The sequence below is a fragment of the Acidipropionibacterium thoenii DSM 20276 genome (assembly GCF_000423445.1).
Taxonomy (GTDB): domain Bacteria; phylum Actinomycetota; class Actinomycetes; order Propionibacteriales; family Propionibacteriaceae; genus Acidipropionibacterium; species Acidipropionibacterium thoenii.
This window is the reverse complement of record NZ_AUHZ01000008.1, coordinates 56,715-114,385: the sequence shown is the minus strand read 5'-3', so window position 1 is coordinate 114,385 and position 57,671 is coordinate 56,715. Positions and strand designations below refer to the sequence as shown.

General features: G+C 68.8%; 48 protein-coding genes, 1 tRNA gene and 1 pseudogene (2 of these 50 cut by a window edge). 11 read left to right on the top strand and 39 right to left on the bottom strand.

What is annotated here, in order from left to right; all coding sequences use genetic code 11:
* The 14 genes from G554_RS0103610 to dacB all read right to left on the bottom strand — a co-directional run.
* Positions 1-492 carry the beginning of a hypothetical protein gene (locus G554_RS0103610; RefSeq protein ID WP_027586838.1) on the bottom strand. 1,329 nt of this gene lie to the left of the window's left edge, so the window shows 492 of its 1,821 coding nt (coding positions 1-492); it begins with the start codon at positions 490-492; the stop codon falls past the left edge of the window.
* A 159-nt stretch (positions 493-651) separates the two neighbouring features.
* Positions 652-1,500 carry a protein NO VEIN domain-containing protein gene (locus tag G554_RS0103605; RefSeq protein ID WP_027586837.1) on the bottom strand — a complete coding sequence of 283 codons (849 nt, stop codon included), beginning with the start codon at positions 1,498-1,500 and terminating at the stop codon, positions 652-654.
* 113 nt (positions 1,501-1,613) lie between these two features.
* Positions 1,614-4,160 (bottom strand): ATP-dependent Clp protease ATP-binding subunit, encoded by a 2,547-nt coding sequence (locus G554_RS14470; RefSeq protein ID WP_036924395.1) that lies wholly within the window; start codon positions 4,158-4,160, stop codon positions 1,614-1,616.
* A gap of 202 nt (positions 4,161-4,362) precedes the next feature.
* Positions 4,363-4,683 carry a histone-like nucleoid-structuring protein Lsr2 gene (locus G554_RS0103590; RefSeq protein WP_027586836.1) on the bottom strand — a complete coding sequence of 107 codons (321 nt, stop codon included), beginning with the start codon at positions 4,681-4,683 and terminating at the stop codon, positions 4,363-4,365.
* 352 nt (positions 4,684-5,035) lie between these two features.
* Positions 5,036-5,635 (bottom strand): coiled-coil domain-containing protein, encoded by a 600-nt coding sequence (locus tag G554_RS0103585; RefSeq protein ID WP_245569932.1) that lies wholly within the window; start codon positions 5,633-5,635, stop codon positions 5,036-5,038.
* Between the two features lie 160 nt (positions 5,636-5,795).
* Positions 5,796-6,380: a DUF3180 domain-containing protein gene (locus tag G554_RS0103580; RefSeq protein WP_027586834.1), complete on the bottom strand. Its 585-nt coding sequence runs from the start codon at positions 6,378-6,380 to the stop codon at positions 5,796-5,798.
* Positions 6,377-6,883, bottom strand: coding sequence for a 2-amino-4-hydroxy-6-hydroxymethyldihydropteridine diphosphokinase (gene folK / locus G554_RS0103575; protein WP_036924391.1), 507 nt, complete (start codon positions 6,881-6,883; stop codon positions 6,377-6,379). Before folK ends, G554_RS0103580 begins: the two co-directional genes overlap by 4 nt.
* 44 nt (positions 6,884-6,927) lie before the next feature.
* Complete coding sequence (gene folB / locus G554_RS0103570; RefSeq protein ID WP_027586832.1) at positions 6,928-7,326, bottom strand: dihydroneopterin aldolase; 399 nt, start codon at positions 7,324-7,326, stop codon at positions 6,928-6,930.
* Between the two features lie 33 nt (positions 7,327-7,359).
* Positions 7,360-8,199, bottom strand: a complete 840-nt coding sequence (gene folP, locus G554_RS0103565; RefSeq protein WP_211220403.1) for a dihydropteroate synthase — start codon at positions 8,197-8,199, stop codon at positions 7,360-7,362.
* Positions 8,200-8,656: 457 nt separating this feature from the next.
* Positions 8,657-9,259, bottom strand: coding sequence for a GTP cyclohydrolase I FolE (folE, locus tag G554_RS0103555; RefSeq protein WP_051232373.1), 603 nt, complete (start codon positions 9,257-9,259; stop codon positions 8,657-8,659).
* A gap of 52 nt (positions 9,260-9,311) precedes the next feature.
* The gene (gene ftsH, locus G554_RS14465; protein WP_084648282.1) at positions 9,312-11,492 is read right to left on the bottom strand and encodes an ATP-dependent zinc metalloprotease FtsH; all 2,181 of its coding nucleotides are present in this window, start codon (positions 11,490-11,492) and stop codon (positions 9,312-9,314) included.
* Between the two features lie 119 nt (positions 11,493-11,611).
* Positions 11,612-12,163, bottom strand: coding sequence for a hypoxanthine phosphoribosyltransferase (gene hpt / locus G554_RS0103545; RefSeq protein WP_027586828.1), 552 nt, complete (start codon positions 12,161-12,163; stop codon positions 11,612-11,614).
* Positions 12,164-12,172: 9 nt separating this feature from the next.
* A complete protein-coding gene (gene tilS / locus G554_RS0103540) occupies positions 12,173-13,159 on the bottom strand; it encodes a tRNA lysidine(34) synthetase TilS (protein ID WP_027586827.1) in 987 nt (328 codons plus the stop codon).
* A 61-nt stretch (positions 13,160-13,220) separates the two neighbouring features.
* Entirely contained in the window at positions 13,221-14,558 is a 1,338-nt protein-coding gene (gene dacB / locus G554_RS0103535; protein ID WP_245569930.1) for a D-alanyl-D-alanine carboxypeptidase/D-alanyl-D-alanine endopeptidase, read from the bottom strand.
* 193 nt (positions 14,559-14,751) lie between these two features.
* Here dacB and G554_RS0103530 point away from each other — a divergent pair, with 193 nt between their 5' ends.
* Both G554_RS0103530 and G554_RS0103525 read left to right on the top strand, forming a co-directional pair.
* Positions 14,752-15,312 (top strand): inorganic diphosphatase, encoded by a 561-nt coding sequence (locus G554_RS0103530; RefSeq protein WP_027586825.1) that lies wholly within the window; start codon positions 14,752-14,754, stop codon positions 15,310-15,312.
* Complete coding sequence (locus tag G554_RS0103525; protein WP_027586824.1) at positions 15,309-16,331, top strand: TRM11 family SAM-dependent methyltransferase; 1,023 nt, start codon at positions 15,309-15,311, stop codon at positions 16,329-16,331. Before G554_RS0103530 ends, G554_RS0103525 begins: the two co-directional genes overlap by 4 nt.
* 5 nt (positions 16,332-16,336) lie before the next feature.
* On the opposite strand, the gene G554_RS0103520 is transcribed toward G554_RS0103525, so the two are convergent.
* Complete coding sequence (locus G554_RS0103520) at positions 16,337-17,380, bottom strand: acetylxylan esterase (RefSeq protein ID WP_027586823.1); 1,044 nt, start codon at positions 17,378-17,380, stop codon at positions 16,337-16,339.
* An 80-nt stretch (positions 17,381-17,460) separates the two neighbouring features.
* Between G554_RS0103520 and G554_RS0103515 the strand changes: the two genes are divergently transcribed.
* Positions 17,461-17,949: a SixA phosphatase family protein gene (locus G554_RS0103515; RefSeq protein ID WP_027586822.1), complete on the top strand. Its 489-nt coding sequence runs from the start codon at positions 17,461-17,463 to the stop codon at positions 17,947-17,949.
* Between the two features lie 7 nt (positions 17,950-17,956).
* Here the strand turns inward: G554_RS0103515 and G554_RS0103510 are convergent, their stop codons facing one another.
* Positions 17,957-18,646 (bottom strand): hypothetical protein, encoded by a 690-nt coding sequence (locus tag G554_RS0103510; RefSeq protein ID WP_027586821.1) that lies wholly within the window; start codon positions 18,644-18,646, stop codon positions 17,957-17,959.
* A gap of 408 nt (positions 18,647-19,054) precedes the next feature.
* Between G554_RS0103510 and G554_RS0103505 the strand changes: the two genes are divergently transcribed.
* Positions 19,055-20,428: an ammonium transporter gene (locus G554_RS0103505; RefSeq protein ID WP_036924382.1), complete on the top strand. Its 1,374-nt coding sequence runs from the start codon at positions 19,055-19,057 to the stop codon at positions 20,426-20,428.
* 18 nt (positions 20,429-20,446) lie between these two features.
* Positions 20,447-20,785 carry a P-II family nitrogen regulator gene (locus G554_RS0103500; RefSeq protein WP_027586819.1) on the top strand — a complete coding sequence of 113 codons (339 nt, stop codon included), beginning with the start codon at positions 20,447-20,449 and terminating at the stop codon, positions 20,783-20,785.
* A gap of 184 nt (positions 20,786-20,969) precedes the next feature.
* On the opposite strand, the gene G554_RS14460 is transcribed toward G554_RS0103500, so the two are convergent.
* The 9 genes from G554_RS14460 to G554_RS0103455 form a co-directional block, all read right to left on the bottom strand.
* On the bottom strand, positions 20,970-21,812 hold the full coding sequence (locus tag G554_RS14460) for a serine hydrolase (protein ID WP_245569929.1): 843 nt from the start codon (positions 21,810-21,812) through the stop codon (positions 20,970-20,972).
* Positions 21,805-22,920 carry a C45 family autoproteolytic acyltransferase/hydrolase gene (locus G554_RS0103490; RefSeq protein WP_027586818.1) on the bottom strand — a complete coding sequence of 372 codons (1,116 nt, stop codon included), beginning with the start codon at positions 22,918-22,920 and terminating at the stop codon, positions 21,805-21,807. Before G554_RS0103490 ends, G554_RS14460 begins: the two co-directional genes overlap by 8 nt.
* A complete protein-coding gene (locus tag G554_RS0103485) occupies positions 22,917-23,819 on the bottom strand; it encodes a serine hydrolase (protein ID WP_051232352.1) in 903 nt (300 codons plus the stop codon). The genes G554_RS0103490 and G554_RS0103485 overlap by 4 nt, the downstream gene beginning before the upstream one ends.
* Positions 23,819-24,286, bottom strand: coding sequence for an Lrp/AsnC family transcriptional regulator (locus tag G554_RS0103480; RefSeq protein WP_027586816.1), 468 nt, complete (start codon positions 24,284-24,286; stop codon positions 23,819-23,821). Before G554_RS0103480 ends, G554_RS0103485 begins: the two co-directional genes overlap by 1 nt.
* Before the next feature lie 4 nt (positions 24,287-24,290).
* Positions 24,291-25,268 (bottom strand): S66 peptidase family protein, encoded by a 978-nt coding sequence (locus G554_RS0103475; protein ID WP_245569928.1) that lies wholly within the window; start codon positions 25,266-25,268, stop codon positions 24,291-24,293.
* Positions 25,265-26,923: an ATP-binding cassette domain-containing protein gene (locus G554_RS0103470; RefSeq protein ID WP_027586814.1), complete on the bottom strand. Its 1,659-nt coding sequence runs from the start codon at positions 26,921-26,923 to the stop codon at positions 25,265-25,267. The genes G554_RS0103475 and G554_RS0103470 overlap by 4 nt, the downstream gene beginning before the upstream one ends.
* 3 nt (positions 26,924-26,926) lie before the next feature.
* Complete coding sequence (locus G554_RS0103465) at positions 26,927-27,853, bottom strand: ABC transporter permease (RefSeq protein WP_027586813.1); 927 nt, start codon at positions 27,851-27,853, stop codon at positions 26,927-26,929.
* The gene (locus G554_RS0103460; RefSeq protein WP_027586812.1) at positions 27,850-28,881 is read right to left on the bottom strand and encodes an ABC transporter permease; all 1,032 of its coding nucleotides are present in this window, start codon (positions 28,879-28,881) and stop codon (positions 27,850-27,852) included. Before G554_RS0103460 ends, G554_RS0103465 begins: the two co-directional genes overlap by 4 nt.
* A 168-nt stretch (positions 28,882-29,049) precedes the next feature.
* The gene (locus tag G554_RS0103455) at positions 29,050-30,900 is read right to left on the bottom strand and encodes an ABC transporter substrate-binding protein (protein ID WP_027586811.1); all 1,851 of its coding nucleotides are present in this window, start codon (positions 30,898-30,900) and stop codon (positions 29,050-29,052) included.
* A gap of 320 nt (positions 30,901-31,220) precedes the next feature.
* On the opposite strand from G554_RS0103455, the gene G554_RS0103450 reads away from it, so the two are divergent.
* The 4 genes from G554_RS0103450 (at position 31,221) to G554_RS0103435 (ending at position 35,662) form a co-directional block, all read left to right on the top strand.
* Entirely contained in the window at positions 31,221-32,093 is an 873-nt protein-coding gene (locus G554_RS0103450) for an aminotransferase class IV (protein ID WP_027586810.1), read from the top strand.
* A 2-nt stretch (positions 32,094-32,095) separates the two neighbouring features.
* Positions 32,096-33,196, top strand: coding sequence for a dipeptidase (locus G554_RS0103445; protein ID WP_245569927.1), 1,101 nt, complete (start codon positions 32,096-32,098; stop codon positions 33,194-33,196).
* An 82-nt stretch (positions 33,197-33,278) separates the two neighbouring features.
* Positions 33,279-34,010, top strand: a complete 732-nt coding sequence (locus G554_RS0103440) for a type 1 glutamine amidotransferase (protein WP_036924379.1) — start codon at positions 33,279-33,281, stop codon at positions 34,008-34,010.
* Positions 34,011-34,042: 32 nt separating this feature from the next.
* Positions 34,043-35,662: a serine hydrolase domain-containing protein gene (locus tag G554_RS0103435; RefSeq protein WP_084648288.1), complete on the top strand. Its 1,620-nt coding sequence runs from the start codon at positions 34,043-34,045 to the stop codon at positions 35,660-35,662.
* A gap of 195 nt (positions 35,663-35,857) precedes the next feature.
* Here the strand turns inward: G554_RS0103435 and G554_RS0103430 are convergent, their stop codons facing one another.
* The 4 genes from G554_RS0103430 to G554_RS0103415 all read right to left on the bottom strand — a co-directional run bounded on the left by G554_RS0103430 (position 35,858) and on the right by G554_RS0103415 (position 39,450).
* A complete protein-coding gene (locus tag G554_RS0103430; protein WP_027586806.1) occupies positions 35,858-37,207 on the bottom strand; it encodes a flavin monoamine oxidase family protein in 1,350 nt (449 codons plus the stop codon).
* A gap of 212 nt (positions 37,208-37,419) precedes the next feature.
* The gene (locus G554_RS0103425; RefSeq protein WP_051232347.1) at positions 37,420-38,043 is read right to left on the bottom strand and encodes a GNAT family N-acetyltransferase; all 624 of its coding nucleotides are present in this window, start codon (positions 38,041-38,043) and stop codon (positions 37,420-37,422) included.
* A 78-nt stretch (positions 38,044-38,121) separates the two neighbouring features.
* Positions 38,122-39,165, bottom strand: a complete 1,044-nt coding sequence (locus tag G554_RS0103420) for an alcohol dehydrogenase catalytic domain-containing protein (RefSeq protein ID WP_027586804.1) — start codon at positions 39,163-39,165, stop codon at positions 38,122-38,124.
* Positions 39,166-39,377: 212 nt separating this feature from the next.
* Positions 39,378-39,450: transfer RNA gene (locus G554_RS0103415), tRNA-Thr, on the bottom strand.
* A 164-nt stretch (positions 39,451-39,614) separates the two neighbouring features.
* On the opposite strand from G554_RS0103415, the gene G554_RS0103410 reads away from it, so the two are divergent.
* Positions 39,615-41,321, top strand: a complete 1,707-nt coding sequence (locus tag G554_RS0103410; protein ID WP_084648281.1) for a DUF885 domain-containing protein — start codon at positions 39,615-39,617, stop codon at positions 41,319-41,321.
* 338 nt (positions 41,322-41,659) lie between these two features.
* On the opposite strand, the gene G554_RS0103405 is transcribed toward G554_RS0103410, so the two are convergent.
* From G554_RS0103405 to G554_RS14450, 9 genes and pseudogenes are all read right to left on the bottom strand, one after another.
* A complete protein-coding gene (locus tag G554_RS0103405; protein WP_036924376.1) occupies positions 41,660-41,983 on the bottom strand; it encodes a hypothetical protein in 324 nt (107 codons plus the stop codon).
* Between the two features lie 150 nt (positions 41,984-42,133).
* Positions 42,134-43,873: an alpha/beta hydrolase gene (locus G554_RS0103400; protein ID WP_027586801.1), complete on the bottom strand. Its 1,740-nt coding sequence runs from the start codon at positions 43,871-43,873 to the stop codon at positions 42,134-42,136.
* Positions 43,870-44,700, bottom strand: a complete 831-nt coding sequence (locus tag G554_RS0103395; protein ID WP_027586800.1) for a PSP1 domain-containing protein — start codon at positions 44,698-44,700, stop codon at positions 43,870-43,872. Before G554_RS0103395 ends, G554_RS0103400 begins: the two co-directional genes overlap by 4 nt.
* A 36-nt stretch (positions 44,701-44,736) precedes the next feature.
* Entirely contained in the window at positions 44,737-45,534 is a 798-nt protein-coding gene (locus G554_RS0103390; RefSeq protein WP_027586799.1) for a DoxX family protein, read from the bottom strand.
* 175 nt (positions 45,535-45,709) lie between these two features.
* A complete protein-coding gene (locus G554_RS0103385; RefSeq protein ID WP_051232345.1) occupies positions 45,710-46,921 on the bottom strand; it encodes a DNA polymerase III subunit delta' in 1,212 nt (403 codons plus the stop codon).
* Positions 46,918-47,628, bottom strand: coding sequence for a dTMP kinase (gene tmk / locus G554_RS14455; protein WP_036924373.1), 711 nt, complete (start codon positions 47,626-47,628; stop codon positions 46,918-46,920). The genes G554_RS0103385 and tmk overlap by 4 nt, the downstream gene beginning before the upstream one ends.
* Positions 47,625-49,136, bottom strand: a complete 1,512-nt coding sequence (locus tag G554_RS0103375) for a hypothetical protein (RefSeq protein WP_027586797.1) — start codon at positions 49,134-49,136, stop codon at positions 47,625-47,627. The genes tmk and G554_RS0103375 overlap by 4 nt, the downstream gene beginning before the upstream one ends.
* Positions 49,137-49,200: 64 nt before the next feature.
* A complete protein-coding gene (gene topA, locus G554_RS0103370) occupies positions 49,201-52,056 on the bottom strand; it encodes a type I DNA topoisomerase (RefSeq protein ID WP_027586796.1) in 2,856 nt (951 codons plus the stop codon).
* Positions 52,057-52,304: 248 nt separating this feature from the next.
* Positions 52,305-53,882, bottom strand: a pseudogene (locus G554_RS14450) (DUF7059 domain-containing protein).
* Between the two features lie 423 nt (positions 53,883-54,305).
* Between G554_RS14450 and G554_RS0103360 the strand changes: the two are divergent.
* Positions 54,306-56,555 (top strand): DEAD/DEAH box helicase, encoded by a 2,250-nt coding sequence (locus G554_RS0103360; RefSeq protein WP_036924452.1) that lies wholly within the window; start codon positions 54,306-54,308, stop codon positions 56,553-56,555.
* An 85-nt stretch (positions 56,556-56,640) separates the two neighbouring features.
* Here G554_RS0103360 and G554_RS0103355 read toward each other — a convergent pair whose 3' ends face one another.
* Positions 56,641-57,671, bottom strand: the 3' portion of a protein-coding gene (locus G554_RS0103355) for an AAA family ATPase (protein WP_027586794.1). It continues 145 nt past the right edge of the window; only the last 1,031 of its 1,176 coding nucleotides appear in the window; the start codon falls outside the window, past its right edge; its stop codon occupies positions 56,641-56,643.

Below are 57,671 nucleotides of genomic sequence, written 5' to 3'. Positions count from 1 at the left end.
AGTCCAGATCACCAGAGTTCCGCAGGAGGAGGCACGGAAGGCCGCCGACTTGCCAAATCCGTAGGTGCCGCCGCCCAGGGAGCGACCTCGCGGGGCGCCGACGGTGAGGACGAAGTCGCGGTAATTGGTGGAGGCATCCTCGCCGACGTGGGCATCATTGTTGGTCGGACCGCCCAGGCCAGAGGTGCCGCGATCGTGGATCTCGATGGCCTCGATGGTCTCCCCGGCCAGTGCCGAGGCCAGCTCGGAGGCGGGGTTGGCGGTGGCGAAGACGCTGTCGCGCAGCACCTCCAGAGCGTCCTGGGACAGTGTGCGGAAACGAATCTGGTACTCGGGGATGACGCCGTCTGCGCGGGCGTCCCAGGAGTTCTGGGCGGTCTCGCGCAGCAGCAGGCTGGGCGTGGCGACGCTGGTCCCCAGCAGCTTCTTGGTGCCGTCACCGGCGATATCGCCGGCTCCGAAGGGCTTGGCGACCCAGTCCAATGTCATCATCGGCAGGTCACCTGTCCCCGGGCACGGCCATCGTTCCAGACTCCGCCGACGCAGCTCATCAGGGGCGCAAGACTCATGCCTGCAAACCTACCGCCCCTCGCCGACAAGACCGAAGCACCTGGAACCCATCGGCCGCGGTACCTCTGGTCGGGCCACTGCTCAGGCGACGCTTGCTTTGGGAAGGGCCAGGTAGCTCAGCGGGTCGAGGACGCAGGTCTGCGAGATCGCTCCGTGGAGTTCGTAGAGTCCAACCTTCTTCGATGCGAAGCCGAAGACTCGTGAGAGTACATACTCTCCGGACTCCCGCTCACTCACAGCGATCTCATTACGGCTCACGACCATCGGCCAGTAGATCGACCGGCGGGTGGTCTTCACTTCGATGAGTCGTCGGCTCCCCGCCGCGTCGTAGGAAAGGATGTCGTAGCCGAGCCCGTCTCCCTCGTCTTTGCTGACGTGGCGCACCTCCTCGGCCAGGTCGCTTCTGCCGGCGCTGCGCAGTCGGCTGCGCTCCAAGTCGAGGACCGCGATCTCGCCCGCCTGACCCAGCTTCCTGTTGGCGGCCTCGCGAGCAACGTAATCGGTGTGAAATCCCCCCTCCGGGGATCCATGTCGGCCGACCTGGATATCAACGCCAAAGGGCGGATCAGACAGGTTCCACGAGATATCGAAGCGCGCGGCTGCTGGTGCATCTACTACCGCATCCATCTCTGAGAACAGCTGCGGTCTGCCTGCCAGCTGCTTTTCCACTTCCTCGGCCAGTGCTCGCTGGTAGTTGCTCAGTGGTTTGTAGCCATCGACGTAGATACATCTCTGGTCGCGCAGCACAGCCGAGATGTTCTGGAACTTTCTCTCCACTGATCCGTGGGCTCTGCCAATCTCGGCCACCAGACGACGGTTGATCTCCTTCTTGACGAAGGGCTGACCGGTGAGCTCTTGCTCCAGCATGTCGAGGTATGCCCGCACCGTCACGGCATTCTCAGAGGCACTCCAGGAATCATTTCTGGCCACGACAGCACTCTATCGACCACACCCATGGGCGTGAGCGCAGACCACACACGAGCCGGGCCCCCACCATCTGGTGGGGGCCCGGCTCGGGTATTCGGTGGTGTGGACCGCTCGGATCAGTCGTTGCCAGGCTGATCATTCTTCGAGGGAGAGGTCCCCGAGTCCCCGACCAACTCGGCGGGCACCTCGTCGGGAAGCTCCTCGCGAGCCGTACCGGTGAAGGTGAACGGCTCCTCGGAACCCTCCGGTGCCACGTCGACGAGCACGATCTGGCCCGGCTTGACGTCGCCGAACAGGATCTTCTCGGCCAGCTGGTCCTCGACGTCGCGCTGGATCGTCCGGCGCAGTGGCCGGGCGCCCATCAACGGGTCGAAGCCCCGCTTGGCGAGCAGCGCCCTGGCCGCCGGAGTCACCTCGATGCTCATGTCCTTGTCGCCCATGCGCTCCTCGAGCTGTCCGATCATCAGGTCGACGATCCGCAGGATGTCGTCCTCGGTGAGCTGATGGAAGACGATGATCTCGTCGAGCCGGTTGAGGAACTCGGGACGGAAGTGCCCCTTGAGCTCCTCGGTCACCTTCGCCTTCATCTTCTCGTAGCTGGACGCCTCGTCGCCGGCCTTCGAGAAGCCGAGGTTGACGCCCTTGGAGATGTCGCGGGTACCGAGGTTGGTGGTGAGCACGATGACCGTGTTCTTGAAGTCCACCACCCGGCCCTGGGCATCTGTCAGACGCCCCTCGTCGAGGATCTGCAGCAGCGAGTTGAAGATGTCGGGATGGGCCTTCTCGATCTCGTCGAAGAGGATCACCGAGAACGGCTTGCGGCGCACCTTCTCGGTGAGCTGCCCACCCTCCTCGTAACCGACGAATCCTGGCGGGGAACCGAACATCCGCGAGGCGGTGTGCTTCTCGGAGTACTCGCTCATGTCCAGGGTGATCAGCGCGTCCTCGTCGTCGAAGAGGAACTCGGTGAGGGCCTTGGTGAGCTCGGTCTTGCCGACGCCGGAGGGGCCAGCGAAAATGAACGAGCCCATCGGGCGCTTCGGATCCTTCAGGCCGGCACGGGTGCGGCGGATCGAACGGCACAGCGCCTTGACGGCCTCATCCTGGCCGACATAACGCTTGCCGATCTCGTCCTCCATGTGGAGCAGTCGGGTCGACTCCTCCTCGGTGAGCTTGAACACCGGGATGCCGGTCGAGCTGGAGAGCACCTCGGCGATCTCCTCCTCGCCGACCACGGCCGGGGCGGAGTCGTCACCGTTCTTCCACTCGGTCTCCTTGCGATCACGCTCGACGATGAGCTTCTTCTCATCGTCTCGCAGCCCGGCGGCACGCTCGAAGTCCTGGGCGTCGATCGCCGCCTCCTTCTCGATGCGCACCTGGGCGATCTTGTCGTCGACCTCGCGCAGGTCCGGCGGGGCGGTCATCCGGCGGATTCTCATCCGGGCGCCGGCCTCATCGATCAGGTCGATGGCCTTGTCGGGCAGGAAGCGGTCCTGGACGTAACGGGCCGCCAGATTCGCCGCCGCCGAGATGGCCTCGTCGGTGATGGTGATCTTGTGGTGGGCCTCGTACTTGTCGCGCAGCCCCTTGAGGATCTCGATGGTCAGCGGAATCGAGGGCTCGGCCACCTGGATCGGCTGGAACCGGCGCTCCAGGGCGGCGTCCTTCTCGATGTGCTTGCGGTACTCGTCAAGAGTGGTGGCGCCGACGGTCTGCAGCTCGCCGCGGGCCAGCATCGGCTTGAGGATGCTGGCGGCGTCGATCGCTCCCTCGGCGGCACCGGCACCCACCAGGGTGTGGATCTCGTCGATGAACAAGATGATGTCGCCGCGGGTCTTGATCTCCTTGAGGACCTTCTTCATCCTCTCCTCGAAATCGCCGCGGTAACGGGACCCCGCCACCATCGAACCCAGATCGAGGCTGTAGATCTGCTTGTCACGCAATGTCTCGGGGACGTCGCCACGCACGATCGCCTGAGCCAGCCCCTCGACACAGGCCGACTTGCCGACGCCCGGCTCACCGATCAGCACCGGATTGTTCTTGGTGCGCCGGCTCAGCACCGTCATCACCCGCTCGATCTCTTTCTCCCGGCCGATCACCGGGTCCAGCTCGCCATTGGCGGCGGCCTGGGTGAGATTTCGACCGAACTGGTCGAGCACGGTGGCTGCGGAGGCCGCCGGGCCCACGTCGGGGGCGCCTGCGGTGGCCGCCTCCTTGTCATTGCCCTGGTAGCCCTGCAGCAGCTGCAGGACGGTGTTGCGCACCGTGTTGAGGTCGGCACCCAGCCGGATCAGCACCTGGGCGGCGACCCCCTCCCCCTCGCGGATCAGGCCGAGCAGGATGTGCTCGGTGCCGATGTAGGAGTGGTTCATCTGGAGAGCCTCGCGAAGGCTCAGCTCCAGGACCTTCTTGGCCCTGGGAGTGAAAGGAATATGGCCGGTCGGCGTCGAATTGCCGTGACCGATGATCTCCTCCACCTGGGCCCGAACCGCCTCCAGCGAGATGTCGAGGGACTCCAGGGCCCTGGCGGCCACTCCCTCACCCTCACTGATAAGGCCCAGCAGGAGGTGCTCTGTGCCGATGTAATTGTGGTTCAGGGCCTTCGCCTCGTCCTGTGCCAGGACGACGACGCGACGGGCCCGGTCTGTGAACCGTTCGAACATGAGTTCTCCTTGTGACGGGACCCGGGTGAACCCGAAGGGACACCCGCTGTCTTGAACAGTCTAGTAACGCCCACCGACACGACCGGAATCCCGCAGTTCGCCGGCCGCGCAACGGCCTGCCCTGGTGCCGTTCCGCCGACACATGCGGGACGCCGGCATCTGCAGATGCCGGCGTCCCGAGTTGTTGTGGGGAGATCCCGACTCAGGCGTGTGCCTTCTCGTAGGCGGTACGGATCTCATTGGAGACCCGGCCCCGCTGCGAGACCTCCAGACCCTCCTCCTGAGCCCAGACGCGAATCTCATTGGCGGTCGGGCCGCCGGCAGGACGATGCCCGCGGCTGCGACGGCCACCGGTACGGCGGGCGGCTGCAATCCACACCGCAAGGCTGTCGCGCAGCTTCTGCGCGTTCTCAGCCGAAAGATCAATAACGTAGCTCACACCGTCAACGGAGAAAGCCACTGATTCGTCGGCCGGGGCGCCGTCCACATCGTCGACCAGGTCAACACGAACCCGCTGTGCCATGATGTTCCCTCTTCCAAGTTTGATGACCACGATCGAGTTCAGTTCGACACCCGACCGATCTCCCTCAATATTATTGATTGAGCAGCGTAGATTTCAAGCCGATTCCACGGATATCTCGACGAATCCGGGAGTCAGCCCCAAACGATCAGAATCACCGAGCGATCAAGTCAGTGATCTTCTCACTCCACAGGGTCAGTTGACAATTCTGATAGTCTGCTGTGACACCCCGGCATCGGCAAATCGCACCGCTATCGCAACATGGCCCAACTCGTTCCAAGGGCAGTCACAGCCGAGCACAAAACAAGGACTCCCCGGCCATCCGGCCGGGGAGTCCTGTTGCAGAGTGTGAGGTTCAGGCGTGCTTGCGCTGATCCAGTGCATCGACGTCGGGGAAAGTGACGCGGGAAAGATCAACCACGGTGGGGGCATTCCCGAAGTCCCAGATGTCCTCGGCATTCGGAACCCCGGCGTCGGCGACCGTCCGTCCCGGAATGTCGGCCAGGCGACCGGCCTCGGCGTCGGCCAGCACACCGGCCAGCTCGGTCTCCAGCTCGGCCACCCGCGACTCCAGGGCATTGACCTTCTTGTTGCCGGCCGCAACCTTGTACTGCAGCGCCGCCTTGTCGCCACGCAGGGTGGACAGCTCATTCTCGGCACGATCGAGCTTGCCGCGGGTATCGGAAATGGTCTTCGCCAGCACCCCGACCCGATTGGCGAATGTGTCGATCATCTCCATCGACTCCTTGTGGTGGCGCTGCTCCTCAGCCATCGAGGCCTGCCGTATCGCCTTCATCTCGGCAAGATGGGAGATCCGCAGATTCTCCACCTCGCGCCAGGCCATCAGCACCGACACCCACGCCATCACCAGGGCGACCAGAACGCCGGCCCTGGCGACCCAGATGGAGGGGATGACGGCGCACGCCACGGCAAGCACCGTGCACACGATCAACATCGCGAGAACCCCGCGACGGTCATTGGACGGCTTGCTGATTCGTTTCCCCTGTGCGCCACTCACGGTGTCGATCCTAACAAGTTGCGGGGAGAAAGTTCACTCCCCTCGTTCCGAAAAGTCCCGACATGCCCGCGGACAACCGGCGATTCTTCGGGTTTTCTCAGTGAGCCGAGCGCCCGAGGTCCCCCTCGGGGCTCCGATCGACGCCGTTCCTCGGATCGGGGCCGTCGTCGGGAGGAACCCGGCAGGCCCTCTCCAGGGCCCAGCCGGCCACGCCCAGCGCCAGGCACACCACGGCGGTGACCGCACCGGTGATCACCCGCTGGCGGGGATAGGGGATGCTCAGCTGCCGGATGAAGGTGAGCACGTAGACCACGCATGCCCCGGCCAGCGCGAATCCGGTCAGCACCAGAGCCTTCCCCAGCGCCAGACTCACCAGGCCCTCGGTCGGTGAGACCTCCCGGTGGTGGTCGAGCACCTTGCGCCGGAGGATCCGCGAGTCCACCCAGACACCCACCGCCACGATGCCCAGGATGATCGGCAGGGACCAGGTCAGCACCGGCACCATGGCGTCGGTGATGACGAAGATGCTCAGGATAAACCAGGCCAGCACCGCGCCGCACAGCGCGGCGACGATCACCGCCCGTAGATCGGTGGGGCGCAGATTGCCCTGTGGTTCGGGCGGGGTCTGGCTGCCTTGCTCGTCCCCGGATCGATCCTCTCTGGACGGAAGGGATCGCGTCACGACAGCGTGACCTCCTGGCCGACCCGGCGCACTCCTGAGGTGTCCAGCCCGGAGATGAGGTCGGCGATCCGGCCATGGCCCTCGAGCTCGGCATCGGGCTCGACGGCGGCCCAGGGCACCAGTACGAAGGCTCTCTCGAAGGCGCGCGGGTGCGGCAACTGGAGATCCGGCTCATGGACGACCTGATGACCGACCTGGATGAGATCGACGTCGATCACCCGCGGCCCATTGACCTCCAGCCGCTCACGCCCGTAGCTGTCCTCGATGGCCAACCCGCGTTCCAGCAGGGTGCGCGCCGTCAGGGTCGACTCGACCACCAGGACCAGGTTGTGGAAGTCGGGCTGGTCGAGCTTGCCGACCGGGGTGGTGAGATAGACCGGCGAGACCGCCACCGGCTGCACTCCCGGCGTCTCGCAGAGGAGTTCCACGGCACCCTGCAGGGTGTCGATGGTGTCGCCGAGATTGGCTCCCAGGCTGAACACCGCGGTCCTCAGTGCTCGCATGGTACCCAGCGTCTCCACATCAATTGCGGGCTGAGTATCCCTCGTCAAAGACATATCCGGTTCCTCCTGATGACTATCGCGACGTCGCTGACCGGGACGCCGACGGGGGCATGCGGCTTGTGAACGGTGACCTCGACCGACTCCGATTCTCCCGAGGCCAGGGCCACCTCGGCGGCGGCCAGGCATCGGTCGGCGATCCGACCGGCCAGCGTCTCGATGAGATCCACCGGCTCGCCCTGGATCTCCTCGACGACCTGCTGGGCGATGACAGCGTAGTTGACGGTGTCCTCCAGCCGGTCCGAGCGGGTCTCCAGCGGCAGGGCCAGGTCGACGTCGACGATGAAGGGCTGACCGTTGCGCCTCTCGGACTCCAGGACGCCGTGATATCCGATCGCGGTGATCCCGCACAGCCGGATGTGCCCCACATCGTCGCGAGTCTGCATGTCCCGAGGGTACCTGTCCTTCGAGGGCGGAGGTCAGCGCAGCGGTCCGAGGTTGAGGCGGGCGAAGACCTCGCAGGCGTCGCGGTTGCCACGCACCTCGTGGGTGCGCACTCCCCAGGCACGGTGGGAGGCGCACCAGCAGGTCAGGGCCTGGGTGGCGGCGTCACGGCCCAGAGGGGGACGCGGCCCCGTCGCGGCCGGCCCGGGCCCGGCCTGACCGGTGCCGGCCAGCAGCCCGCCGAGGAATCCCTTGCGAGACACCCCCCACAGCATCCTGAGATCCGCGAAGGCATCCTGGACGGTGTCGATGGCCTGCAACAACTGCCAGTTCTGATCCCCACTCTTGGAGAACCCGATCCCCGGATCGACGATGATCCGGCCGCGCTGCACCCCGGCCCGCTCGGCCGCTGCCACCCGATCGCCCAGCTCGCCGATCACATCGCTCACCAGGTTCTCGTAGTGCCTCAACTGGGCGGACTGCATCGCGGCCGAGTGCCCTCGCCAGTGCATCGCGACATAGTCGACGCCGGTCTCGGCGACCACCGCGAGGATGGCCGGATCCGCCAGCCCACCGGAGACGTCGTTGATGATCGTCGCCCCGGCGTCGATCGCCGCCCGTGCGACCGGCGCCCGCATGGTGTCGACCGAGATCGCCACCCCGCAACCGGCCAGTGCCTCCACCGTCGGCAGCACCCGCTGAAGCTCCTGGGCCTCGGCGGTGCGCGCCGTGCCGGGACGGGTGGACTCCCCGCCGATGTCGATGATGTCGGCACCCTCGGCGACCAGACCACGAGCATGTGCCACCGCGTCGGCGGGCTCGAGCCACATGCCGCCGTCGGAGAAGGAGTCCGGGGTCACGTTGACCACACCCATCACCAGTGTCCGTGACGGGTGCGGCTCGCTGGCCCTCGGATCGACATGAGTCACGGGGTCATCATGCCGACCCCGGGGGCCGATGGGGAAACCCCGCTCAGCACCTGCACCGGTCTGCGGACCGGATCCCGGCGCCCCGGAATCGGCGGTCTGAAGGTCACCGATATGTCCGTCGACAACAGCGATTTCCAATCAGGCGACGCCGTGAATGCAGATCTCCGCGGTCATGACGGCGAGGAGGATCCACAGCGCAGCGATACCTGGAGGAGGTCACAGCTCAGACAATGAGGTAGCGCTCAATCCATGCACAATCCTGTGACATTCTTCCCGCCAGAAATAGGCGGTCTCACCGGAGCAGGCACTGTCGCACCTGATGTCAAGCGGTGCAACCCTCGCGCCGCCGGCTCATCCTGTGTGGAATCGAGCGCGACCGACCCGGCCGAGCACCGGGGAGGGATCACCCCCGGGTGATGAGCCCCATCGCCTCGGCCCGGGTGGCCGGGTCGCGCAGCAGGCCGCGCACCGCCGAGGTGACGGTGCGTGAGCCGGGTTTGCGGACCCCGCGCATCGTCATGCACATGTGCTCGCACTCGACGACCACGATCACCCCACGGGCACCGATGTGCTCCACCAGGGCATCGGCCACCTGGGTGGTGAGTCGCTCCTGGACCTGGGGCCGCTTGGCGTAGCAGTCCACCAGTCGCCCGAGCTTGCTCAGACCGGTGACCCTGCCGTCCTTGCCGGGGATGTAGCCGACATGGGCCACGCCGACGAAGGGCAGCAGATGGTGCTCGCAGAAGGACTGCACCTCGATGTCGCGGACCAGCACCAGCTCGTCGTGGGACATGTCGAAGGTCTTGGAGAGCACCTCGCCCGGGTCGGTGTGCATCCCTGCGAACAGTTCCTCGGCAGCCTTGGCGACCCGCATCGGGGTCTCCCTCAGATCCTCACGATCAGGGTCCTCCCCGATGGCCAGCAGGAACTCCCGCACCGCAGCGGCCGCCCTGGGGCGGTCGACGAAGCTCTGCTGCTGGTCGGCCTGCGGGGCCGTGCTGAGGATGGCGTGCTCTGAATCGATGCTCACCACTCGATCCTAGGAGCAGTCGGCACGATCAGCGAGGAGCCCACGGGTTGCGGTCATCGCCGGCGCCGTCCCCACGATCCCTGGAGGGATCGGCGGAGTCGGAGGCGGAGTCTCCCTGGGAGGGGGCTGAGGCCGACGGTGCCCGGTCAGGGTCCCAACCCGGGGGTGCCCAGTCGGCCGGCGGCTGCCAGCCCTGGGCGGGCTGATCGGCGTCGCCACCGGAGTCGTCATCGGGGCCATCCTGGGAACCGGGCTGAGCGGCGGCTGCCGATGAGGAACCCGACTCGATCTCGGGAGCGACCGGCGGCGGGCTGATCGGCGGCACCGCGGAGGGCACCCGGGAATCGGATCCGGTGAAGGCACCGCGGTCCGGCCAGTGCTTGAGGTCGGCGAAGATGTCGGCGACCTGCGCCTTGTTGAGGGTCTCCTTGGCGAACAGCTGGCGGACCAGCTCGTCGAGCACCTCACGGTTGGCGATCAGGCAGTCGAAAGCCTCCTGGTGGGCGTTCTCCAGCAGCTCCCGGACCTCTTGGTCGACCACCGAGGCGGTGGACTCGGAGTAGTCGCGCTGCTGGCCGGCGGTCATCCCGAGGAAGGGCTCGGAGTCGCCGGATCCCAGCTGGACGGTGCCCACCCGGGCCGAGAGGCCGTACTGGGTCACCATCGCCCGGGCCACCCGGGTGGCCTTCTCGATGTCATTGGAGGCGCCGGTGGAGGGATCGTGGAAGATCAGCTCCTCGGCGGCCCGACCGCCCAGCATGTAAGCCATCTGATCGAGCAGCTCACCGCGGGTCTGGGAGTACTTGTCGGCGTCGGGCATCACCATCGTGTAGCCCAGCGCGCGACCGCGCGGCAGGATCGTGATCTTCTGGACCGGGTCGGTACCGGGCATCGCGGCGGCCACCAGGGCGTGGCCTCCCTCGTGGTAGGCCGTGACGAGCCGGTCGTGCTCGTCCATGATCCGCGACTTCTTCTGCGGTCCGGCGATCACCCGGTCGATGGCCTCGTCGAGCTCGGCATTGCCGATCACCGGCAGGTTGTTCCGGGCGGTGAGCAGCGCGGCCTCGTTGAGCACATTGGCCAGGTCGGCGCCGGTCATGCCCGGGGTGCGCCGGGCGATGCTCTCCAGGTCGACGTTGTCGGCCATCGGCTTGCCCTCGGAGTGCACCTGGAGGATCCTGGCGCGGCCCTCCAGGTCGGGGGCCTCCACCGCGATCTGGCGGTCGAAACGGCCCGGCCGCAGCAGGGCGGGGTCCAGCACGTCGGGCCGGTTGGTGGCGGCGATCAGGATGACCCCGCCGTGCACGTCGAAGCCGTCCATCTCGACCAGCAGCTGGTTGAGGGTCTGCTCCCGCTCGTCATGTCCGCCGCCCATCCCGGCGCCGCGGTGGCGTCCGACGGCGTCGATCTCGTCGATGAAGATGATCGCTGGGGCGGCCTCCTTGGCCTGCTCGAACAGGTCGCGGACCCTGGAGGCACCGACGCCGACGAACATCTCCACGAAGTCCGAACCGGAGATGGAGAAGAACGGGACGCCGGCCTCACCGGCCACCGCCCGGGCCAGCAAGGTCTTACCGGTGCCGGGAGGGCCGTAGAGCAGGACACCCTTGGGGATCTTGGCGCCGACCCGCTGGAACTTCGCGGGCTCGGCAAGGAACTCGCGGATCTCCTGGAGCTCGTCGATGGCCTCCTGGACCCCTGCGACATCCTTGAACGTCGTCTTCGGGGAGTCCTTGGTGCCGACATTGGCCTTGGACTTGCCGAAGTTCATCACTCCGCCGCGCCCACCCATGCCCTGGGCCGAGCTGAGGAACCAGAAGAACAGCACGCCGAGGACCAGGAAGGGCAGGAAGTTCACCAGCAGCGACTTCCAGACGCTCACCCCTGGGTTCTTGCCGTTCCAGCTCTCCAGGGTGCCGGCGGCCACCCGCTTGTTGAGCTGGCTGATGATCTGCTGACTCTGGTCGCCGATCCAGGTCGACTTGAACTGGTCCCCATTGGCCGCGGTGATCTGAATGGTCTGGTCACCGTCGGTGAGGTCGACCTCTTTCAGCTTCTGGGTGCCATTGATGATGCTGATCGCCTGGGAGGTGGGGACCTGCTTGGCGCCGGTCATCGAGCTGGTGAGGTTAAGCACCATGATGATGGCGACGATCGCCAGCGAGATCCACATCAGTGGACCGCGGAAGATGCCCTTCGCGTTTTTCATTTACTGCCTATGCCAAGTGGTGGGGGTCAGACCCAGACCCTACCAGCGGGTCCCTTGCCGACCCCGAATCCGCAGGACCGGCCAGGTGGAGGTGCAGCTCGGCCCGTGAGGGGCCCGGCTCACTTGTACACGTGCTCGGCGAGGGTGGCGACGTCGGTGAGGTTGCGGTAGCGGCCGGCGTAGTCCAGTCCGAAGCCCACCACGAACTCGTTGGGGATGTCGTAGCCGATGTACTTGACGTCGACCGGGGCGGTCAGCGCCTCCGGCTTGCGGAACATCGCCATGATCTCCAGGCTGGCTGGCTCACGGGTCCGCAGGTTGTCGACCAGGTAGGACAGCGTCAGGCCGGTGTCGATGATGTCCTCGACGATCAGGACATCACGGTCCTTGATGTCAGTGGTGAGGTCCTTGAGGATCCGCACCACGCCGCTGGACTTGGTGCCGGCGCCGTAGGAGGAGACCGCCATCCAGTCCATCTGGCAGTGCACCTTCATCGCCCGGCACAGATCGGCCATCGTCATCACCGCCCCGTTGAGGACGCCGACCAGCAACGGCTCGCGGCCCGCGTAGTCGTGGTCGATGACGGTGGCGATCTCCGCGATGCGGCTCGCCACCTCCTCCTGGGAGTAGAGGACGTGGTCGAAATCTTCTGGCAGATCAGCAGCTCGCACGGGTCGAGCCTACCGGTCGCGGGTGTGCTTCGACACCAGCACCAGAGTCCTGCCGCGGCGGATGACCCGAGCCCCGGGAAGGTCGACGCCGGAGCCCCCCTCGGCGTCCTGGAGCCCCAGGACGGCTTCCACGTGGGCGAAGGAGATCTCCAGGCCTGCGCCGTCGAGCCAGCTCTTCACCACCCGGCGGGCCAGTCCGATCGGTGCGGCGGCCAGCTCCGGCAGCGGGAGGACCCCCGGTTCCGAGGACACCGCCTCGGCTCGGGGAAGGCCGTGGCCATCGAGCCAGCTCCGCGCCAGGCCGGTCATCACCTCGTCCTCGCCGGCCAGCAGGGTGGCGGTACGGGCCAGCGCCTCGGCCACTCCCGGTCCGAGGTCGGCCTCCAGGGAGGGAAGAGTCCTGCCGCGCACCCGGGAGCGAAGGAAGGCGGGGTCCTCATTCTGGGGATCGTGCCATGGCGTCACCGCCCATTCGGTGCAGGCAGCCCGGGTGTCGCGGCGTCGCACCTCCAGCAGTGGATGCCAGAACTGTCCGGCCCGCGGCCGGATCCCCGCCAGGCTGACGGTCCCCGATCCTCGGGCCAGCCCGAGCAGCACGGTCTCGGCCTGGTCGTCGAGGGTGTGTCCGAGCAGCACGGGGGAGGTACCGGCCACCTCGGCCAGAGCTCGTCTGCGAGCCGTCCGGGCGGCCGCCTCCGGGCCCCCGTCGCCACTCGAGGCGTCCACCGTACGCAGCTGGGCGTCGATCCCCCGGGCCCTCAGAAGCTCCAGGGTCCGTGCGGCCACCTGGCCCGAACCGGCCTGCAGCTGATGGTCGACGATGACGGCGGTGACCCGGGTCCCGGTCCGCCGAGCCGCCCAGCGGGCGCCCAGGGCGAGAGCCAGCGAGTCGGGTCCGCCGGAGCAGCCGACCACTGCGTCCGGCACGCCGTCCAGCATCGCGGCCACCGCTTGACCCACCCGCAGACTGTGGGGGCCCAGCTCCCGACGCGCCATCAGATCCGCATCCCCCGAAGCGGTCCACGGTCCGAGGAGATCGGTGCCGGATCGATCAGGGTCATGCTGTGCAGCCGCACCCGGCGACCGCCGACCAGGCGGTGTCCAACCAGGTGTGGGCGGCCTCGACATCCGGGGAGTTGTTGAGAATCATCGCCTGGACGACGACCCGGCCGTCGGCGGTGCGCACCCAGCCCGACAGTGAGGACACCCCCGTCAGAGAGCCCGTCTTGGCGTGCACCACGCCGCGTCCGGTGACCTCCCCCGCACCTGAGAATCGGTTGCTCAGAGATCCCGCCACCCCGGCCACCGGGACCAGGTCGGCGAGCGCCTCGGTGCGCGAGGTGGTCAGCGCGAACCGCCAGGCGCGCTCCAGCATCGTCGCGCTCACCCGGTTGTTGCGCGACAGCCCGCAGCCGTCCTTGATGACCGCCCCGGAACGCCAGGCGCCGATTCTGGTGAGGTGCTGCTGGAGAGCAGCGGCGGCCCCGAGGAAGCTGGCCGGCTGACCGGAGGCGATCGCCATCTGGCGGCTCAGTACCTCGGTGGCGGCGTTGTCCGAGGACAGCAGCGCCCGCTTCAGCAGATCCTCCACCGGGGCCGAGGCGACGGCGGCGAGCTGGCTGGCCGAGGCCGGCGCCTTGGCTGCTGACGGCGTCCCCGAGACGGTGATCCCGGCGGCCCGCAGCTGACCCGCGAAGACCTGGGCGGCCTGCAGCGCCGGGGTGGTCGAGCGTGAGGTGGCACCCGCGGGTCGTCCCTCATCGACCCACAGCGAGCTGATGTGGGTCACCTGATCGGCATAACTGGCCGGCCAGTCCGAGTTCCAGTCGGGCCCGGTGAACAAGGTGCTGTCATAGCTGAGGGTCACGGTGGTGACCCCCTGCGCCTTCAGCGCCGCCGCGGCCGAATGCGCCAGATTCAGCGTCGAGGCGAACTGCGGGTAGCTCGCGGAGGGGACCGAGAGCAGGTAGGGGTCGCCGCCGCCGACCAGGGTGATCGCCGCTGATCCGGCAGCCGAGCCGGCGGCGGACGGGCTGGCCGAGGCCTTGTCGGTGCGGACCACCCTGGTGGAGAACCGGGTGCCGGCGTCGACGGCGTCCAGCAGGGCGATACCGGTGAGGACCTTGAGGTTGGAGGCCGGGGCCAGCATGGTGTCGGCACCGCGTGAGTACAGCGTCCGCCCGCTGGCCAGATCGACCGAGACGGCACCCAGGGTGCCCTTCGCAGCGGGGTTCACGGCATCGATCCGGGCGGCGACCTTGGCCGGGTCCGCCGGTGCGGTGGAGTTGGGCTGAGGAGTGGCCGCGCCGACCACTCCCTGGCCGCCGGGACCGCTGGCCTGCGGGGTCGGTGAGAACAGCTGCGCCGGCAGGGAGGAGGATGCAGTGGGCCTCACCAGACCACTGGCCCTCAGCGCATCGTGTCCCCAGATTGCGCCACCACCTGCTAGAACTACTAGCAGAAGTGCCAGAATGAGGAAACGCACAGACTGGGGCCACCGCCGACGATGCTCTGCCACCCGGCCTCCTCCGCATTGCTGGTTATACAGTTTCCGCCATCCGCGCGTCCGACACAAGAGAGGGTCGACAGTGACCGACGACTTCCACAACTTCTTCTCCGCCCCGGATCCGGAGGGTATGACCTTCGACGTGACGATCGAGATTCCTCGTGGCACCAAGAACAAGTACGAGATGGATCACGAGACCGGCCGCATCCGGCTGGACCGGACGCTGTTCACCTCCACCCAGTACCCCTACGACTACGGCTACATCGAGGGCACCCTGGGCGAGGACGGCGACCCGCTCGACGCGATGGTGCTGCTGCAGGAGCCGACCTTCCCCGGATGCCTCATCCAGTGCCGGGCGATCGCGATGTTCCAGATGCAGGACGAGATGGGCGGCGACGACAAGGTGCTGTGCGTGGCCAGCGCCGACCACCGTCGCGACTACCTGCAGGACATCGATGATGTCGGCAACCTCACCCTGATGGAGATCGAGCACTTCTTCACGGTCTACAAGGATCTCGAGCCCGGCAAGTCGGTCGAGGGCGCCACCTGGACCGGCCGGTTGCTGGCCGAGGCCGAGATCAACAGCTCCTTCGACCGCGCCAAGGGCACCCCCTACGAGCACCACCAGGTCAACCTGGCGTGACGCGCTGTCTCGTTCTGCTGTCCCCGTCGGCCAACCACGTCTACGTCGGGCAGTCACCGCAGCTGTCAGCTGCTGAACTGGCTCTGACCTGTCCTGCGATCGGGCCGATCGAGCCGACCAGCCTGGCCGGGGTCGAGTACCTGGCGCTCGAGACGGCGGACCTCGACGACGCCACCCTGGCGGGGATCTCGGGGGCCTCGGCGACGATGGCCTGCTTCGCCCTGGAAGGGGATCTGCTGCGCCCGGTCGAGCTGCCGCGGGTGGACCTCCTCGACGACGACCTGGTCACCATCCCCAAGTACCAGGGCAAGACCAACGAGCAGTTCACCCGGCTGCTGCTCAACGTCACCGTGGCGGCGCTGCGCGGCGGCCCCGCCGCCCGTCGTGATGCCGGCGAGCGGCTTGCGGTGCTGGACCCGATGTGTGGCCGGGGCACCACCCTGGCCACCTGCTGGTTGGCCGGGCACAACGCCTACGGGGTCGACGACGATGTCAGGGCCCTGGAGGCGATGGCCGCCCACCTGTCGACCTGGTTGCGCCGCAAGCGCCTCAAGCACAGTGCCGGCAGCTCCAAGTTCCGCCGCGATGGCCGCACCCTGGGCAAGCGGTTCGACGCCGAGGTGAGGCTCCCCGGCCTGGCCCCGCTGACCCTGGCCGCACTTCCCGGCGACACCCGCGACTCGGCGGAGCTGTGGGGCCGCAAGACCTTCGACGCGATCGTCACCGACGCCCCCTACGGCATCGTGCACGGCGCCCACACCGAGTCGGGACCGCACCGCTCCCCGGCCTCCCTGCTCGCCGAGGCGATCCCGGTATGGGCGGGCCAGCTGCGCAGGGGAGGAGCCCTGGGACTGTCCTGGAACACCCACGGACTGGCCCGGGAGGACCTGCTCGCGATGATGGCCGAGGCCGGGCTGGTGCCCCAGGACGGCCCGGAGTGGTCGCACTTCTCGCACCGGGTGGACTCCTCCATCCAGCGCGACCTGGCAGTGGCCCTGCGGCCGGTGGATGCCGGCTGACCGGCTCACCGATTCCCGGCGGTATCCGGATCGGGCGAACCGAGGACCTTCCGTAGCAGGCCGAGCTGGTTCCAGGTCTGGACGTCCTCGCCGGCCGGGTGCTGGGCGAAGGGATACACCGTGATGTCCTTGCTGACCTGAGCTGCACCGGTGCCGGGCCTGCCACCCCAGGCGTTGTATGCGGCCCAGGCGCTCGACGGCGGGCAGGTGCCGTCCATCATCGCCACCGAGAACAGCGTCCGGCAGCGGGCCCGGGGGACGAAATGCATGATGTCGAAGTAGTTCAGGGTCGCGAACCCCCTGGCCACCAGATAGGGGTGGCTGCGCAGCCAGCTCACCACCTCGAGGTAGGGCCCCGAGGAGGCCAGGTCGACGCAGCGCCGGATGCATGACAGGAAAGGCGAGTCGACGCAGGCCAGGTTCAGCGGGATCCCGGTCATCGCGGCCAGCCCGGCCACCGCAGCCGACTGGGCGCCACCCTGGGAGTGTCCCACCAGGGCCACCTGGGAGGGGTCGACCAGGTCCAGGCTCAGGCCGACCTGCAGGGCTCGGAAGGCGTCGATGTAGAGACGCCGGAAGTAGTGACTGGCGGGATCGTCCAGATGTGGGGTCATGAACCCGGGAGCCCCCGACCCGCTCCCCCACGGGCCGTCATCGCCGGCGGAGTCGACGATCGTCGGATGGGCCCAACCCTGGCCCCGTGGGTCGATGACGATGTGGGCGTAGCCGGCCGCGGCGAAGGGGGACGCGAAGGGCACCTTCCGCGAGGAGCTGTAGCCCCTGTACTGCACCACCAGCGGTAGCGGACCCGTCGCCCCGGCGGGAACCTGGAGCCATCCGGAGACCGGCGTCCCCAGATACCCGTCGAATCCGAGGTCCCAGCAGTCGGTCACCTGCTGCCGGTTGTCGAAGGGGGTCAGCCGCACATTCAGCGGGCGGTCCCGGTGCTCGCTCAGCGTCGCAGTCCAGAATGTCTCGAAGTCGTCGGGTTCGGGGATCGCCGGGCTGAACCCGCGCGACTCCTCCAGTGACAGGTCGGTCAGCGGCATGGCCTCATCGTAGAGGCGAGGGCCCGTGCCGGTTCCCGGACCATCCCCGGTTCGGGGCGCGGCCGTGCCAGGATTGACGGGTGCACACCCTTTTCCTGCTCCGCCACGCCCAGCCGGACTCCATCCCGGCAGGCGGTGGCGACGCCGAACGGCCACTGACAGCTCTGGGACGCCGACAGGCGGCGGAGGTGGGCCAGCGGCTGGCCCTGCGCGGGGTGGGGCTGACGCTGTGCTCCCCTGCCCTGCGCACCCGCCAGACCTTCGAGGCCAGCGGGCTGGACTGCCCCATCGAGTTGATCAAGGGGTTCTACGGGGGCAGCACCGACACCATGCGCGGGGCCATCGCCGAGGCCCGTGAGGAGATCGACTCGGTGCTGGTGATCGGTCACGCCCCCACCGTTCCGGCCCTGGCCAGCGAACTCGCCTATCCCAGTGACCCTGCCGGCGCCGAGGAGATCGGACGCTGGTACCCCCCGGCCACCCTCACCGAGATCGCCATCGAGGGCCCCTGGGCAGATCTGGCCGACGGATCGACGACCGGGCTGCTGCGCGGCGTGCAGCGGATCTGAAGGGACGTCACCCCAGGGCTGCGGCTGCGACGGCCACCGTGGCCGGCACGGTCGTGGCGGCCTGACCGTCGGCCTTCGAGGTGAGATTGCCGAACAGCCACCAGACCATCGCGGCCAGCACAGCCATCACCGCCACCAGCATGATCACCAGCAACGGGCCCAGCCGCCGCCCGGTGCGCCTGACCTTCTTGACCGGCTCCGGTCCAGGAGTCGGCCGGGGCACAGCCGGGGGTGTGAAGACCGGAGCCGGCGTCGGCTCAGATCTGCCGAGGGCCCCCTCGTACTCCGCCTGGGGATCGCGGAACCACTGCGCGGGAAGTGCCGACCGGTCGTGATCGGGCCGTGGCACCACCCGGGAGGAGACCCTGGTGCGTTCGACCGCCTGCTCGTCATCGCCCGACGGAGGGTTCAGCAGCCTCGGCGCCTCCTCATCGCCGGAGGGTCCCGCAGCGATGACCTCAGTGAGCTGATCGTCAGCCGAGGAACTCAGGTCCAGAACCTGGGTCCGGGTCAGGTCCTGGGTCTGCGCCGGGCCACCAGAAGCTGCCAGCACGGTCGGGAGCACCTGAGTGGCGGCATCGGCCGAGGCGGCGGGGTGGGCTGCGCTGAACGGGGAGGGGGCGACCCCGGCGGGAGGGTTGCCGGAACCCGGCCGTGAGTGACCAGGGAGCAGGGCATCCAGGGCGGGATCGGTCATCCTCACCGCACCGGACAGCCGCAGGTCCAGGGCACACCGGGGGCAGCTGAACTCGGAAGGTCCAACCCTCGCTCCGCATCGCGCGCAGTACATCTGAAGACCTCCCCACCGCATTCCCGGTGCCCAGAATACAAGAGCCGTAACCCCTGGGCTGACCACCTTCCAGCGTTCAGGACGCCGCGCCGGGCGGCGCCTGCCCGTCGGGCCGGGATGGACCGGCCAACTGGCCCGGTCCGTCCCGCATCCCCTAGAGGGCGCAGCAGCTGCATCACGGACCCCGATACCAGTCGGCCGAGCAGAATCAACCACCCCCCACGTAACACTTCTGTCACATCAGGGTCGATCCTGTGACACGGCGGTAACACTGGGCTCACTACCTCGCAACGCAACCCCTCGAAGATATGGGTCATGACACCACTACCAATTCTCGAGGTCAGTGCGGGTGACACCGCCTGGGTTCTGGCGAGCGCTTCACTCGTGCTCCTGATGACTCCCGCACTGGCGTTCTTCTACGGAGGCATGGTCCGCGCCAAGGGCGTGCTGAACATGATCATGATGACCGTCATCCCGATGGCATCCGTCGCGGTCCTCTGGGTGCTGTTCGGCTTCTCGATGGCCTTCGGTGACAACGATTCCGCGTTGGGCTTCAGCGGCAATCCCTTCCAGTACTTCGGCATGCATGGCGTGATCGGCGCGGAGGTCGGCACCGTCCCGATGTTCGCCTTCGCCGCCTTCCAGTCGGCATTCGCCATCATCGCCGTCGCCCTGGTGGCCGGTTGTGCGGCCGACCGCATGAAGTTCTCCGCCTGGATCGTCTTCAGCGCCCTGTGGGCCGTGTTCTGCTACTTCCCGGCAGCCAACTGGGTGTTCGGCAGCGGCTGGATCCTCAACAAGATGCACGCCGTCGACTTCGCCGGCGGCACTGCCATTCACATCAATGCCGGTGCCGGTGCGCTGGCCTTGGCCATCGTGCTGGGCAAGCGAATCGGCTTCGGCTCCACCCCGATGCGCCCGCACAACACCACCATGGTGATGCTGGGCGCCACCGGCCTGTGGTTCGGCTGGTTCGGGTTCAACGCCGGCTCGGCGCTGGGCGCCAATGAGGTGGCCGGTTACGCCTGGATCAACACCCTGCTCGGTGCCGGCTGTGCATTCCTCGGCTGGATCTTCGTCGAGCGGATCCGCGATGGGCACCCCACCACCCTGGGTGCAGCCTCTGGCATGGTGGCCGGCCTGGTCGGCATCACCCCCGCCTGTGCCGCCGTCTCCCCGATCGGTGCCATCATCCTCGGTCTGATCGTCGGCGCGGTCTGCGCCCTGGCGGTCGGCCTGAAGTACAAGTTCGGGTATGACGACTCCCTCGACGTCGTCGGCGTCCACATGGTCGGCGGCTTCGTCGGCACCGTGCTCATCGGTTTCCTCGGTGATCCGAACTACATGGCACTGGGGCAGGGCGCAGCCCTGGAGGCCAACAAGGGCGGGCTGTTCTACAGCGGCTCGGCCAAGCTGCTGGGTGTCCAGCTGATCTGCGCAGTGGCCGTGATGGTCTACAGCTTCGTCGTGAGCTTCATCATCGCCTTCGCCATCAAGAAGACCATGGGCATCCGGATCACCACCAAGCAGGAGCTCACCGGTGTCGACCTGGTCGAGCACGCCGAGGCGGGCTACGACCTGTCCAATGTCCGCTACACCTCGATGCGAATCCGCGACTCGCTGGTGCTGCCGACCTCTCCGACCAGCCCGGTGCCGGCCTCCAAGGCCAACGACGCCAGCAAGAACTGACAGGAAGGGAGTGCAGGCATGAAGCTCATCACAGCAATCGTCCAGCCGGCCACCCTGGAGAACGTCCAGCTGGCCCTCGCCACCAAAGGCATCGGCGGAATGACGATCTCGGAGGCCAGCGGGTACGCGCGCCAGCGCGGACACGTCGAGGTCTACCGCGGAGCCGAGTTCACCATCGACTTCGTCGAGAAGGTCCGCATCGAGATCCTCTCACCGGATGCTGAGGCCGATGAGATCACCACCACGATCTGCGACGCAGCCCGGACCGGAGAGATCGGAGACGGCAAGGTGTGGATCACACCCGTCGAGGATGTCATCCGGATCCGTACCGCCGAGCGCGGAGACGACGCGATCTGAGACCATCACCGCCGGTCCGGCCATGAGCCCCCCGTGGTTCATGGCCGGACCGGCATCTCCGCGCCCTCAGGGCGCCCCCTAATCCCCCGCCCCGTCCCAGGTCTGTGTGGCTTCCGTCTCGGATGCCCGCGTGGTGTCAGACCCTGGGGCGGGGCGGGGCTGTCGATCCGACAGACCGGCCCGCTCAGCCCACCAGCTGCCGGCGGATCGCCAGCCCGGCCTCTCTCATCGCGGCGAGCACGGCGTCGCGCACCTGGCGGCCGGAACCCCAGTTGGCCAGCACCGCGTAGCCGATCCGCCGCGTCGGTGTCATCACCACCCCGATGTCGGCGCGCACCGTGGAGATCGTGCCGGTCTTGTTCCACAGCCAGATGTCGCGGTCGAAGTAGTAGTGCGCCAGCGGGTCCAGGCCGAAGGCCGAGGCGACCATCGACAGGTCCGTGCCGGCCCCCAGCCAGCGCTGCAGCTGATCGGCAGAAGCCTCCGAGAGGTCCTGACGCCGCGCCAGGCGGGTGCAGAATCGCACCAGCTCAGCGGCGCTGCCGTGCGACAGGGTGGCGGGGTAGCCGGGCGGGATCGGCCACCGGACGCAGTCGTCGAGGCCGCTGTGCTGGTAGCCGAGTTCGCGGGTGTGCTCCCGCACGGCGTCCAGCCCGATCACCCGCACCATCGTGTTGGTGGCCGCATTGTCGCTGACCGCCCCGATCAGGGCGGCGACGTCGTAGAGGCTCAGCTCGTCCTGCTGGAGCAGGTACCACAGCCCGGAGTTGTCCATCCACTCCGCCGGACGCCGGGTGACGCGCTCCTCCAGGCTCCGGGTGCCGGCGTCGACCTCAGCCAGTAGTCGGTGCAGCAGGAAGATCTTGCCGACGCTGGCGGTGTCGCAGACCCGCTCGGCGTCCAGTTCGAAGAGCACCCCGCCGGAGTCGATGTCGACCGCCAGCGCCGACCAGTCGACTCCGGCTACCTCGCGGAGCCGGTCTGGGATCTCGGGACTGTTGATGGATATCGGGGCCCGGTCAGGCACAGCTGATCCTCTCTCCGGCGGCGAAGGCGCTCAGCACACCGGTCCAGGGAGCGCCCTTGCCCTGCAACCAGATCCGGTCGGCGGCCGGGTCGGCCACCGCGGTCGCAAAGGTCCAGATGCCGGGACGCCGGTTCAGCACGCCGTCGCTGCGCAGCGCCGCCGCGAGCCGCTCGGCGGAGCTCGCTGCGGCAGGGGTCTGCGAGGGATCGAGCCGATGATCCGCGGCGGCCCGGACCAGGCGGCGTCGCCTGGTCCTGCTCTCAGCCAGCCAGGGATCGGCGGGATCGACCGCCAGCCCCTCGCGTCGGCCGTCCAGCAGCAGCAGATGGTTGGTGTGGTGCAGTGGTTCGGCACCCGGCTGGCCGGCCGCGCCGGCACTGGCGACCCGGCCCGCGGCGTTCTCGATGAGATCGGCCCGGCCGCCGGGACCATCGGCCAGGTCGAAGGCGAAACCACCGGCGCACGGCAGCGTCTCCAGGACGGTGCGGGCCGCCCTCCCGTCGGCCTGGCGCTGGGCGTGCCGGGCGACCAGATGGCGTCCCGCACCGCCGGTGAAGGAGACCCCCACCGGCACATGGTCCATCCCGAAACTGAGCCCCGCCGAGGTCGTCACGAAGGAGTTGGCCGGCAGCATCCCGGGGTACCAGACCACCGTCACTGTCGGGTCCCCGTCGATCCGCAGGGTGACCAGGCGCACCAGATCGGCCAGCTCAGCATCCCCGTCCTCGTTGTGGCCCATCAGCACCCGGCCCGCGGCGGCGGTGCACAGATCGGAGCAACCGGTGCCGTCGCGCCCCAGGTCGCCGCGCAGGTTGACCGCCCACAGCTCGGCCGCAGGGACCCCCGCACCGGCCGCCAGCCACTCCAGCTCCTGGGACTCCACCGGCAGCAGTCTCCTGCTGGAGGCGACCACCGCATCGAAGACGTCATGTCCTGGGCCGTCGGGCTCGGTGGCCCTCTCGACCAGCCGGGCCCAGCCGGGCAGCTCTCGCCAGGCTGCGATCTGCTCGGCATGGGCGCGGCCCAGCTCGGTCATCACCGTCCGCCGGTCGCCGCGGATCACCGTCCAGGGCAGCCCCGAGACCGGTTCCAGACGTGTGAGGGTCACAGCACCCCGCCGTCATCGCGTGCCCGCCCGGTGACGTGGGCCCGGATCTGCTCCCCGATCTCCCGCATGTCATCGATCGCGGCGGCACGAAGATCCAGCCCGTCGGGCCAGTTGGCGGCCACCGCATAGGCCACCCGCCCCTGCGGGCCGCTGAGATGCCCGACCTCGATCCGGGCGGTCTCGATGGACCCGGTCTTGTGTCGCAGCACCATCTGCTGGTACTCGGGTTCGACATGGGCCAGCGGGTCCAGCAGGAAGGCGTCGGCGAGCATCGAGGTGTCGGTGTCGGCGGCCAGCCAGGTGAGCACCCGATGGCGCACCGGGTCGGAGAGCAGCTCGGCTCCGGGGTGAGCCGGACTGAATCCCTCCCCCAGACCCGCAATGAGATCGGCCAGTTCTGCTGCGCAGCCGTAGGAGGTGGTCCAGGGCACATCGGGGGTCCGCTCGTTGCGGATGTAGTCCAGCATCAGGGTGTGCTGATAGCCCAGCCGCCGGGAGATGTCGTGGACGGCGTCCAGCCCGACCAGGTGGGCCAGCGCATTGGTGGCCAGGTTGTCGCTGACCGCTCCCACCAGCAGGGCAGCGTCGGCGACGGTGAGACGCTGGTCGGCCATCCGGTAGAGCAGGCCGGAGTCCTCGACGCGCAGCTCGTCGGGGATCTCGATGCGCCGGCCAGGATCCAGCCGACCGTCCTCCAGCCGGTTGGCGACCTCCACCAGCAGGAAGAGCTTGCCGACGCTGGCGGTCTTGCAGACCACCTCGGGGGTGTGCTCGGCCAGCACCCCGGCCGAGGAGGTCGGCGAGAGATCCCCGACGGTGGCGTCCAGGATGCGGATCGACCAGCTGATCCGTGGGTCCAGTTCGGTGGGGACGATGGGGCCGGGTTGGGCAACAGGCATCAGATGATCTCCGGATCCGGCGCCACGACGCGATCGAAGTGGGAGCGCAGCACCATGGTGGTACGGGTGCGGGTGTGCACCGCAGAGCGTATCCGGGTCAGCACCTCGTCCAACTGCTGGGCGTGGCCGACCCGCACCAGCATCAGGTGGGTGGCATCGCCGGCCACCGTCCAGCAGGCCTGGACCTCGCGGATATCCTTGAGGGCTGCCGGGACCTCGTCATTCATCCCGGGTTCGGCGTAGACCTCGACGAATGCGGCCAGCGGGCAGCCCAGGGTCTCCGGGGAGACGACCGCCCGGTACCCGGTGATCGCCCCGATCTCCTCCAACCGACGGACCCGGGTCTGGACGGTGGAGATCGACAGCCCGGTCGCCGCTGCCAGGGAGGAGAGACGAGCGCGACCGTCGTCGGCCAGCAGGGCCAGCAGACACCGGTCCTGCCGGTCCAGGCTCTCACCTCGAGGCATCACTTCACCCGACCCTCACGGTGACCGGCCCGCCCGCTGGTAGATCCACCACGCCGGGCACATTGAGCGGGATGCTGCGCGCATCGCGGTCGTGGCCGAAGCCCACCTCCCAGGCCACCGGCACCTCCAGACCGCTGAGGTACTCGGCCATCAGGGCGCGGATCTGATCGGAATCGCCGCAGTCCCGCCAGGACCCCAGCAGCACCGCGGCGGCCCCGGCCAACCGCCCGCTGCGGGCCATCTGGATCATCAGATTGTCCAGCCGGTAGACCTCCTCGCCGACATCCTCCAGCAGCAGGATCTCGGGTTGCCCACCGGGGCCGGCCTCCCGAGCCCCGATCCCGGCGGCCAGCAGGGACAGATTGCCGCCGCGGAACCATCCATGGACGGTCCCGGGCACCATCACCTCGGCCCTCGGCCCGGCGATCCGGCGGCCCCGCCAGGGTTGCGTCAACCACCTGGTGACGTCGTCCTGGATCAGCGCGGAATCCTTGAAGACGTCGTTGGCCGGCATCGGGCAGAACAGGCTCGGCACTCCCAGATGGCAGCGGAAGGCCTCGTGGAGTGCGGTGATGTCGCTGGAACCGGTGAGCAGCTTGGGCCTCCCGTCGCGGCGCCTGGCGGCCGCGGCCATCTGCTGCCAGTCGATCCCGTCGATCAGCCGCATCGCGCCGTAACCTCCGCGGGCGCACACCACCGCGTCGGTCCCGGGGTCGGTCCAGGCCGCCACCAGATCGGCCCGGCGCTGGTCGTCGGACCCACCCATGTACCGGGCGCGAGGGTCGTGGGCCAGGATGTTGGCGCCCAGCCGCACCTCCAGTCCGAGCCCCTCGAGGTAGCCGACCGCCCACCCGATGCTCTGCTCGTTGGTGGGCCCGGACGGCGCGACCAGGGCGACGACGTCACCTGGGCTCAGCGGGGCGGAGTCCAGATAGGCCCGAGCGGGTCGGGCGGTGGAGGCCACCGTGGCCGACGGCATCATGCCACCTCCTGGTCCCGGATGCTCGGGGCTGCGGCCAGCAGGGTCCTGGTGTACTCGTGCTGCGGGTGGAGCAGCACCTGCTCGGTCGGGCCGTGCTCGACGATCCGGCCCCGGTACATCACCGCCACCGTGTCGGCGATGTTCCATGCCAGGCCCAGATCGTGGGTGATCACCAGGGCACTGAGCCCCAGCCGTTCACGCAGCGACAGCAGCAGGGCCAGGATCTCCCCGCGCACCGAGGCGTCGAGGGAGGCCACCGGCTCGTCGGCCACCAGCACCTCCGGGTGGATCGCCAGGGCCCCGGCGATCACCACCCTCTGACGCTGACCTCCCGACAGCTCCTGGGGGATCGCACCGAGATAGTCGCCGGCCGGGATGAGCTCGGCCTCGGTGAGGCTCTCGACGACCCGCTGCTCCTCATCGCCGTCGAAGTGCTGGATGCGCAGTCCCTCGGCCACCAGCTCGTAGACCGACAGTTTCGGGTTGAGGGCCGCCGAGGGATCCTGCAGCACCATCTGCACCTGGCCGCGGAAGTCGCGCAACGCCCTGCCCCGATGGGGCAGATCCTGGCCGCGGAACTGGATGGCCGATCCGTCGTCAGCGGGCTGGAGCCCCAGCACGGTGCGCGCCAAGGTGGACTTGCCCGATCCCGACTGGCCCACCAGGGCCAGGATCTCGCCGCTGCGGATGGTGAGGTCGACATCCTTGACGGCGTGCACGGCCTTGCGGCCGCTGCGATAGGTGACATTGAGCCCGTGGGCCTCCAGCAGCACCTCGTCGGTCATCTGGTGGCGCTGGTCGACCGGAGGCCTCGCCGGACGCTCCCGCCGCGAGATCGGGTTCATCCGCGAGGCCGGATCGCCGATCACCGGGAAGGCGGAGGCCAGCTGCCGGGTGTAGGGCTGGTGGGGGTCCAGGCAGATCTGATGGGCGTCCCCCACCTCGACCAGCTCGCCGTCCTTCATCACCGCGATCCGCTGGCAGGCGGTGGCCAGCACCGACAGGTCGTGGCTGATCATCATCAACGAGATGCCGCCCTCCTGGACCAGATCGTTGATCATGTCGAGGATCTGCTTCTGGACGATGACGTCCAGGGCGGTGGTCGGCTCGTCGGCGACGATGATGTCGGGCTCGCAGGCCAGCGCCATCGCGATCATGATCCGCTGCTTCTGGCCTCCCGACAGCTCATGGGGGTAGGACTCGGCCTTCTCGGCGGGCAGGTCCACGACCTCCATGAGTTCCTTGACGCGGTCCTTGCGGGCCTTCTCGGTCCGCCACCGGTCGGTGACGTGCAGCTCGAGGGCCTCCAGGATCTGGCGTCCGACGGTGTGCACGGGGTTGAGCGAGTGCATCGCCCCCTGGAAGATGATCGAGGCCTCGGCCCAGCGGACCGCGCGCAGTTCGCCGAAGGACAGATCGGAGACGTCGGTCTCGCCGATCCGCACCGAGCCTTTCAGGGTCGCGTTCCTGGGCAGCAGCCGAAGCACGCTCATCGCCAGGGTGGATTTCCCGGAGCCGGACTCGCCGGCCACTCCGAGGGTCCCGCCGGCGGGCAGCTCCAGGCTGACGTGCTTGACCGCTGCGACATCGCCTCGGGAGTTGCGCCCCGACGTCCGGTAGGTGATCGAGACGTCGTCGAAGATGAGATCCGGCATGGCTCACCGACTCCTCAGGGTTGGGTTGACGATGGTCTCCACGACCCGGCCCACCAGGGTGAAGGACAGCACGACCAACAGGATCGCCAGGCCGGGGATGAGCACGTACCACCAGTAGCCGCTGGTGGCCGCCGACAGGTCCATCGAGTTCTTCAGAATGGTGCCCCAGGACTGCTTGGACGGGTCGCCCAGGCCCAGGAAGGACAGTGTCGACTCGGCGATGATCGCCGACCCGACGGTCAGTGTGGTGTTGGCCAGCACCAGCGGCATCACCGCCGGCAGCAAGTGCTTGATGATGATGTGCCAGTGGCCGGCACCCAGCACCCGGGCCCGTTCGACGTAATCTCGCGACTCCACCGACAGCGTCTGGGAGCGGACCACCCGGGCGGTGCCGGCCCAGGAGGTCAGGCCGATCGCGATGACGATCGTCATCACCCCTCGGGACAGTACCGAGGAGAGCACGATCGCCAGGATCAGGGAGGGCAGCACCAGGAAGAAGTCGACGATGCGCATCAGCAGGCCGCCGACCCAGCCGGTGAAGTGACCGGCGGCGATCCCGATGATGGTGCCGATGATCATCGACATCGCGGTGGCCGCGAAACCGACCACCAGGGAGACCCGCGACCCCCACAGCATCCGCACCCACAGCTCCCGGCCCTGGTCGTCGGTGCCGAACAGATGGGACCAGGAGGGCGGGGCGTAGCGGGGGCTGTCCAGCAGCTGGGTGAGGTCGAGCATCCGGGTGGGTGCCAGCACCGGTGCCAGCAGCGCCAGAATGATGATCACAGCCAGCACCACCAGGCCGGTCATTCCCGAGGGGTACTGGCGGAACTCCCGCCAGAAGTCCTTGGCCGCAGCGCTCCGGCGGCGCCACGCCATCGTCCGGGCCGACCCGGCCTGGATCACGGGTGTCGGTGTGGTCGCGGTCATGCCGTCCTCACTCTCGGGTCGAGCAGGCGATAGACGAGATCGGCCATCAGGTTCGTCACGATGATGATCGCCGAGAAGACCACGAAGGTGCCCTGCAGCAGCGGCAGGTCGGGGCCGCTGATCGCGTCATAGGTGAGCTTGCCGAGCCCGGGCCAGGAGAACACCGTCTCCACCGTCACCGCCCCGGCGATCAGCCCGCCGATGTGCATGAAGACCAGGGTGACGGTGGGCAGCAGCGCGTTCGGGACGGCATGGCGGGTTCTCACCTTGTCCTCGCGCAGGCCCTTGGCGCGGGCTGTGGTGAGGTAGTCCTCGCCCATCTCCTCGATGAGGGAGGCGCGCATCACCATCAGGTACTGGGCGTAGACCACCGCGACCATGGTGATCACCGGCAGCACCATGTGCGAGGCGACGTCGAGGACCTTGTCCAGGGTTCCGGTCGGTGGCGAGGGGCTCATCATCCCGCCGGTCGGGAACCACTGCAGGGAGCCGCCGAAGACCATCAGCAGCAGCAGGGCGAGCCAGAAGGTGGGCACCGACCAGAACACCAGGGCGATGCCGGAGGAGATCCGGTCGAACCAGGAGCCGTGCTTCCATGCCGAGCGCTGGCCGAGCCACAGGCCCAGCGCGATGGCGATCACTGCCGAGGTGCCGGTGAGCAGGATGGTGTTCCAGAAGTACTGCCCGATGAGGCTGGCCACCGACTGCTTGTAGACGTAGGAGTTGCCGAAGTTGAGCGTGAAGACGTTGACCAGGTAGTCCCAGAACTGCACGATCATCGGCTTGCTGAGGCCCAGCTGGGCCCGCAGCTGATCCATCTGCTCGGCGCTCATCGGTCGTTCCCTGGCCATCAGCGCCACCGGGTCCCCCGGCAGCAGCTTGAAGGCGAAGAAGCCGAGCAGGATCACCATCACCATCGAGATCGCCGAACCCCCCAATTTGCTCAGGAAGTACTTGATCGCAGGTACGCTGCGCGGCGGCTCGTCGGTCTCCCCCACGGTGACCGTGGACGCGACGGCAGTGGACATGGCGTCTCCTTCGAGAGGGCCCGGATCAGCGACTCGGCGCAGCTGGGCGTATGGGGTGGAGGCGGCCTCGACAGGTTGCCATGTCGGGGCCGGACCGGACGGGTGGGGAGCGGATGGGCCGGACTCAGCTGGGGCGTCGCGCGTTGCCGCGACGCCCCAGCCGGTCGGTCACTCGGTCTCGTCGGCGTGCCGACGCCGCACCAGCAACCAGACGACGCCGGCGATCACCAGCACCGCGACGACGATGCCGCCGACGACCAGTCCGGTGTGAGAGCTCGAGGTATTGGTCGAACCCGCCACCGGGGCGGCCTCCAGGAAGCCCCAGGCGCCGGCCTGGTTGGCGATGATGCCGTTGTTGGAGGGCTGCAGTGCGAAACCGGTGAATCGGTCGGAGCGGTAGGCCTCCAGCGAGTTGCCGTACCAGATCGCGATCTGCGGGGTGTCGGTGTAGTTCATCTCGAGCATCTTCTGAACGATGGCGCGACGCTTGGTCTCGTCGAGCGCGGCGCGCTGCTCGGCATAGAGCTTGTCGAAGGCGGGGTTGCAGTAGCCGTCCTGGGTGGTGCCACCGGTGCCGTCGGTACGGGTCGGTCGGGAGGAGCAGGTGTTGATGCCCAGCTGGTAGTCCGGATCCGGGTTGATGCTCCAGCCCGAGAAGTACATGTCATAGTCGCCCTTGACGGTCTTGTCGGAGATCGTGTCGGAGTCGCTGGACTGCACCTTCAGGTCGATGCCGACCTTCTTCAGCCACGGCTTGAGGTAGTCGGCGCTGGTCTGCTCGGTGGGATCACTGGAGTCGACGAGCAGCCGCAGGCTCAGCTTCTGACCGTTCTTGGCCCGGATGCCGTCCGAGCCGACCTTCCAGCCGTCGGCGTCCAGGGTCTTCTCGGCGGCCGCCGGGTCGTACTTGATGATCACCGGGCTGTTGGTCGGCAGGCTCCACTTCGGGAAGGAGGCCGGGATGAAGCTGGTGGCCTCGGTGCCCTGGCCGTTGAGCACCTTGGAGAGCAGGGTCTTGTTGTCGATCGCCTGGCGTAGCGCCTGGCGCACCTTGACGTCCTTGAGGGCCGCCGCGCCGGTACCGAAGGCCTGTCCGCTGGTGGTCTCCATCCCGCTGTTGATGCTGATCGAGGTGTACCGGCGTCCGAGCCCGGAGTGGGTGGTGACCCCGGTGGCCCCCTTGAGTGCGTTGAACTGGGTCGAGGTCAACCCGGTGACGAAGTCCACGTCTCCCGAGCGCAGCGCCTGCACCTGGGCATCGGAGTTCGTGTAGTAGATGTACTGGAGCCCGGAGACCTTGGGGGCGCCGCGCCAGTAGCTGGGATTGGCCTTGAAGACGATGCTCTGGTTGGCCTTGTAGCTCACCAGCTGGAAGGGGCCGGAGCCCACCGTGTTCGACTCATTGGTGAACTTGGCGGGATCCTTGATCTTGGACCAGATGTGCTCGGGGACGATCGGGATCTCGACGCCAGGGTTTGGGGCCTGAGCGGTCTTGAGGTTGATCACCAGAGTCTTGGCATCGGGGGCCTCGACGCTGGCGAAGTTGCTCACCAGGTTGCCATTGGCCACCGCCAGGTCGGGGACCTTCATCATCTGGTCGTAGGTGTACTTGACGTCGGCCGAGGTGATCGGCTGCCCGTCGGACCACTTCAGGCCGTCCTGCATGGTGAAGGTCCACGTCTTGCCGTCGTTGGAGGTCTTCCAGGAGTCGGCCAGCCCCTTCGTCGGGGAGCCGTCCTTCTGGTCGTTGGCCACCAGGTTCTCGTACATGTAGCGGATCGAGTTGGTCGGCAGCAGGTAGATCGAGGTGAACGGGTTGAAGCTGTCCACGAACCCGGAGGTCGCGATCCTCAGCACGCTGGGGCTGGCCGATGTGCTCGGCGAGGCGGAGCTGTCAGCGACGTCATGAGAGGGAGCGGCGCTGGCCGACCCGGCGCCCCCGATCGAGCCTGCGGCGAGCAGGGTGGCGGCCACGAGCGAGGCCGACACCCTCCTGATGGTGCGTGATCTGTTACGCATCTGGACTTCCTTCGTGGTCACCCGGGGCCCTGACGGAACCCCGGTACAGCTGTGATCTTGGTGCGATCTGATGGCATCCCATCACTGGGGAACGGCGATCTTGCGAAACATAACAAGACTTTTACATAACTGAGACACAGCGCCGACAGCGAATTCACCGTAACAGATCCCGGTTCATAGCCATGGAAGCGGATTTATTCCGGATTCACCCTCCTGGGTGGGCCCGGCTGTGCAATCACCCGGGATGAGCGGGGCCTATCATCACTGACAGTTGGTCAGCGTCATCGCAGCCACCCTCACGACTCACGAACGGGCACGTTATGAAACCAATGATCCTCAACTTCGTCGATCTGTCGACCCCCGAGGGATCCTTCCGCAGCCACCCCACCGACGCCACCCTGATCCGGGTCGACGACCTGGGCATCACGCGAGGAGACGGGATCTTCGAGACGGCCGGCGTCATCGACGGCGTCCCGTTGGCCCTGGAGGCCCACCTGGCCCGGTTCGCCCACTCGGCGGCGATGCTGGAGCTGCCCGAGCCCAACCTCGACCTATGGCGCCGCGTGGTCGTCGACACCGCCCATCAGATGGCCGATGTGGGTGTGCTGGCCGCGGTGAAGTTCTGCATGACCCGCGGCATCGAGGGCCAGGTCTCGGCACCGTCGGGATGGGCCCTGGGATACCTCGCCGATGACCCGACCGAGGTCCGCCGTGACGGTCTGGACGTCGTGACCCTGGACCGCGGCTACCGCCATGACGTCGCCGAGACCTCACCCTGGCTGCTGCAGGGGGCCAAGACCCTGTCGTACGCGGTCAACAAGGCGGTGCTGCGAGAGGCCGAGCGTCGCGGCGCCTCCGATGTCATCTTCACCAGCATCGACGGATACGCCCTGGAGGGCCCCAGCGCCTCTCTCATCGCCCGGATCGACGGGGTCTACGTCACCCCTCCGGACAGCCTGGGGATACTGAAGGGCACCACCCAGGGGGACATCTTCACCGAGCTGGAGGCTCGCGGCCTGCCCACCACGGTGGGCAACATCATGGTCTCCGAGCTGGCCGGCGCCGAGGGGCTGTGGCTGTGCTCCAGCACCCGTGGTGCCGCCCCGATCCGGACTCTGGACGGCAAGCCGGTGGCCCTCGACCACCAGGCCACCCAGGCCATCAACGACGATCTCGAGAAGCGCCGGTCCTGAGGGTGGGCGACACTGATGTGATCGGCGTCATCGACGGCCACAACGATCTGGCCTGGGCCGCCCGCCAGATCCGCGGCTACCGGGTCGGTGGGCTCGACGATCCGGCCCACCCGGTGGCCGGCCTGCACACCGACCTTCCGAGGCTGGTGGCCGGCGGCGTGCAGGGCCAGTTCTGGTCGGTGTGGGTGGATCCGCAGCTGACCGACGCCCAGCAGGTGACCGGCACCCTGGAACAGATCGACTTCGTGCAACGACTGGTGGCCGGCTACCCCGACACCCTGGAGCTGGCGGCCACCGCCGCCGACGCCCGTCGGATCGCCGGTCAGGGCCGGATCGCCTCCTTCATCGGGGTCGAGGGAGGCGCCCAGATCGACGGCTCGATGGCGGTGCTGCGCCAGTACGCCCGACTCGGGGCCCGCTACCTGACGCTCACCTGGTCGCGGACCACCGACTGGGCCGACTCGGCCACAGATGTCCCTCGCCACGACGGGCTGAGCGGCTTCGGCGTCGAGGTGGTCAGGGAGATGAACCGGATCGGGATGGTCGTCGATCTGGCCCATGTCGCCCCTTCGACGATGCGCGACGCGCTGGCAGCCAGCACCCGCCCGGTGATGGTCTCCCATTCGGCCACCCTCGCGCTGTGCGACCACCCGCGCAATGTCCCTGACGACGTCATCTCCCGGATCGGGGAGGGCGGCGGGGTGGTGATGGTGGCCTTCGTGCCCTCCTTCGTCAGCCAGGCCAGGCACGACTGGGTGGAGGCCGGGGAGGTCGGGGAACCCCCCACGGTCGGAATCTCCCAGGTCGCCGACCACATGGACCATGTCCGCGAGGTGGCCGGCGTCTCGGCGGTCGGGATCGGCGCCGACTACGACGGAACCGGCTCGATGCCCCGGGGGCTGGACGACGTCTCGCACTACCAGCAGCTGCTCGCGGAGCTGTCGCGGCGTGGCTGGTCGCGGGCCGATCTGGAGGCCGCCGGCCACCGCAATGTGCTGCGGGTGGTGGAGGCATCCGACCCCGACTACCGTGCCTTCATGAGGGGGGACGCCCCCCAGCCGGATCCTCAGGCACTCGCCCCGGCGGTCGATCTCACGGATTGAGCCGGTGGTCCGGGTGCCCCCGCCGGCCCGGCCGGGAGCGATCCCGGCCGGGCCCGAACCGCAACATCAAGGAGCAGAACCGATGCGCACCGCACCCACCGTCCTGGTGGTCGTCAACTCGCCCAGTTCGGGGCCGCGCCGGCTCAAGGGCTGGCTCGTCGAGGAGGGACTCGAGGTGCGCGAGCAGCTCGCCTCCCAGGGCCTGCCTGATGATCTCGGCGAGTTCGACGGCCTGGTCATGCTCGGCGGCGGACTGATGCCCGACGAGTTCGACCGGGCCCCCTGGTTGCGCGGCGAGCGGAGGCTGGCAGTGCAGGCCATCGACGAGGATCTGCCCACCCTGGGGATCTGTCTGGGCGGACAGCTGCTGGCCGACGTCGCCGGCGGCCAGGTGTGTGCGAAGACCGGACCCAAGGAACGCGGCGCCACCCTCATCCACACCACCGCCGAGGGCTCCGATGATCCGGTGACCGGCGTCCTGAAGGACGGCACCCCGATGATCGAGAACCATCAGGACATGATCACGGAGCTGCCACCGACGGCGGTCCTGCTGGCCTCCTCCCAGGCGATCGTCAACCAGGCATTCCGGATCGGTTCCCATGTCCGCGGCCTGCAGTTCCACCCCGAGGCCTCCGCTGAGAACCTGGCGGGTTGGGACGAGTCCGCACTGGCCGCCGACGGCTACTCCCGCGACGATCTGGTGGCCGCGGCCCGGGGGTATGACGCCGTCAACACCGCCGCCGCCCGCCAGATGGTGGCCGGCTTCGCCGCCGAGATCCGCCAGGCCTTCGAGCAGCGAAGAGCCCACGGGTGATCCCAGAACCGCCGATCGGTCCGGATCCGTTCATGTCCCCCGTGCCTGCCCTGCCCTCCGCCGCCGTCCAGCACTGTCCCATCGGGGCCGTCTGGCAGCCCCCGGCAGACTTCGCCGAGCTGTGCCGGGGCGTCCTCGACTCCCAGCTGGACGCCGCGACCCTGGCACTCGCGCCGTCCTGCGTAGCCGCCATCACCTGGCGGGGCTCGGTGGTGGCGGTCCACACCAGCGGCTCTCCCCGGATGGACGACGGCTCGGCATCGGCGCGGACCGTCTACCGGATCGCCTCGATGTCCAAGTCGTTCCTGGCCGCCACCGCGCTGTCCCTGCGCGACGCCGGGATCCTGGACCTCAACCTGCCGGCCGCCGAGCTGATCGAGGGTCTGGGCAGGGCTCGCTACCACCTCTCTGGAGGCGCCGAGGACCCGGTCCTCGACGCCAGCCTGGAGGAGTTGCTGAGCAACCGGTCGGGGATCGCCGAGGACAACCCCTGGGGAGATGAGCACCTGGCCGAGTCCCGGGAGTGGATCGCCGCTCAGCTGAGGTCGGGGCTGCGGCTGGGCGGACTGCCCGGAACCCGCTACCAGTACTCCAATCTCGGCGTCTCCCAGATCGCCCGGGCCATCGAGGCGGTCACCGGCCGTCCGGTTGCAGCATCGATCCGGGAAAGGATCCTCGACCCTCTCGGTCTGGCCTCGACCCGCCCCGATGCCTCGCTGTACCCCGGCGGCACCGACATCGCCGGCGGCTTCCGGACCTTCGACGGTGGCGCCACCTTCACCCCGGAGCCCTTCGTGGGGTCCGGCGCGCTGGGCTGCATCGGGGACCTGTTCAGCACCCTCGACGATCTCGCCAGCTGGATGGACTTCCTCGGCTCGGCCTTCGACGAGACCCCCGATTCCCGCTCCGAGGCGGTGCTGGCGGCGTCCTCCCGACGCCGGATGCAGACCGCTCACACCGTGATGAGGACCACTGAGTGGCCTTTCGCGGGGCGACAGCTGGACGCAGCGGGATACGGCTATGGCCTGATCTGCGAGCTGGATCACCGGTTCGGCCGGGTGGTGGGGCACTCCGGCGGGCTGCCCGGGTTCAGCTCGCACATGCGGTGGCACCCCACCACCGGCATCGGTGTCGTGGTGATGGCCAACTCCGACTCCTTCGAGGCCTGGCGGCCGGCCTCGGCGATGCTGTCCTCGATCCTGGCGAGGGTGGCGGCGCCGGCAGCCCGGATCCGACCCTGGCCGGAGGTGATCGCCGCGGCCAGGACGATCGAGGACTGCGTGGTCTCCGGCAGGTCCCTGGAGGAGCTCCTGGCGCCCACCCCCGACACCGGCCTGCTGTCGCGCAATGTGCTGCGCAACGTCCCCTGGCCGGTGCGCCAGGCCCGCCTCGATGCGCTGGCTGAACAGGCCGGGCCCGTTCTGATGCCGCGTGCGCCCTTGGAGGAGCGGATCCTCACCGCTGCCACCCCGGCGGCGCTGCGATGGGCGGTGCCGTGCCAGCACCGGACGCTGATCTGTGACATGCGAATGGTCGGGCTGCACGCCCCGCTGGTGCAGGCCGTCGATGTCCAGCTGGCCGGCGCCGATGGCCGCAAGCCGGTCGGCGAGCAGAGCCTGGCCGAGGACCACTTCCAGGTGTTGATGGACTGACCGGGGCCGCCGACAGCGAGAACGTGCGCAAAGTACTCCGCAGACGGGGGTGTCTGCAGCCACAGCTGCAGACACCCCCGTCTGCGGAGTACCTTGCGCAGCCTGGACCGGGCGAGTCCCTCGAGGAGCCCGCCCCACAACGCGGCACGCCCACCCGGAGAGCCGGGTGGGCGTGCTTCAGTCGATCGGAGGAGCTCAGCCCAGCAGCTCGTTGACCTCGGTGGCCACCTCGCGGCCACAGCGGACCGCCCCTTCCATGTAGCCGTTGAAGGCGGTGGCGTACTCGGCTCCGGCGAAGAACAGCCTGCCCAACGGCTGGGCCAGCAGTGGACCGCCGGTGGTCCACAGACCGGGAGCGAAATGGGCGCCGTGGCAGCCACGGGTGTACTTCTCCGACAGCCAGTCGCGATCCAGGTATTCGAAGGGTTCGGAGGGGGCGGCGCCGAAGGCTCCCTCGACGGCCTCCTCGAAGGCCCGCTGTCGCAGCGAGACCGACAGCTTCCCGTAGCCGGAGGCCTCGGCACCCTCGAAGAAGCCCATCAGGACGCCCTTGCCGGTGGCCTCGTCGGAGGTGTCGAAGACCACCCTCACGGCACCCTCGTCGGCACCCATCTGGCCCGACGCGCCGCTGCGCCGCCACCACGGGGAGTCATAGGCCAGGAATGCCTTGATGACATTGCCCGGCGGCACCTTGCCGGCCAGCTGCACCCGCTCGGAGGGCAGAGCCGGCTCGAAGGTCATCTCCAGCAGCATCCTGGGCGGCAGGGTGCACACCACGGTGCGTGCCTCGAACTGCTGTCCGTCCTCGGCGACCAGGACCACCCGGTCGTCGTCGTAGTCGATTCCGACCACCGGGGTCGACAGCTTGACGGCGTCTCCCAGAGCGGCCGCCAGATTCTGCGGGACCTGGGCGACGCCACCGCGGACCCGGCGCTGCTTGAGACCGCCATTGACGGCGACCAAGGCCTCCAGATCGACCCCCTCGCCGGCCTTGCCGAGGCTGTCCAGCAAAGTGGCGGTGGCGGCGTCGACCCCCAGCGCCCTGGTCGCCAGCGCGGTGAAGTAGGAGCGGCCGCCCTCGGTGCGCAGGTTGGAGCTGATCCACTGGGTCAGCGTCTGGCTCAGCCACACGCTGTTGGCCTGGGTCCACACCGGGTTCTGCGCCACCCGATCGGCAAGCCGCCGGAAGCGCAGCAGCCCCTGACCCAGATCCGCGAACTCGAAGGGGGTGAGGTGATGCTCGGCCTCAGAGGTCTCGGGCAGTTTCGCCACCTGGCCGTGCAACTTGAGGATCAGATCGCCGTCACTGGGCCCGATCAGCTCCAGATCCTGGTCGGAGATCAGCCCGAGCAGCTGCTCGTGTGCCTCAGAGACCCACTGACCGCCGAGCTCGACCACCTGGCCGTTGGACAGTGTGCCATTCTCCAGACGCCCGCCGACCCGGTCGCGGGCCTCCAGGACGAGCACCTCGCGACCGGCCCTGACCAGCTCTGTCGCTGCGGACAGGCCCGCCAGGCCGGCACCGATGATGATGCTGTCGTACATAAAGATGTCCTCCTGGTCGTGGCGAAGGGATGAGTCGCACATGTCGCCGGCGACACTCGCCAAGGCCTAGAAACTGCACCCCGATGCTATCGGCACCGCCGCACAGTGTGTGAGGCAGTCCTGGTTTCCCGGCCCGGTTCAGCCTTCAGCGGCAGAACGCTCAGGAGTCCGGCGCCGGCCGCCGACGATCCCCGGTGGCGTGGCGGGTGGGTTCAGGTGGCCTCCGCCAGCAGATCCCGTCTCATCAGGACCCGCGCCCGGGAGGGGCGCAGGACCTCGCTGAACCCCGCCCCGGCGAACAGCCCGACCGAGCCGTGGTAGAGCTCCTCCGCCCGGACCTGCGGCCTTCGCTCGGTGTCCACCGGATAGCCCTCCAGCAGTCGGGCACCGCGGTCTCGCGCGAACTCGACCGCGGCGTCGACCATGGCTCTGGCGATGCCGCGCCGACGGTGGTCCCCCAGCACGACCAGGCAGCTCACCGACCAGACCCAGTCCAGCTCGGCCCCGGTGAGCCTGGAGGCCACGATTCGCGGGTAGTCCTTCTTCGGGGCGACGGCGCACCAGCCGACCGGCTCGCCGTCCAGGTAGGCGATCAACCCCGGGGGCAGGGGCTGACCACCGACCTGCTCGTGCATCGCGGCGCGGTTGGCCTGGCGGGTCGAGGACTCCCAGGCCCGGCCGCGGAGCCGGAAGAACTGGCACCAGCAGGAGGCCTGGTCACCTTCCTCGGCCATCACGGCGACCAGGTCGGGCCAGCGTGACGGCTCGGCCGGGAGCACCTCGATGCGCTGCCCGCCGGATCCCTCGACGGGCTGGGCATCCTGACTGGTGGGCATCGCCGCCTCCTGGTGCTGGGCATGGTGCTCGGGATGACGGCGTCCATCCTGACAGGCCCGGAGGTCACAGCGCCCGGATCAGGGCTTGACGAGGATCCGGATCGGGTTGTTCTTGTGGTGCTCCAGATCCGCGATGCCGCGCTCGACCTCGGCCAGCGGCACCACCTCGGAGATCGACTCCGAGAGGTCGAGGCGATGATAGGACAGCATCTCCGCCAGCATCGCGATGTCCTGGCCGTAGTAGCCGAGATGCCCGAAGACCTTCTTGCGCTGCAGGTTGAAGTCCATGAACGGGCCGGCATCGATGTCCTGACCGGACAGGCCGAGGGAGACCGCCCTGCCGTTGACGTCCAGGGACTCCACGGCGGCCCGCAGGGTGGGCTTGATGCCCACCGCATCGAAGGCGACGTCGATCATGCGTCCGTGTGTGAGGTCCTCGATCTTGCTCATCAACTCGGGGTCGTCGCTGCGCAGCACGTGGTCGGCGCCGACCCGCTTGGCCCGCGCCAGCACCTCGTCGTCGAGGTCGATGGCAATCACCGGGACGCCGCCCGCCACCTTGGCGAGCTGGACGAGGTGGGTGCCGACCCCACCGACTCCCCACACCGCCACCGCATTGCCCATGTGCACCTGGGCGGTGTGGACCACCGCGGCATAGGGGGTGGAGACGGCGTCGGCCAGCAGCGCCGCCTGATCCATCGGCACGTTGTCGGGGATCATCGTCAGACCGGTCGCGGAGGCCTCGTGGTACCTGGCCCAGGCACCGTCGTAGGCGAAGGCCATCAGGTTCAGGTGCAGGCAGTTGGCGAAGTCGCCACGCCGGCACTTGCGACACCGCAGGCAGGGACGCCCCGCCGAGGGGATGACCCGGTCCCCCACCTTCCAACCGGTGACCCCGGCGCCGAGCTCGACGATGGTGCCGGAGGCCTCATGGCCCTGGGTCACCTGTGGCCGCTGGGCGGGGAAGGTCCCGTTGATGAGGCTCAGGTCGGAATGGCAGATGCCGCAGTAGGCCACCTCGATGAGCACATTGCCCGGCCCCGGATGAGGAACCGGGATCTCCTCCAGGTGGACGCTGCGGTCCTGTGCGTAGAACCTCTCCGCCAACATGGTCTCAGCCATCACACACTCCTTGTGTCGAGTCGGGTCACCATCCGGTGGAGTCGTGATCACCGGCGCGCGTCCGATGCCACCCAGGCCCTCCGGTGGACTGCGTCGATGCAGTCCGTGGACTATTTGGTCCGACCAATAAACACCTTAGCCCGGTGGCTTGGGCGCTCCGTGGCGGGTGCGGCGAATCCTCCCCGGGCGGTGCCCGAGCAGGGGAGGTAGGGAGCCGTCGACGGGAATCGAACCCGTGACCTACGCTTTACGAGAGCGTCGCTCTACCGACTGAGCTACGACGGCCTGCCCGTCATCTCCTCACCCCGCGCGGTTCACACAGCACCCGCGCGCAGCCTGAGACGGACCGCTGAGACTATACCGGCAGACAACTCGCCGGGCGAAATCCTCACCGCTGTGCGCTCGGCGGTGCCATCGACCGACCCCGGCTCCGCGATAACGTCAGCTCTGTGACGACAACTCCTGACTCCCCCGACCAGATCCCGGCAGACCATCCCCGCACCGCGGTCGACCAGGTCGCTGAGAAGTATTACCGGGCCAGCCTGGAGGCCAGCCCGCTGGCGGCCACCGACCTGGGCCTCGACATCCGCCAGGACGAGTACGACGACCTGTCGCCGGCCGGTCTGGAGGCCGACTACCGGCTCACAATGGCCACCCTCGACGAGCTCGACCAGGCGATGCCCGTCGACGACATCGACCACGTGACGGTCGCAGCGATGCGCAACCGGCTGGGGCTTCGTGCCCAGATCCACGACAACGGCTATGACCTGCTCACCCTCAACGGCATCGACTCGGGCCCTCACTGGATCCGGGCGGTCTACGACGCGATGCCCACCGACACCGTCGAGCAGTGGCAGACGATCACCCGGCGCCTGCACGCCGTACCGGCCGCCATCGACGGCTGGCTGGACTCCCAGCGGGCCTCCGCGGCAGCCGGCGTCGCCCCCGCCCGTAGGCAGGTCGACCTGCTGGCCGGGCAACTCGAGAGCTGGACCGCCCCCGGCGGCTTCTTCGACTCCTACCTGGCCGGGGCCGCCACCTCCTCCGGAGAGCTCCCGACGGCCCTTCACTCCCAGCTGGCCGACGCCGTCAAGGTCGCCGAGCAGTCCTTCCAGAAGGCGGCGGGGGTGCTGCGCACCGAGATGGCGGCACTGTCGACCGACCAGGATGCCGTCGGCGTCCAGCGCTATCGGCTGGCCTCACGGGAATTCCTGGGATCGACCATCGACCTGGCCGAGACCTACCGGTGGGGTCAGCAGGAGCTGGCCCGGATCGAGGAGCTGCAGCAGCAGACGGCCTCGCGCATCCGCTCGGGTGCCAGTGTGGCCGAGGCCATCGAGATCCTGGACGCCGATCCGAGGTACCGGATCAACGGCACCGCGGCACTGCGCGAGTGGATGCAGCAGAAGGCCGACGAGGCCATCGAGGCCCTGGACGGCACGCACTTCGAGATCCCCGAGAAGGCCAGGCGGATCGAGGGAATGATCGCCCCGACACATGACGGCGGGGTCTACTACACCGGCCCCTCCGAGGACTTCTCACGGCCGGGTCGGATGTGGTGGGCAGTGCCCGAGGGAGTCGACTCCTTCACCACCTGGCGCGAGCTCACCACCGTCTACCACGAGGGGGTGCCCGGCCATCATCTGCAGATCTCCTCGGCGATCGCCCAGCGCGAGCACCTCAACTCCTGGCGTCGCAACTCCTGCTGGACCTCGGGTCACGGCGAGGGATGGGCGCTCTACGCCGAGTGGCTGATGGCCGATCTGGGCTACATGGACGACCCGGGATACTTCATGGGCCTGCTGGACGGCCAGTCGATGCGGGCGGCCCGGGTGGTCCTGGACATCGGGCTGCACTGCGGCTTCGAGGCCCCCGCCGAGGTCGGCGGTGGGCCATGGGACTGGGACAAGGCCTGGACATTCTTCAACCGGCACGTCTCGATGGACGAGGGCTCGGCCCTGTTCGAGGTCAACCGCTACTTCGGATGGCCGGGTCAGGCTCCGGCCTACAAGCTCGGCGAGCGCACCTGGCTCGAACTTCGCGACGCCGCCCGCGCCGCCGACCCGGAAGGGTTCAGCCTCAAGGACTTCCACACCCGTGCTCTGGCGCTGGGGGGCCTTCCGCTCGACGTGTTGAGGTCCGCGGTACTGGCCTGACGCAGCCTCCGGGTCCTACCAGACCACGTACGTGTTGAGGTCCGCGATGCTGACCTGACGCAGCCTCCAAGCCACCGGACCACGTTCGTCCTCAAATATGGCGTTCGTCCTGGAATTCCAGGACGAACGCCATATTTGAGGACGAACGTGGAGAAGGCGGGGATCAGGGACGGCTCCGGAGGTGAGGGACAGGCGGAGGTCCAGGACAGGCAGGGGTTCAGGACAGTCGGGGGTCCAGGGACGGGCCAGACGGCTCGCGGTCAGGGACGGAGGTCCGGGCCGGCGGGGGTCCGGAAGGGGGTCAGGGAGAGCCGGGGGTCAGGCGGTCGTCGCCCGCCTCAGGGCTGTCTGAGGCACAACGCACCGATGTAACCGGTGTCGTGGCTCATCTCGTGACGCACAGCGACCTTGTCCTCGCCGTACCGGCAGTTGCCAGTGGGCCCCACCACGCTGGTCACCAACCGCGCCCCGGAGTGCTCGCAGGAGACCACCGGGACCTGACCGTTGTCGACCCGTGAGCCGACCATCACGCACTGACCATCGTTACGCTGCAGGCCGGCCAGGACATGAGCCCGCCATGCGAACTCCAGCAGTAGCAGGACGCCCACCAGGACCAGCACTCCGAGGAGCCGGAGGCATCTGTTTCCCACGGTGCCCGGCATCACAATCCTCTCCTGCCGCCAGCCGCGACGGCGTCCGCCAGAATCCGTCGAGGAGCCGGACGCCACGCAGTACTTCTCGATCACTGGCAACGGTAGCGACGGCCCCAAAACCCTGGGGCCCCGGCCCCGGAACCTGAGCTCGCCACCGACTCAGCAGGTCGTCCTGTCCTTGGGCACCACGCCATCGTTGAGGTATCCGGTGACGGAGTTGCGCAGGCAGGTGTTGCCCAGTTCCCAGGCCGAGTGACCGGCCCCGCGCCAGGTCACCAGAACCCCGGAGGCCAACTGGTCGGACATCCACTGGGCCTGCTGGTAGGGCGTAGCAGGGTCACCGGTGACCCCCAGCACGACGATCGGCGCCGCTCCCTGGGCAGTGATCCTCAGTTGCCGGGCGGGCTTGACCGTCCAGTAGGTGCAGACCAGCCCGACGCCGAAGGATCTGCCGAGGATGGGGGCTCGCTTCTGGTCCGCAGCCCACTGCCGGCGGGCGCCGGCCAGCCCGTCATCGGACCAGTCCCCGCACAGGATGGACGGGAAGGCGTAGGCCGATGAGTCCCACTTGCCGGTCTCCAGGTCGCGGCCGTTGAGAGCATCGGCGGCAGCCAGCAGGACGGCTCCATTGCGTCCCTGGATGGCTCGGTTCAGCGCGCCGGCCAGGTATCCGTAGGAGTCCTTGCCCGAGTAGAGGAAGTAGGCCAGTCCGGTGGCTGCCTGGTTCTGGGTCAACGGGCGCAGCCCCACTCTCATCGGTGCCCCGTTGAGCCCCTCGAGGAAGCGGACGGTGCGGTCGACGACGCCGTCTGTGGTGTCCCCGAGTCCGCAGCTCGAGGTGCCGGCGCACCACTGGGCGAAGGCACGGAAGGCCTTGTCGAAGCCCATCACCTGGGAGACGGAGTCGTTGTCGGTGATGTTGACCGCCGAGTCGAGCACCATCCGGCCGACCCTGCCCGGGTACAGCTCGGCGTACATCGCGCCGATGTAGGTGCCGTAGGAGATCCCCAGGTAGTTGAGCCTGCTGTCGCCCACCTGGTGGCGCAGGTAGTCCAGGTCACGGGCGGTGTCGATGGTCGAGATGTGGTCCAGAAGGGCCCCCGAGGAGGTGCGGCACTGTTGCGCGAAGGCCTTGTTGCCGGCGATCACGGCGTCCCACTGGGACTGGTCGGAGGGAGAGGAGTCGAGGTTGAAGTAGGCATCGGTCTGAGCGGCGGTACCGCAGGCCACCGGGGTGGACTGTCCCGATCCTCGCGGGTCCCAGGCGATGATGTCGTATCCGGGGAACTGGTCGGCCTGGAACTGGTCGAGCATGCTCTGGCCGGAGACGCCGGGGCCGCCGGGGTTGATGAACATCGTCCCGTCGGCCGGCTCTCCGCCCGACCGCTGGGTGGCCGCCTTGCGCTTGACGGCCAGTGTGATGGCCTGGCCGTCCGGCTTGTCCCAGTCCAGCGGCACGACGACCTTGGCGCACTGGAAGTTCCCGCAGCCGGTCCAGGAGATCTGCCGGTTGAGGTAGCGATCCATCCCCGATCCCGAGGGGGCCGCGGTGAAGCCGGCGGGTGTGGCCTGGGAGGCGGCGGGGGTCTGGCGATCGGGTGAGGTGTAGCCGGTGAACACGGCGTGGGCCGCCGGGTCGTAGGAGGCCACCGGCGGGTTGGCGGATGGCGCGGTGGCGGCCGGTGACCAGCTGTGGCTGGCCGACGCCGTGCTCTGCGCGGTGGCCGACCCGGAGCCGGCGCCGGAGGAGGTGGTGGCCTGCTGGGTTGCCGGTCCGGAGCCGCTCGCACCGGGTGTCGAACTGCTTCCACCGAGCTGGCATCCCGACGCCAGGAGGGCGAGAACGGTCAGGCCGGCGGCCCAGCCGGTCAGCCGCGATCTGCTGGCCGCTGGCCTCATGGTGTCTCCTTCTGGCGGTCGCGTCGTCGGGCTGCGGTGCTGCACACCGAGGCCAGCGGGCATCTGAGGGTCGCCCCCTTCACCTCCACCTGGACCGTGGCCGAGGGTGCGTCGTGGCCGACCACCCGGCCCGACCCCGAGGGGGTCTGGACCTTCTGGCCCAGTGCGGGTGCGGCGGCCTTGAAATCGGTGTAGTAGGGGTGCTCGTAGCGCAGGCAGCACATCAGCTTGCCGCAGGCGCCGGTGACCGCCAGCGGGTTCGAGGCGAAGCCCTGGTCGGCGGCCAGCCGCATTCCGATCGGCTCCGGCTCCTCGAGGAATGTGGTGCAGCACAGATCCCGGCCGCAGACGCCGACCCCGCCGGTCGTCCGGGCCGCGTCGCGCCCGGCGATCTGGCGCATGTCGATCCGGCAGCGCAGTCGGCCCGCGAGGTCGGGCACGAAGCTGCGGAAGTCGATCCGCTGGGGGCTGCGGTAGTAGACCGCCACCACATTGGAACCGTCCTGATCGAGGAGGTCGACGGCCAGCAGGGTCATCTCCAGGTCATGGTCGGCGGCGGCCTGACGGACCACCACCGAGATCTCCTCGCGGCGGACGCGGTTCTGCTCGGCCCGGCGGATCTGCTGCCCGGTGGCGATCCCGGCGCAGCGCGGGGCGACCGGATCGGCGTCATCGACCCGTTCGGGGCCCCATACGCAGCGGGCCACCTCGTCTCCGTCGGGAGTGGGGTAGAGCACCCAGTCGCCGACCTTCACGTCCAGACCCGCCACGTCGAGGTAGTGCAGCCTTCCATTCTCCTGGAAGGCGACGGCAATCACCTGCGACATGTCGCAGAGCCTAGATCATCACCTCGAGGCGACGTCCTACCTGGCGGCGCGACTGGCCTTCCTGACGGCGCGACGACGCCGCGGACCGGCGTCGATCCCCCAGCCGCCCGAGCCGATGAAGAACAGCAGCAGACCGCAGGAGGCGACCAGCAGGGCCGGCTCCCCGAGAACTCCCGCATCGGCGAAGACGTTGAGCCCGTGCCAGTGCACGAAGACCAGGGCCAGCACGCCGATGGCGGCAGCCCCCAGCCCGGCGATCCGGGTCCACAAACCGACCAGGATGCCCAGTGCGGCCAGCCCCTCGCCGACCCCGAGCACCCAGACCAGGTAGGTGGGATAGGGCAGCCCCACCCCGTTGATCATGTCGTAGGTGCCGGCCCGCTGGGTCAGGTGCTGGAAGCTGTGCACACCGAGCACAGCGGCCAGCACGACCCGGAAGATGAACAGACCCATCGATGCGAAGGCCCGGTCGGTGACCGGCCTGGGAACCTCGACAGGAGTCGGGTCGGGCTCGGCCGGAGGCGCCACGGTGCCCAGTGAACGCTGCCTCATGGCGCGCTCGCGGGCGCGCTGCTCGGCCTCCTGGCGTCTGGCCTCCTCGGCCTCCCGGCGGGCGATGTCGTCGGCGTCGGGAGTCTCAGGGATCACCTGGGTGCGCTCGACGGTCTCCGCGCCGGGACGGGCGTAGTACTCATCGGGGACGCGGCGCGTGGTGCCCTCTGGTTCGATCACCTCGGTCTTGGTGACGTCCTCCGATGAGATGACGCGCGTGGTCTCGTTGTCAGCGTCGTCCGGTATGGCGTTGCCGGTCGTCCTCTTGACAGCCTTGCTCACGTCAGCTCCTCACAGCTTGGTTGCGCCGGGCTTGTGGAAGACGATCCGCAATCACACGGCCCGGGACACTTCCACTGTCTCATCCGGCCCGGTCATCGCCGGGAATCAACACGCACCCGGTCGTCATCCAGCACCGGCTCGATGGATCGCCGGGCGCTGTCAGCGCCGAGCGGGTTCACCGCACCAGGCTGGTCAGCAGCGCCTCCATCGCCAGCAGCGGGGCGACGTTGGTCTCCAATGCGCTCCTGGCCTCCAGGATGGCGTCTATCCGGTGAATGGTGTCCTCGGGGGTGGTGGACGCCGCCACCGCCTGGATCTGCTGGAAAATCGCCGAGTTCACCAGTCGGGGCCCGGTCAGCTGCTCCTCCTCGCCGGCGCGCACCGCCCCGGTCTGGATCGCCAGCACGTCCCGGTGGAAGGTGGTCAGCTCCGTGAGCACCCGGTCCAGGGCGTCGCGCTGCATCCTCTTGCCCCGCAGCTTCTGCTCATCCTCCAGGTCCTTGATGGCGGCGGCGGCCTGCCGTGGCCTGGCTCCCCTGGTACCGAATCCCAGTGCCGTCTCCAGTTCGGAGCGCTCGGCCGCGTCCTGGTCGGCGGTGGCGGCGGCCGCCTCCTCGGCGGTGGCGGTGACCAGCTCCTGGGCGGCCTTGAGGCAGTCGCCCAGACTGCGCAGCTGGCTGGGCAGCGCCAGGATCCTGTCGCGCCGGGCCCTGGCGGTCTCGTCACGGGCCAGCCGTCTCGCCCTGCCGATATGCCCCTGGGCGGCTCTGGCGGCGGTGGCGGCCAGCTGAGGGTCGATCCCGTCGCGGGTGACCAGCAGCCCTGCGACGGCGTCATCCCTCGGTGTGGCCAGATGGAGCTGGCGGCAGCGCGAACGGATGGTGATGATGACGTCGTCGGGGGTGGGTGCGCACAGCACCCAGACGGTCAGCGGGGCGGGCTCCTCGATGGCCTTGAGCAGCGCATCGGCGCCGCGCTCGGTGATCCGGTCGGCGTCCTCCACCACGACCACCTGATGCCTGCCGGCCGATGGGCTCATCGCGGCCCAGCGGACCAGCTCGCGGATCTCGTCGACGCCGATCGACAAGGTCTCGGTGCGCACCAGGGTGACATCGGGATGGGCCCCCGACAAGGCGGTTCGGCAGGCATTGCAGTGCCCGCAGCCACCCTGGGGGCATTCCAGCGCGGCGGCGAAGGCGCGCGCGGCATTCGACCTGCCCGATCCCGGCGGGCCGGTGAGCAGCCAGGCGTGGCTCATCGCATGACCGCCGCCGGCCACGGCCCGCTTGAGGGTGTCCACCGCCGGCTCCTGGCCGACCAGTTCGGACCACACCCCGGTCAGCGGGGAGCTGGTTCCCGATGTGGAGGCGGAGGGGTCGGCGGTCATGATGTCATCGTGCCATCCGGGCCCGACAGTTCTGTCCGGGCGCCGCCCTGGCGGGCCGCCGCCGGGTCGAGGGTCTGGTCCGCCGGATCGGCGGGAATCCCGATCAGCGGCGCCAGCCGGGCCCGGATCCGCTCGGCGATCTCCTCGCGCCGGTCGCGGGCCGGCAGCACCAGATAGCGCTCCGGGGCCCGTCCGGCCAGCCTCAGGAACTCGTCGCGGACCCTGCGATGGAAGTCCAGACTCTCGGCCTCCAGGCGGTCCTTGTCGACGATGCCGACGATGGTGAGGGCCGGATCGGCATCCAGCAGGATGGTGAGATCGGGGGTCAGGCCGTCGGTGGCCCAGTCCGCCAGAGCGGCGATCTCGGCGGCGTCCAGGGTCCGGCCGGCCCCCTGGTAGGCCAGTGTGGAGTCGACGTAGCGGTCACAGATCACCACCTCTGCGCGTTCCAGCGCCGGGCGGACCACCTCGTCGAGGTGCTGGGACCGGTCGGCGTTGTAGAGCAGCGTCTCGGCCTTGGGGCTGATCGCACCGGTCGCCGGGTCCAGCAACAGAGCGCGGATCCTGGCGCCCAGCGCGGTGTCGCCGGGTTCCCGGGTGATCAGGTGGTCGACCCCGGCATCGGTCAGCCAGCGGTCCAGGTAGCGGGTCTGAGTGGTCTTGCCCACCGCGTCACCACCCTCCAGCACCACGAACAGGCCGGTCATGGCCTCGCCGCCTTGAGGAGCTTCTCCCGCTGCCTGGGCCAGTCGGTGACGAACCGGGAGCGGGCCAGTCCGATCTCGGCCAGCCGCCGCTCGGCACGGCGTCCAGCGGCGTAGGCCTGCATCGGCGTCAGCATCGCGACCTGCTCGGGGCTCGGCCCCTCGTGCACCGATCCGGTGGCGGCCAGCGCCGCCGCCACCTTGGCGAGCCGCCGGGCGATCCTCCCGGCCCGCTTGTCGACCTGGAGAGTGACCGCCAGGGCGGCGGCAGCCTCGGCGGAACGCCGGGCACGGGCCCAGCCGTGGTCCGAGCCGGCATCCAACGCGTCGGCCTGGGCCACCACGGTCGCCACCGCGTGCTTGACCATCTCGGTGAGCACCGGGCGGGCCGGCACCGACCCGTCGCCGGTCAGTCGGGGGGCGCGCACCGCCAGCACCAGCATGTCCAGCAGCTGGTAGTAGGACTCCGGCATCCGGTGGATGGTGATTCTCTCCCGGTCCAGCGAGGTCACCTGGTCCAGGCGGACCGTCAGGTCGCGCACCCATCGGGGTTCCAGCAGTTCGCTGAGACCATCGATGACCGCCTCCAGCTCCCCCAGCGCCGTGATCAGCCCGTCGATCCGCCCGTGCCGCTCGTCGTGGATCCCCATCGACGACATCGCCACCGGATCCATTCCCAGCTCGCTCAGATCGGTCGCCGAGGGATTGTCGGGCATCACGATGAACTCGCCGGTGTGGGCGGCCTGGTGGTCTGCCGCCGAGTTCAGCTGCATCCCTCGGCTGCGGGCCTTCAGGTCGGCCTCGATGACGGCGTGCAGGCAGCTGGCCAGACGGTTGCCGACGAACCCCTCCAGGGTGGCCGCAACATTGGCCGGCACGCTGCGCGGGAAGTCTGGCAGCGCTCCGGGCGGGGGCCCCAGTCGGCTCAGGGCCGAGGGGAAAGCGGCCACCTGGGTGGCCCCCAGGGCCATCATCCGGGCGGAGACCCAGCCGCGCAGCCGCGTGGAGAGGCCGGTTCGCGGGGTCAGGGTGATCTCGCGGGCCCGGCTGATGGTGACCCCCGAGCGGGTCACCGTGATGCGATCGTCCCTGATGTCGGCCAGCGACTCGCCGCCGGGGCCGATCAGGCTCACCTCGCTGCGTTCGCAGCTCAGCGCTCCGGAGGGGGACAACGGCGCACCGCGCAGGAAGGGTTTGATGAGGCAGCCGAAGTCCAGCGGCAGTTCGCCGGCTCCGTCCAGGCCGACGGCGCAGTCGACCGGCAGCCAGGGACTCCAGGTCGGTGCGTCCAGGTACCACTCCCCCAGCGAGTCGACCACCCGGTGGGCCAGCACCACCCCTGAGCGCAGCAGTCGGTGGTCGGTGGAGTCGAGCAGGGTGACATCGGACCGGAAGGACTTCGCGGCCGTCCTGGAGGTGAGCTTCTCGACGCCGAGCTCGGGGTTGACCAGCAGCGGCGGATCCGCTGTCCAGGCCATCTCGAAGAGCATTGGATCCTTCGGTTCGGCCATCGGTCCACCTCCTGCCTTGTTCGTGCCGGTTACCTGCCCGCCCAGAGAACTCTATGCACCCGGGTCAGCCCTGCGCAGCAGTTCCGGAGGCCGACTCGGCGGCCGGCTTGCCGGCTGCCTTCCTGGCCGATGAGGCCGTTCCGGAGGTTTTCTTCGCGGTGGTCTTCTTGGCAGTCGACTTCTTCGCGGGAGTCTTCCTCGTCGTCTTGCGGGTGGTCTTCCGGCGGGTGGTGGGCCCCTTGGCCCGCTTCTCGGCCAGCAGTTCCTGGGCCCGCTCGGGGGTGATCGCCTCGACCGAGTCGTCGCGGCGCAGGGTGGCGTTGGTCTCGCCGTCGGTGACATAGGGACCGAACCGGCCGTCCTTGACGACGATCGGCCTGCCGGAGGTCGGGTCCTCCCCCAACTCCTTCAGCGGCGGCTTGGCGGCGGCCCGGCCGCGCTGCTTGGGCTGGGAGTAGATCTGCTCGGCCTCCTCCAGGGTGATGGAGAACAACTGCTCCTCGCTGGTCAACGACCGGGAGTCGGTGCCCTTCTTGAGGTAGGGGCCGTAGCGGCCGTTCTGAGCGGTGATCTCGGTACCCTCGGCGTCGGTTCCGACCACCCTGGGCAGCGACAACAGCTTGAGGGCGTCGTCGAGGGTGACGGTGGCCAGATCCATCGATCGGAACAGCGAGGCGGTGCGTGGCTTGACCTTCTTGGCCTTGGTCCTGCCACCGGACGACTTGGTGGAGGTCTTGGACACACTGGCCGGGGCATCGCTCTCGGGCTCGTCGAGCAGCTCGGTGACGTAGGGGCCGAAGCGCCCGTTGCGGGCCACGATCATGGTGTGGGTGTGCGGGTCCAGACCGAGCTCGCGCTCCTCGCCGTTGGGGCTGGCCAGCAGCTCGCGGGCCTTCTCCACGGTGAGCTCGTCGGGGGGCAGCGCCTCGTCGACATTGGCCCTGGTCCCTGCGGCGTCCTCCACATAGGTGCCGTAGCGGCCCACTCGCACCACGATCCCGGAGTCCTCACCGCCGACCGGGAAGGTCGACATCGCCCGGGCGTCGATGTCGCCGAGCTCGGTGACCAGCTGGTGGAGCCCCTCATGACCATCGGCCGGGGTGGTCGAGCTGTCCTCGCCGCCGAAGTAGAAGTTCGAGAGCACCGCCACCCGGTTGGCGCTGCCCTTGGCGATCTCGTCGAGGGTCTCCTCCATGTCGGCCGTGAACTGGTAGTCCACCAGACGGGGGAAGTGCTCCTCCAGGAGCCGGGTGACCGCGAAGGCCAGCCAGGTCGGCACCAGCGCCTGGGCCTTCTTGAAGACGTAGTCGCGGCTGGTGATGGTGCGCAGGATCGAGGCGTAGGTCGAGGGCCGGCCGATCTCCAGCTCCTCCATCTTGGCGACCAGGCTGGGCTCGGTGTAGCGGGCCGGCGGACGGGTGTCGTGGCCGGTCGCGGTGACCTTTGAGCAGTCCAGGTCCTGACCCTGCGACAGCCGGGGCAGCCGGCTCTGGGCATCATCGGAGGACCCCTCGTCGACCGACTCGACATAGGCCCGCAGGAAGCCGTGGAAGGTGATGGTGCGTCCCGAGGCGGTGAAACCGGCACGGGCGACGTCGCCGCCGGCGATGGCCACCGGGGAGGCGGGCACGGCGTCGATCCCCACGCTCAGCGTCTCCCCCTTGGCATCGGCCATCTGGGAGGCGATGGTGCGCATCCAGACCAGTTCGTAGAGCCGGAACTTGTCTCCGGTCAGTCCGGTCTGGGCGGGCACCCGGAAGTGGTCGCCGGCCGGCCGGATAGCCTCGTGGGCCTCCTGGGCGTTCTTGACCTTGGAGGTGTAGACCCGCGGCTTGTCCGGCACATGGTCGCGGCCGTAGAGCTCGATGGCCTGAGTGCGGGCGGCGCTGATGGCCTCCTGGGACAGTGCCACCGAGTCGGTCCTCATATAGGTGATGAAACCGCCCTCGTAGAGATCCTGGGCCACCGACATGGTGCGCTGGGCGGTGAAGCCGAGCTTGCGGCCGGCCTCCTGCTGCAGGGTGGTGGTGCGGAAGGGGGCGTAGGGACGCCGGGTGTAGGGCTTGGCCTCCACCGAGGCCACGGCGAAGGACGCCTTCTCCAGGGCTGCCGCCAGGGTGGTGGCCGAGGCCTCGTCCAGACGCCGGACGTTCTGGTCCCTGCGGATGCCCACCAGCTTCCCGTCGGCGTCGAAGTCGCGGCCCTGGGCGATCCGGACGCCGTCCAGGGTGGACAGCCGGGCGCTGAAGGTTGCGGCGTCCCCCTTCTCGGCGGCCCTGGAGACCATATCGGCGTCCAGGTCCCAGTAGTTGGCGCTGGTGAAGGCGATCCGCTCGCGTTCCCGGTCGACCACCAGTCGGGTCGCCACCGACTGGACGCGGCCGGCCGACAGCCTGGGCATGACCTTCTTCCACAGCACCGGGGAGACCTCGTAGCCGTACAGCCGGTCGAGGATCCGGCGGGTCTCCTGGGCGTCCACCAGGTCGGTGTCGAGCTCCCGGGTGTGGGAGACGGCCTCGGTGATGGCCTTCTCGGTGATCTCGTTGAAGACCATCCGCTTGACCGGCACCTTCGGCTTGAGCACGTCGAGCAGGTGCCAGGCGATGGCCTCTCCCTCGCGGTCACCATCGGTGGCCAGCAGGAGTTCGTCGGAGTCCTTGAGCAGACCCTTCAGTTCGGTGATGGTCGACTTCTTGTCGGGGGAGACGACATAGATCGGCTTGAAGTCGTGCTCGACGTCGACGCCGGTGCGTGCCCACGGTTCGCCCTTGTACTTCGCCGGTACCTGGGAGGCGCTGGTCGGAAGGTCGCGGACGTGCCCCTGACTGGCCCTCACGACATACTTCGGGCCCAGATAACCGGCGATCATCGTCGCCTTGTGGGGCGACTCGACGATCACGAGGGTCTTCGTGGCTGCCATCTCAACCTTCCCGTGGGACGCCGCGCGTCCCGTGTCCTGCCTGCCTGGTGTCTCAGGCGGGCCGTCATCCATGCAACCCGACATATATACAACCGGTTGCCGCACTCACAGTAACGGTGTCATGACCGAAACCCAGGATCAGGGGCCCTGGGACCACCGTCAAGGAAGGCCCTCGACGGTGACGCGGGCGGGCGGTGCCGGGGGCTCTGGGCCCTTCGCCGTGGGCTCGGCATCCGGCCGACGGTCGATCAGCACCTCACCAGGAAGCCCTCACGCAGGGCGGTGCGCACCCTCGGCAGCACCTGTGCGGTGGCCTGATCGGCGTCGGCCTCCAGGATCGAGGCGACCACCTCGATGATGGTGCCCAGGGCCAGCTCTCCGTCGCAGGCGCCCAGCACCCCGCCGAGCAGGGTGTCGACCTCCATCGCCCGGCACAGTCCGGTGTGCTGGCGGTAGACGATGTGCTCGGGCCCTGCGGCACCTGGCCGGGAGGTGGACTCGCAGATGATGTCGTCGTGGACCTTCCAGCGACCGGCCAACAGCTGTGGGTCTGCCAGTTATGCATCGTCGACCCCCTCGCGGTGCTGGCCGATGGCCGGGCCGACGGGCTGCTGGATGGCCCACGGCCAGCTCTCGAATGACAGGTCCGGCTGGGAGCGCCCGGCGTCGGTGAGGGTGAGCCAGCCCATCGAGACGCCGGTGATTCCCAGCCGGGCGAAGTAACCGAGCCACTCGGTGTAGCGGTCATGCCAGCACGGCGAGCCGTCCAGACCGGCGTCGGTGAGCCAGGTCTCGATGTACTCGTGGACGTCCAGGCTCTCGCGCTCGACCACCCACAGGTCGCAGCCCCTGCCGGCCACCCAGCCGGCCAGCCGCTCCTGCCAGGGCTGATCGCCGAGGACCGCCCAGTTGGCCAGGATCTGGGCGGTACCGCCCTCGGCGAGGTGGTCGGGGACGCCGCGCACCACCGCCTCGACCAGGCCATCACCCTCGAAACCGGCCTCGCGGTAGGTGAGCCGTTCGGCGGCCGGACGGGGCGGGCTCATGACATAGGGCGGGTTGGAGACGATGAGATCGAAGCGCTCGGCAGGCGGCCCGCAGAAGGGCTCGAAGAGGGAGCCCTGGCGCAGCTCGACGGGGTGGCCGGCCGATGCGGCGGCCGGGCCGTCATCGCTGCTGTCGGCGGTGCCGGCCTCGGACAGCGCCAGCGTGAGCTCGGCCATCTCCAGGGCCCGGGGGTTGACGTCGGTGGCGATCACCCGTCCGGCATGACGGGCCAGGTGAAGGGACTGCACCCCGCACCCGCAACCCAGGTCCAGGGCCGATCCGACTCGGCGTCTGGAGGTCATCTGGGCCAGCGAGGTGGAGGCGGGAGAGACCCCCAGCACGTAGTCCGGGCGGGTCCGGGTGATGACTCGGTCCAGGCCGGGGGTCGGGTCGGAGACCACCCAGCCGTCCGCCCCGTCGTCGGGTGAACCGTAGGGCCGGATGTCGACCTCGCCGAGGGCCAGGTCCCCGTCGACCGCCACGATTCCGGCCGCCACCAGATCCTCCATCGGCAGCGCCGACAACGCGGCGACCGGGACCGGCTGGCGCAGCAGCCACAGCCGGATTGCCGCCGACAGCGGGTCCTGCGCAGCCTCCGCGATCCCCTTCCCCCAATTCTCCCGAGCGTCCAGGGCGCAGCTGGCGGCCACCGTGGTGTTGCGGCCCAGGCCGCGCTGACCCTGCTCTCCGATCGCCTCCAGCACCGGATCGGTGAGATAGCCGATGGAGCGGAAGGCGTCGCGCAGCCGGTCGACGGCGTCAATGGACAGCAGGCTCATGGGCCCAGTCTGCCCTGACCCCGCCGTCCGACCCAGATGCCTGCCCGGTCACCGGCTGGCACCCCGCCGTCCGACCCAGATACCTGCCCGGTCACCGGCTGACACAGCTGTCGTCCGACCCAGATGCCCAGTCACCCACCCCCATTTCCACGTTCGTCCTCAAATCCGGCGTTCGTCCTGGAATTCCAGGACGAACGCCAGATTTGAGGACGAACGTGGAGACCGGCTGGCGGCCCGCCAGGAACAGGCGCCAGTGACAGCACCAGGCAACGCACCGAAGGTCGCTCCGGGGAAAGCACCGCAGGAGGCACGACAGGACGCACCAGGGAGAACTCCGGAGGAGACACCAGGCAACGCACCGCAGATGGGAGGAAGGTGTCGGTGCCGGGTGGCAGTCTTGTCGCCGTGGCAGTTCCGGGGTGGATGAGAGGCGAGGAAGTCGTCCACGTCGACCATCGCGACGCCCTGGCCGGTCGCACCTCCGAATGGCCGGCCTGGCTGCCCGAGGACTGCCGGCAGGCGGTCATCGCCGGTGGCATCGAGACCCCCTGGCGCCATCAGCGCGAGCTCGCCGAGCTGGCCTTCTCGGGTCGCGACTGCGCGATCTGCACCTCGACGGCCTCGGGCAAGACGCTGGCCTACCTGTTGCCGGTGATGGCCGCCACCGCCTCCAGCAGCCCGGCGCCGGGTGAGCGCCCGCAACCGTCGAAGCTGTCCCAGCTGACCTCCCACCGGCGCCGCACCGCCTTGTACCTGTCCCCCACCAAGGCGTTGGCCCACGACCAGTGGCGGGTCTGCCAGGAACTGGGACCCCAGGGCTGGCCGGTGGCCACCCTGGACGGCGACTCCGACCAGAACGAGCGACGGTTCGCCCGCGAGCAGGCGGGCTACGTTCTCACCAATCCGGACATGCTGCACCGCTCGGTGCTGCCCAACCACTCCCGTTGGCGCTCCCTGCTGGGCGGGCTGCGCTATGTCGTCGTCGACGAGGCGCACCGCTACCGCGGCGTCTTCGGCGCCCATGTCGCCCAGGTGCTGCGGCGGCTGCGCAGACTGTGCTGGATGTACGGCTCCGATCCGGTGTTCATCCTGTCCAGCGCCACAGCCACCAATGCCGCCGAGGCCGGGCAGCGTCTGATCGGCGTCGGTGACATCGCGGTGGTCGACCAGGACTGCTCCCCGCACCCGGCCCGTGACGTCGTGCTGTGGCAGCCGGAGAACTCCGCCACAACCGATGCGGCCCGGTTGGTGGCAGGGCTGGCCGACGAGGGCCGCCAGACCATCTGCTTCGTGGCCTCCCGGGCGTTGGCCGAGGTGATCGCGGTGCACGCCCAGGACCAGGTGACCGGTGATGCGGTGATCGCCTCCTACCGTTCGGGCTACCTCCCCCAGGACCGCCGGGCCATCGAGGCCGGGCTCCAGAACGGTTCGGTACGCGCCGTGGTGGCCACCAACGCGTTGGAGCTCGGCGTCGACGTCTCGGGGATGGACGCCGTGGTGGTGGTCGGCTATCCGGGCCGACTGTCGGCGCTGTGGCAGCAGGCGGGGCGTGCCGGACGATCCGGCCACGACGCGCTGGTGGTGGTGCTGGCCCGCGAGGACCCGCTGGACCAGTACCTGTTCAGCCATCCGGAGCTGATCTTCGGACAGTCGGTGGAGACTACCGTGCTGCACCCCGACAACCCCTACGTGATGGGCCCGCACCTGGCCGCGGCAGCCCAGGAGAGCTGTCTGACGCCGTCCGACCAGAAGTTCTACGGCGCCGCTCTCACGCCGGTCGGCGACCTGCTGGTCAGCCAGAAGGTACTGCGCAGACGCGGCGACAGGCTGTTCTGGACCCGGCCGGAGAGGGCCGTCGACGCCATCGATCTGCGGTCCATCGGAGGCCGCGGGATCGACGTCATCGACCGGCTCAGCGGCCGTGTCATCGGGGTGGTCGACGAGAAGGCCGGGGACCGCACGGTCCACCCCGGTGCGGTCTACCTGCACCAGGGGGACGCCTGGCTGGTCGACGAGTATCTGCCCGAGGAGCACCAGGCCCTGGTGCACCGCGACCTGCCCGGCTACTGGACCCAGCCGCAGTCGGCATCGACGGTGCACATCGTCTCCGAGGCCGAGCGTCGGGACTTCGGGCCCGGGTACCTGGCCACCGGGGACGTCGAGCTCACCGAACAGGTGATCGGCTACCTTCGCCGCGACGAGATCACCAACGAGGTGTGGGACTCCACCGTGCTGGAGATGCCGGCCCACACCATGGTGACCCAGGCCTGCTGGTTCGTGGTCCCCGACCCGCTGGTGAGCGAGCTCGGATTGAACTCGGTGGCCCTGGCCGGTGCCGCCCATGGCGCCGAGCACACCGCGATCGGCGTCCTGCCGGCCTTCGCACCCTGCGACAGATGGGACATCGGTGGGGTCTCCACTGCGTTGATGGCCGATACCGGGGCCTGCACCATCGTCATCCACGATGGTCAGGCCGGCGGTTCAGGGTTCGCCCGGACCGGCTACCGCAATGCCGACCAGTGGTGGCACGCCACCGCCCTGCGGCTGGCCGAGTGCCCCTGCGAGAGCGGCTGCCCGTCGTGCGTGGTCTCCCCCAAATGCGGCAACGCCAATCAGATGCTCGACAAGGACGCCGCCAGGCGGCTGGCCGCAGCGATGGACTCGTTGGGCTGAACCGGTTGCCTCCTCGCACCCCGCGACCCCTGCACGGCCGGCAGCACCGGGACCGCCGGGACCAGGCACAGGCGGATGCCGCTGGTCACCAGCGCTTCCGGGAGCCCCAGTTCCACTGTGCTCCACCCAGGAGCCCCTGGCCGGCCAGCACCGTCTGACCGGTGTCGCGGACCAGTTCGTGGTGCAGGACGCCCGATCCCATCGCCTCCACCAGCGCCTGGTCGTGGGAGACCAGCACCACCTGGCAGCGCTGTGCGCACTGTTGGATCAGGCCGGCCAGAGCCGGGATGACGCTGGGGTGAAGGCTCGTCTCGGGCTCGTTGAGCACCAGCAGCTCGGGTGGGCGGGGAGACAGCAGGGCTGCCGCCAGCATGATGAATCTCAGCATGCCGTCGGACAGCTCGGCCGCACCGAGGGGTCTCAGCAGCCCGCGCTGAGTCACTGACAGGCCCAGATGGCCCTCGGTGCTCTCGGCCACGCCGATCTCGGCACCATCCAGGGCCTGGGCCACCGCCTCCTGCAGGGGCCCCGACCAGGCCGACTCCAGGATGGTGCCGACTGCTGCCGCCAGATCGTGGCCGTCATCGGCGAGCACCTCAGTGCGGGTCGCCACGCAGGGCATCCGGGCCGGCGAGGCCGGATCGGTGCGCAATCCGTCGTAGAACCGCCATGACGACATCATCCGGCGCAGTCCGACCAGTTCGGGGGTGGCCGACCGATCCGCCAGCTCGTCGATGATCGACTCCCTGGGGCTCATCCGCTCCTCCAGGTCCTTCCAACCTCGCCCCTGTCGGGCCCGGATCCTGGACCAGCGGCGATCCACCAGGGTGCCGGCCGGACGCAGCATCGGAGGCACGAAGACCTGCTCCCGCTTGATCTCGGGGTCGCGGGTGAACATGGTGGCGTCTCGGCCCGCCTGGGGCAGGCCGAGATCGACCAGATAGCCGAGGTCGTCGGCCAGCACGCCGAGCATCAGGCTCACCGGTGCATTCCGCGAACCAGTGCCCTGGATCGGGACATCTCCGCGTCTCATCGCCGAGGTGATCTGCTCGGGCCCGGCCCACAGCACCTGGGAGAGACCGCCCTCGGCGGCCAGCGAGGAGATCAGGTGGCCGT

Bases quoted from the DNA above. Each gene is read 5' to 3' on its own strand.
- G554_RS14470 (WP_036924395.1), bottom strand. From the start codon at position 4,160: ATGTTCGAACGGTTCACAGACCGGGCCCGTCGCGTCGTCGTCCTGGCA.
- G554_RS0103590 (WP_027586836.1), bottom strand. From the start codon at position 4,683: ATGGCACAGCGGGTTCGTGTTGACCTGGTCGACGATGTGGACGGCGCC.
- G554_RS0103585 (WP_245569932.1), bottom strand. From the start codon at position 5,635: ATGTTGATCGTGTGCACGGTGCTTGCCGTGGCGTGCGCCGTCATCCCC.
- folK (WP_036924391.1), bottom strand. From the start codon at position 6,883: ATGCGAGCACTGAGGACCGCGGTGTTCAGCCTGGGAGCCAATCTCGGC.
- folB (WP_027586832.1), bottom strand. From the start codon at position 7,326: ATGCAGACTCGCGACGATGTGGGGCACATCCGGCTGTGCGGGATCACC.
- folP (WP_211220403.1), bottom strand. From the start codon at position 8,199: ATGGGTGTGGTCAACGTGACCCCGGACTCCTTCTCCGACGGCGGCATG.
- ftsH (WP_084648282.1), bottom strand. From the start codon at position 11,492: ATGAAAAACGCGAAGGGCATCTTCCGCGGTCCACTGATGTGGATCTCG.
- tilS (WP_027586827.1), bottom strand. From the start codon at position 13,159: ATGGCGCGTCGGGAGCTGGGCCCCCACAGTCTGCGGGTGGGTCAAGCG.
- G554_RS0103520 (WP_027586823.1), bottom strand. From the start codon at position 17,380: ATGCCGCTGACCGACCTGTCACTGGAGGAGTCGCGCGGGTTCAGCCCG.
- G554_RS0103510 (WP_027586821.1), bottom strand. From the start codon at position 18,646: ATGACCGATCCCGCCCTGGATGCCCTGCTCCCTGGTCACTCACGGCCG.
- G554_RS0103505 (WP_036924382.1), top strand. From the start codon at position 19,055: ATGACACCACTACCAATTCTCGAGGTCAGTGCGGGTGACACCGCCTGG.
- G554_RS0103500 (WP_027586819.1), top strand. From the start codon at position 20,447: ATGAAGCTCATCACAGCAATCGTCCAGCCGGCCACCCTGGAGAACGTC.
- G554_RS0103485 (WP_051232352.1), bottom strand. From the start codon at position 23,819: ATGCCTGTTGCCCAACCCGGCCCCATCGTCCCCACCGAACTGGACCCA.
- G554_RS0103480 (WP_027586816.1), bottom strand. From the start codon at position 24,286: ATGCCTCGAGGTGAGAGCCTGGACCGGCAGGACCGGTGTCTGCTGGCC.
- G554_RS0103475 (WP_245569928.1), bottom strand. From the start codon at position 25,268: ATGATGCCGTCGGCCACGGTGGCCTCCACCGCCCGACCCGCTCGGGCC.
- G554_RS0103470 (WP_027586814.1), bottom strand. From the start codon at position 26,923: ATGCCGGATCTCATCTTCGACGACGTCTCGATCACCTACCGGACGTCG.
- G554_RS0103465 (WP_027586813.1), bottom strand. From the start codon at position 27,853: ATGACCGCGACCACACCGACACCCGTGATCCAGGCCGGGTCGGCCCGG.
- G554_RS0103460 (WP_027586812.1), bottom strand. From the start codon at position 28,881: ATGTCCACTGCCGTCGCGTCCACGGTCACCGTGGGGGAGACCGACGAG.
- G554_RS0103455 (WP_027586811.1), bottom strand. From the start codon at position 30,900: ATGCGTAACAGATCACGCACCATCAGGAGGGTGTCGGCCTCGCTCGTG.
- G554_RS0103450 (WP_027586810.1), top strand. From the start codon at position 31,221: ATGAAACCAATGATCCTCAACTTCGTCGATCTGTCGACCCCCGAGGGA.
- G554_RS0103440 (WP_036924379.1), top strand. From the start codon at position 33,279: ATGCGCACCGCACCCACCGTCCTGGTGGTCGTCAACTCGCCCAGTTCG.
- G554_RS0103435 (WP_084648288.1), top strand. From the start codon at position 34,043: ATGTCCCCCGTGCCTGCCCTGCCCTCCGCCGCCGTCCAGCACTGTCCC.
- G554_RS0103430 (WP_027586806.1), bottom strand. From the start codon at position 37,207: ATGTACGACAGCATCATCATCGGTGCCGGCCTGGCGGGCCTGTCCGCA.
- G554_RS0103425 (WP_051232347.1), bottom strand. From the start codon at position 38,043: ATGCCCACCAGTCAGGATGCCCAGCCCGTCGAGGGATCCGGCGGGCAG.
- G554_RS0103420 (WP_027586804.1), bottom strand. From the start codon at position 39,165: ATGGCTGAGACCATGTTGGCGGAGAGGTTCTACGCACAGGACCGCAGC.
- G554_RS0103405 (WP_036924376.1), bottom strand. From the start codon at position 41,983: ATGCCGGGCACCGTGGGAAACAGATGCCTCCGGCTCCTCGGAGTGCTG.
- G554_RS0103400 (WP_027586801.1), bottom strand. From the start codon at position 43,873: ATGAGGCCAGCGGCCAGCAGATCGCGGCTGACCGGCTGGGCCGCCGGC.
- G554_RS0103395 (WP_027586800.1), bottom strand. From the start codon at position 44,700: ATGTCGCAGGTGATTGCCGTCGCCTTCCAGGAGAATGGAAGGCTGCAC.
- G554_RS0103385 (WP_051232345.1), bottom strand. From the start codon at position 46,921: ATGACCGCCGACCCCTCCGCCTCCACATCGGGAACCAGCTCCCCGCTG.
- tmk (WP_036924373.1), bottom strand. From the start codon at position 47,628: ATGACCGGCCTGTTCGTGGTGCTGGAGGGTGGTGACGCGGTGGGCAAG.
- G554_RS0103375 (WP_027586797.1), bottom strand. From the start codon at position 49,136: ATGGCCGAACCGAAGGATCCAATGCTCTTCGAGATGGCCTGGACAGCG.
- topA (WP_027586796.1), bottom strand. From the start codon at position 52,056: ATGGCAGCCACGAAGACCCTCGTGATCGTCGAGTCGCCCCACAAGGCG.
- G554_RS0103360 (WP_036924452.1), top strand. From the start codon at position 54,306: ATGAGAGGCGAGGAAGTCGTCCACGTCGACCATCGCGACGCCCTGGCC.